Source organism: Sphaerisporangium sp. NPDC051011, assembly GCF_040653595.1.
Classification (GTDB): domain Bacteria; phylum Actinomycetota; class Actinomycetes; order Streptosporangiales; family Streptosporangiaceae; genus Sphaerisporangium.
Map to the genome: position 1 here is coordinate 83751 of NZ_JBFAGG010000008.1, position 56827 is coordinate 140577.

The following is a 56827-nucleotide window of genomic DNA, read 5'->3' on the forward strand; positions in this document are numbered from 1 at the left end:
GCTGCCGTACGCGGCGGCCGGGCAGGGCGGCGACTGCCCGCCGGACACCGTCGTGGTGCTGGCCTCGCCCCGGCCGGTGGCCCTCCAGGAGGACGGCCGCCGGTGCGTCCTGGTGTCCGCCGGCAAGCGCTACGACTTCGACGCCGTCTGCGCCCCCCTGGTGCGGCGGCTGCTCGCCCGTACCCCGTGGCGGGTGGACGAGCTGGTCCGCGCGGTCTCCGGCGAAGGCGGGCCGTCCGCCGGCGAGGGCCGCGAGCTGGTGGCCGAGTTGCTCCGGCATGGCCTGCTGCGACTCGACCTCGCGCCCGAGCCTCTCCCCGCCGGTGCACCCGACAGAAAGGACCGATGATGGCGGACACCCTGCGCAACACGAGTCCACCCCGCCGGCCGAGCCGGTTCGGCCTGTCCGCGCTCGCGCCGGACTTCCCCATGCTGTGGGGGGCGACGACCGTGTCGCTCCTCGGCAACGGGATCTCCTCCGCGGCGCTGCCGCTGCTGGCGGCCACGCTGTCCAGCGACCCGATCGTGGTGTCGTCGGTGGTCGTCGTCGGCAGGCTGCCCTGGCTGCTGTTCGCCCTGCCCGCGGGCGTCATGGCCGACCGGTGGGACCGCAAACGGGCCATGTGGATCAGCGATCTGGTCCGCGCCGGGCTGACCGCGGGGCTCGCGGTGGCCGTGGCGACGGGGTCCGCCGGCATCGCCCTGCTGATGGTGGTGGGCTTCCTGATCGCGATCGCCGACACCGTGTTCGACAGCGCCAGCGCCGCCGTGCTGCCCAGGGTGGTGGCGAACGACCCCGAGCGGATCCAGCGGGCCAACTCGTGGCTGGTGGGATCGCGGAACACGGTGGAGTCGTTCGTCGGCCCGCCCCTCGGTGGTCTGCTGTTCACCATGTCGCGGTCGCTCTCCTTCTTCGGCGACGCGCTGTCCTTCCTGGTCAGCGCCCTCCTCCTGCGCAGGATGCGCGGCGACTACCACGTGGCCCGCAACACCCTCGGCGAGGGCGGCATGCGGCAGGCCATCGGCGAGGGCTTCTCCTGGCTGTGGCGGCAGCCGGTGCTGAGGGCGATCACCGGCATCGCCGGCCTGTTCAACGTGGCGTGCCTCGCGCAGAGCGCCATTTTCGTGCTCTTCGCCCAGCAGGTGTTCGGCCTGGGCGCCTTCGGCTTCAGCCTGCTGCTCGCCGTGGGCTCCTTCGGCGCCCTCTTCGGCGCGGCGCAGGCCGGGCGGCTCAACAGGTGGTTCGGCACGGCGATCAGCCTCCGGCTGGCGCTCGTCGTGGCGGGGGTCGCGTGCCTGGTCACCGCCGCGGCGCCGAACCCGTGGATCGCGGGGGCCGGGGAGATCCTGGCCGGGCTCGGTGCCGCGATCTGGAACGTCAACCAGATGTCCCTGCGACAGTCCGGCACACCGGACCACCTGCTCGGCAGGGTCACCGGCGTGCACCGGTTGGTCACCTACGGGGCGATGCCGTTCGGCGCGCTGCTGGGCGGCGTCCTCGCCTCGCTGTCCGGGCTGCGCATGTCGTTCGTGGTCGCCGGCGCGATCATGCTCGCGCTCGCCGTGTTCGCCAGTGTCACGATCACGCGTTCCCGGGTCGCGGAGCTGACGCCGCCCCCGGCCGACCGTCAGTCAGCATGAGAAGGAGTACACGATGGTGAGCAACAGCCTGGAGCGCCTGCTGCGGCACCCCCGGGAGAGGGTCTGGCAGACCATCTTCGACCCGGGGGCGGCCGAGCACTGGCTGGGCACGGTGGCCAGTGTCATGCCCGAACGCGAGGGGGCGGCGCTGTGCTGGGTGTACGACCCCGGCGCGCGCATGCCGACCACCTACGGCGGGCGGATCGAGGTCCTGGACCGGTTCCGCCGCCTGGAGCTGGCGATCCGCCTCATCGCCTGCGACGCCGAGATCCGGATGACGTTCGAGCTGACGGACGTACCGGCGGATTCGGGGGACACGCACACCCGCCTGAAGCTCCGGCAGGACGGCTTCCCCGCGGACGGCAACGGCAGGTTCGAGCGCGACGGCTTCCTGCACCACTGGGACCACTTCCTGGAGCTGCTCGGCGACTACCTGGACGGAACGCCGAAGAACTACCACACCATGCACAAGACCGAGCTCGGGGTGATCCCCGTCGGAGCCGTCCGCGGCGAGGGCATGCTGGTGCAGGACGTGGCCGTCGGCGCGCCCGCCGACCTGGCCGGGGTCCGTGCGGGCGACGTCATCCGCTCCTGCGGCGACTTCCTGTTCGGCAGCCTGGACGACCTGGACGCGTGGGTCGAGAGCCACCGGCCGGGGGAACGGGTGGAACTGCTGGTCGGGGACCGCCTCGTGCCGGTGGTGCTGCGGGCGAAGCAGTACACGCCCTCCTGAGTGGGAAAGGCCATGATGCCGGACGTCGTTCCGCTGCCCGACCGGTCGCCGGAGATCACCGGGCCGCTGCCCGCCCCGTTCCGGCGGGCACAGCTCGACGCCTCACGACCGGCGTTCGCGCTCACCCCCGCCGGTCCGGTGGTCAGCACCGACGCCTGGTCCGATCGCCACCTCGCGCTGCTCGCGGACGGCCGGTGGACCAGGCTCACCAGCGGGTCCCGGTGGCACTCCCGCCCGGAGTGGACCGGCGGGCGCCTGGTGGCCGAGGTGTTCCAGGACCTCGCGGCCGAGCGGGCGAGCAGCCTGCCGATACCGCTGGCCGGCGTCCACGCGGAACCGGAGCACGCCGAGCCGCGCGCGGTCCTGACCCCCGACGGGCGTGCCGTCACGCATCCGGTCGCCGGGGAGGTGCGGCTGCCGCCCGGAGCGACGGCCGAGTGCGTCGTGCCCGCGTTCCCCGGACACGACCGGATCGCCCTGCTGCTGCGCCAGGGCAGGGCTCGCCGGGTCGTGTGCGTGGACCGCGACGGCGTCTCGCACTGGGACGGCCCGGTGATCTCGGCCGGGCCTTGGCTGTCCGAGCACGAGGTCGTCGTGGTCCTGGAGGCCTGGCCGGGACGCGTCCCGTACGCCTGGCACGTACGCTCGGGTGCGCTGCGCCGCCTGGTGGAGCCCGCCCAGATCGTGGTGGACGACGTCCGGGCCGAGGGCGACCTCGTCGGCCTGAGCTGGACCTCCCCCGGGCAGCCGCGCCGGCTCGAACTGGTTGAGGCGGGACGGCTGGCCGGCGGGGAACAGGTCCGGCTGAACCCTGCCCCGCCAGGTGCCGACGGCCTGCCTTCCGCCGTCTGCACCGTCATCGAGGGGCGGCACTGCCCCCTGCCCACCCTGCTGCGCGACCCTCCGGGCCAGGCGCGTGGCACCGTGCTGCTGCTGCACGGCGGCCCGAACGGGTCGAACCTGGCGACCTGGTCGCCGTTCGCCGAGTCGCTGGCACTGGCCGGCTGGCGCGTCGTCCAGCCGAACCTGCGCGGCAGCGGGCTCGTCGATCCCGCGGTCCGCGCTCCGCTACCTGGACACTACGGGGTGGACGACGCGGACGACGCGCTGAGCGTGCTGCGCCGGACCGCGATCGGCCCGGTCGTGGTCGGCGGGATGAGCTACGGAGGCTACCTGGCGAGCCGTGTCGCCCGGATCGCGCCCGAGGTACGCGGCGTGTTCCTGCTCGGCGGTTTCCTGCGGCCCTCGGATCTCGACGGGTCCGGGCATCCGCAGGTCGAGGCCTTCCTGCGGACGGCGGCCGGTCGCTTCGCGGCACATGTCCCGTTCGCCGCCGTGCCACACTTCGTCGCGCACGGCGCACGAGACCCGCGCATCCCCGTGGAGGCGGTCCGCACCCACGTGGACGACCTGCCGTCCGGATCGGAATGGGTCGCCATCGAGGGCGAGGGCCACGGCATGCTCTCCGACCACGCGGCCCGGCGGGTCTTCCCTCTCTTCTTCTCATGGCTGGACCGTCTCGGATGAGTCCGGCGTCGACACCTACCGGGGGCGCGTGATGCTCAGGGTTTCGGTCAGCAGAGTCGAGCCCGACCAGGTGGACCGGCTGCGTGAATGGTTCGCCACGCTGTCCGGCCCTCGCCGGGACGAGATCCTCGCCACGTTCGAGGAGGAGGGCGTGCGACACGAGACCGTCCTCCTGGTGAACACCCCGGCGGGCCCGCTCATGGTGTACGCCCTGGAAGAAGAGGACTCGGCCCGGTCCCAGGCCGTCTTCCAACAGTCCGCCCATCCCGTCGACATCGAACACCGGCAAGTCCTCAAGGCCGCCTGGCACGGCCCCGCCAACTGCGAAGTCCTATTCGACCTCTCCGCCGACTAGCGCGGGATCCCGCCCGCCCGCCGTCGCCCGCGCCCTGCGTGGTACGTGCCTGCGGGTTGTTCAGAGGGGACGGGGGGCGTCGGGGCGGTAGCTGGCTTTGATGTGGACGCGTTCGCCCTGGGGGCCAAGGATGCTGAGGAATTCCACGGGGTGTTCGTCGGCGTTGCCGAACCAGTGCGGGAGGTGGGTGTCGAATTCGGCGACTTCGCCCTCGGTGAGGATGAAGTCCTTGTCACCGAGCACGACGCGCAGGCGGCCGCGCAGGACGTACAGCCAGTGGTAGCCCTCGTGTGAGCGGGGGTCGGGTTCGCGGCCGTCGGTCAGGCCGGCGGGCAGGATGTGCTTGAACGCCTGCAGCCCGCCGGGCTTGCGGGTCAGCGGGACGACGGTCATGCCGTTGCGGGTGAACGGCTGCGGATACACCCGAGGGTCGAGATCGGCCGGAGTACCGATCAACTCCTCGATCGGCATCTGATAGGCCCGGGCCAGGGGCAGCAGGAGTTCCAGGCCCGGCTTGCGCTGCCCGGACTCCAGTCGGGACAGGGTGCTGATCGGAATGCCGGTGGTCTCCGACAGGGCGGTCAGGGTGGCGCCGCGGCGACGGCGCAGCTCGCGCAGCCGGGGCCCGACCGCGGCCAGCACCGCATCGAAGTCATCACTCATGCGTCCACCCTGCCCGGGTTTTGCGCTTTCTGCAAAGAAGTTTGCCCGATTGCCGAGGTGGGGCGCACCTTGGCATCGGAGGTGGTCACGATGACCCGAAATCCCGAGGTCAACAGCGATGGCCGGTACGACGTCGCGATGGTCGGCGCAGGCCCAGCCGGCTTGAGGCAAGGCGCCGGCGTGGCAGGCGGCCGACACCACACGGACTCCCGGTCGCTCTCCTGACCGCGGCGCACGCCGCCCCCGATCGCCAGGCCGAACGGCCGGCTGGCACCCGCCGCTGTATCCCGACATCGATGACCGATCCCAGGAGGGACATTCATGAAGGAACCCACCGCAGTTGACCGGGCCACCCAGGTGGACAGCGCACGGCCGTCCGGATCCCGTCATTGGTGGATCCTCGCCGTACTGAGCCTGACGCAGCTGTTGCTGGTGCTCGACTCCACCGTGATGAACGTCGCGCTGCCCTCAGTGCAGGCGGACCTGGGCTTCAGCAGCGCGGACCGGCAGTGGGTGGTCACCGCCTACGCCCTCGTCTTCGGCGGCACGCTCCTGGCCGGAGGCCGGTTGAGCGACATGCTCGGCCGCAAGCGCATGCTGCTCCTGGCCACGACCGGGTTCACCCTCGCCTCCGTACTGGGCGGTCTGGCGAACGGCTTCGTCATGCTCGTCATCGCGCGTGCCCTGCAGGGCTTCTTCGGCGCGCTGCTGGCACCGGCGACGCTCTCGCTCATGGCCACGACCTTCATCGACTCCACGACACGCGGCAAGGCGTTCGGCGTCTTCGGTGCGGTCTCCAGCAGCGGCAGTGCCATCGGGCTGCTGCTCGGCGGGGCGCTGACCGAGTTCGTGGACTGGCGCTGGTGCCTGCTGGTCAACGTCGTGGTCGGAGCCATGGTCCTTGCGGCGGCCTCGGCCCTGGTTCCCGCACAGGCCGCCGCGTCGCCCCGCCCGCGCCTGGACCTGCCCGGCATGGTCACCTCCGTGCTCGGTGTCCTCGCCCTGGTGTACGGCTGCTCGGCGGCGGAGCGCGACGGGTGGACGAGCCCGGTGACCCTGGGCACCCTCGCCGCAGGCGTGCTGCTTCTGGGACTGTTCGTGTGGATCCAGACCCGGGTCTCCCAGCCCCTGCTGCCGATGCGGGTCGTGCGCGACCGGAACCGCGGTGGCGCCTATCTGATGGTCGCGATCGCCGGCGTCGGCATGTTCGGCGTCTTCCTCTTCCTCGCCTATCACCTGCAGCAGGTACTCGGCTTCTCCGCGCTGATGACCGGTGCGGCCTTCCTGCCCATGGTCGTGTCCATGGTGGTGATGGCGATCGTGACCGGCAGCGTCCTGCTGCCCCGCACCGGGCCGCGCGCCGTCGTCGTCGGCGGATTCCTTCTCACCGCGCTGGGGACCTCCCTGTTCACCGGGCTGACCGTGCACAGCGGATACGCCAGCGGCATCCTGCCGGGGCTGCTGATCGCGGGCGCCGGCTTCGGCCTGATCTTCGGGCCGGCGATGAACCTCGCCACCGACCGGGTCGGCCCCGCCGACGCCGGCGCCGCCTCAGCCATGGTCAACGCCGGACAGCAGGTCGGAGCCGCCATCGGCACCGCCCTGCTCAACACCATCGCGGTCAGCGCCACGTCGAGCTACCTCGCCGACCACCCCGAGACTCCCGATGCCGCCGCGCAGGCATCCGTAGACGGCAATACCGTCGCCTTCTGGGTGACCGTGGCGGTGTTCGCCCTCGGCGCTCTCGCGTGCGGCCTCCTCGTCCGGCCAGGACGACAGCTGGGAACGGAGGACGGCGACGCCACGTTGACGGCAGCGATCTGAGCGCCCCCGAACGCCGACCACGACCGAGAAACCAAGGAGAGGACCGAGCACCATGGACGCTCAGCACTGGGACGAGATATATCGCAGTCGCGACCAGATATTCAGCGGCAACCCCAACCCCGTACTCGTCACCGAGATCACCGACCTACCGCCGGGCCGGGCGCTCGACGTCGGATGCGGCGAAGGGGCCGATGCGCTCTGGCTGGCCCGGCGCGGCTGGCAGGTCACCGCGGTCGACATCTCCGAGGTCGCCCTGCACCGTGCCGCCGCCGCTGCCACCGACATCGAGGGCCGCGTGTCGTGGGCACGGGCCGACCTCACCACCACGCCGCCCCCAGCAGGCGCCTTCGACCTGGTGTCCATCCACTACTTCCCACTCAGGTGCCGGCCAGGCCATACGGCGCTGCACGGCCTTCTGGACGCTGTCGCCCCCGGCGGCACCCTGCTCTTCGCCACCCACGCCCGCGCGGATCTCACTCCGCGCGAGGACTTCGATCCCGCCGACTACTACCAGCCCGACGACATCGCCCAACTCCTCGACCCCACGTGGAACGTCCTGATCAACGAGACCCGCCCTCGTGCCGCCCCGGCCCCCGCCGGCACACACCACACCCGTGACACCGTCCTGCGAGCACAACGCCTGCCGTGAGCACCCCCTCGCCGCACGCGGCGCGTGAGCGGTCGGTGGCGTCTACGGGGCGGGGCTCGCCGTGAGGCCGGCCTGGAGGATGCGGAAGTAGGCGTCGGTCGCGGCGGGCCGTCGGTCCGCCGGGTGCTCGTTGACGGCGTGGATCAGTCCGCACAGGAGCTTCAGCAGGTTCTCGCCGGTGAGAGCGGGAGCCGGGTGAATACGTTCGAGCAGGCGGGAAGCGGCTGCGCCCAGTTCGGCCTTGGCCTGGCGCAGGGAGTCCGTCTCGTCGGTCGCGGTGATCAGGATGTCGATGAGGCCGGGCCGGGCGAGGGCGGCCGAGAGTGCCGTGTGGAGGAACTCGATGAGGGCTTGGACCGGCTCCGGGTGTTGCTCCGCCTCGGCCGCCACGCCGATGAGGCCGCGTACCGAGTCCTCCAGGATGGCCTCCAGCATCGCCCGTTGGGTCGGGAAGAGCCGGTAGACCGTCCCGACCCCTACGCCGGACCGGCGTGCGAGCTCGTTGAGGGTGAGCGTGATCTCCCCGGCGGTGATGGCGTGGTGGGCCTCGTCGAAGATCCTCTGCCTGTTCCGTACAGCGTCGGCCCGCATTTCCCTCCCTCACGATGCTAGGTGGATAGGTTATCAGGTTGGTGTGCTACGGTGAAGTTGATAGCCAATCCACTTACTCGCAGGGGAGTGATCATGACCGTCGTATTCGTGCACGGAGTGCCGGAGACACCGACCATCTGGAACGACATCCGGCAACGGATCGAGCAGCCGACCGTGGCCCTGCGGCTGCCCGGCTTCGGCAGCCCCCGCCCGGCCCACTTGCGGGACAAGGAAACGTACGCGGCCTGGCTCGCCGGCGAACTGCGTGCCATAGAGGGGCCGGTCGACGTCGTCGGCCACGACTGGGGCGCCCACCTCACGATGCGGGTCGTCTCCGCCTACGACGTGCCGGTACGCAGCTGGGTGTCCGACGTCGCCTACGGCTGGCACCCCGACTACCAGTGGCACGAGGCGGCCGCCCTCTGGCAGAAGAGCCCGGAGGGCGAGGAGTCGCTCGCCGGACTGCGCACGTCACCCACCAGCAGCGGCCCCACCTTCGGCGACTTCCTCCGTACCCGGGGTATGGGCGCCGAACTCGCGAAGGAGATCGACGAGGTCCACGACGAGGAGATGAGCGCCGCCATCCTGGCGCTCTACCGCTCGGCCTGGCCAAACTTCCACGCCGACTGGGGCAAGGACTTCGACCGTCCCGCCGCCGCCCCGGGACTGATACTGTCCCCGACCGGTGACCCCATGGCGCAGCCCGCGCAAGAACGGGACATGGCCGAACGGCTCGGGGCCCAGCTGGCGGAACTGGACGGCCTCACCCACTACTGGATGCTCCAGGACCCCGAACGGGGAGCAGACGTGCTGCGCCGCTTCTGGGCATCACTCCCCAGGGTGCGCTGAATCCGGCATCGGCCGAAAGGCGTAGCCCGCCGGCGCGAAATGAGCCCTGGGGTAGACGACCTTGGCCGGGGCGGGTCACTAGCTTCGGAGCACTCCCACTTCCAATGATCAGAAGGAGTGCGTGTGATCTCCCCGCGAGTGGTGTGCGCCGCCGCCCTGCTGGCCGTCGCGTCGCTGGCCGTACCGACTGCCGCCGAGGCCAGGACACAGCTCAAGACCCAGGTCCGGCCCCAGGCCGCCGCCCCGCCCCAGCTGACCCTTCCGGCGCCGACGGGCCCCTCCCCGCTCGGCACGGTGTCCCTGCATCTGGTCGACCGCTCAAGGAAGGACCCGTTCGCGGGCGCCGGCCACGACCGCGAGCTGATGATCAGCCTGACCTACCCGGCCAGGAAGGTCGCCGCGTACCCGGTCGCGCCCTGGCTGCCGCCCAAGGCAGCGGCCCAGTACCTGCGCCAGGAGGGCCTGCCTCCGGGAGCCGTCCTGCTGCCGCAGACCCACGGGCACGAGGGCGCCCCCGCCGACCGGCGCGAGGGCCGGTTGCCCGTCGTGCTGTACTCCCCCGGCAACGACTCCTTCCGCTCGGCCAACACCGTGGTGGTCGAGGAACTGGCCAGCCGGGGATACGTGGTGGCCACAATCGACCACACCTACGACGGCCTGGTGGAGTTCCCCGGCGGCCGGGTGGTGGGCCCCGTTCACGACGGCGCCGGGACCGGCCGGGTGATCTACGAGCAGCGCATCGCCGACACCCGCTTCGTTCTGGACCAGCTCACGGTGCTCGACCGCGGCGGCAACCCCGACGCCGACCACCGCAAGCTCCCCAAGGGGCTGCGCGGCCTGCTCGACCTGAGCCGGGTCGGCATGTTCGGCTACTCGGCCGGCGGGCCCACGGTCGCGTCCGCCATGTTCGAGGACCGGCGGATCAAGGCCGGGTTGGCCATGGACGGCCCGGCGGCGGGCCCGGTCGTCACCGCGGGGCTGGCCCGGCCGTACATGCTGATGACCGCCACCAAGGCCGTCCGCGACCAGATCCCCGACCTGGCCACGTTCTGGTCGAATCTGAAGGGCTGGAAGCTCAACATCAGGACCGAAGGGGTCGAGCACGTCTCCTACGGCGACCTGGAAGTGATCGCCCCGCAGGCGGCGGCACTGCTGAAGTGGACGCCCGCCCAGCTCGCCGAGCAGATCGGCACGCTCGCCCCCGAGCGCGGCGAGGCCGTCCAGCGGGCCTACCCGTTGGCCTTCTTCGACCGGCACCTGCGCGGCAGGGGCCACCTGCTGGACGGCCCGTCGCCGAGGTTCCCCGAGGTCACCTTCATTCCGTAGCGCCGCCCGCATGGCCGGCCGGCCGCTCCTGGTCCTTCTCGGTGTTCGCCCGGAATCCGTATGCCTCCCGGATCTCCTTGCGGACGTTGGCGGGGGACGGTCGCCGATCGCCGGGAAATCGCGCGGGCGCGCGCCATTGTGAGCGCCCCGTTACCGTAGTGCGCGTATCTCGGATCGCCCGCGATTTACTCTGGGTTGAAAAACCGCGCAGCCCCCCAACTGCACTGGAGATCCGGACGTGCGAGAAGGCCGTTGGACCACGATCACGCCTTCCCAGTACCAGCATGAGCGCGAGGCCCTGGAACACGTTCGTACGGTGTTGCCCGAGTCCGAGCCGTACCGCGCCTGGTCCAATTTCACGTTCACGGCCAATACCGGGCATGTCCGCGAGGTCGACCTGTTCGTCGCCGCGCCGAGCGGCCTGCACCTCATCGAGATCAAAAGCCTGCACGGACGGCTGAGCGCCAGCGGCGCCAACTGGGTACAGACGACCGGCCGAAACACTCGCTATTTCGACAATCCACTACACCTTGCCGATTCCAAGGCCAAACAGCTCAAATCGCTACTACAGAAGGCCGCCGACCGTGAGGCCAGGATTCCCTATATCCACGCTGCGGTCTTCCTGTCCGTGCCCTCGCTCGACGTCGACCTCCCCGATCACCAGCGGAACGGAGTCTACGGACCCGAGAACGGCCGGCTCCCGAAGATCCTGTCGGACCTGCTGATGGTCCCGCCCGCCGACGAGCGGTATCGCCTCACGGCCGAGCTCTCCCGGCGGCTCGACGGCTGGCTGCGCAAGGTCGGCATCGCCAAGAGCCGGTCGCACCTCCAGGTCGGCGCCTGGCAACTGGAGCCGCGCCCGTTCGACGTCGGGCCGACCTGGGAGGACCACCTCGCCACGCACGACCAGATCCCCGCGGAGAAGCGCCGGATCCGCATCTACCTCGTCGAGCGCAACGCCGACGAGAGCATGCGCGCGAGCATGGGACGGGCGGCGCGCCGTGAGGTGCTGGCCCTGCACGGCATCAGCCACCCCGGGATCGTCCGGGTCGACACCATGGAGCAGCACGAGGCGGGCCCCGCGCTGATCTTCCGGCACGATCCGCGCGCCATGCGCCTCAGCAACGCCTCATCGATCACTAAATGCGGCTGGAGTATTAGGCCTGTTCTGGGGTCCTCATGGATGGTCGGCCCGTCCACGCCTACGGCGAACAGAATGGGGTGCATGCTTTCCCGCGTCAGAACATGCGGCCTTATCCGCATGCTCAGAAGTGGCTGAGGATGATGGCATATCCCAGAAGTGTGTGCCATGTGATCTTTATCACTCTATCTCAAGATCGCCTCCGATGATACGAATGACCTCGGTAGCTCCAATCGCTGGTTAACGGGGTGATATGTGACCGTGTCAGAATCGTTTGCTCAATGTTCAGAGAATGGGCAGTTACGTCGCAAAAGACGGGTGCTGACCGCTGCCGCAACCATGCTGAGCGTCATTGGTTCCCTACTTACCGTCGTAGGCGGCGTTACGCCCGCGGCCGCACAGGCGCCGAATGCGAGCAAGCCGCCTGCGAACAATGACACCGTCACGATGCCGACGCCGGCAGGGGCGCGGTTGGGCGAGGCGACTGCCGCGCATCTGGCGGCCTCGGCCGAGGCCAAAGAACTCGGCAAGCCGGTCGAGGTGATCACGGAAGCCTCCGAGACATCATCGACCTGGGCGTTGCCCGACGGCGACTTCACGACCGACTTCTACACCGGGCCTATGCGGGTCAAGCAAGCCGACGGGTCGTGGAGATGGATCGACACCACGCTGATTGAGGAGAACGGCGTTCTCAAACCCCGCGTGAGCAAGGCGGACGTGCAACTGTCCCTCGGTGGTGACAAGCCTTTCGCCACACTTCGCAGCGGCAACGGGTCGTACGGCTTGCGCTGGGGATCGCCCTTACCCCGGCCGCTCATCAACGGTGCCACCGCAACCTATTCCTCGGCAGCCGGCCCGGGTGCCGATCTGGTGGTGACAGCGCTGCCCACCGGACTGGCCCACGACGTGGTCTTGCGTGAGCGGCCCAGCGGTCCGCTGGAGATCCGCCTTCCACTGGATCTTTCCGGAGCACAGCTCACCAAGTCCGACGGCACACAGGCCGTGAAGGTCCCGTCCGCGGGTGCTGAAAGGCCGCAGACGCGCAAGCCCGGCAAGGGGCAACTACTGCTGACGGACAAGGACGGCGCCCTTATCGCGTCCGCGCCACAGCCGATGATGTGGGACAACGCGACCGAGCTATCACAGAAAACGGCCAAACGTCGCGCCCAGGTCGCCACTTCGATCGAGAAGGGCAAGGGTGGGCCGGTGCTGGTCCTGCGGCCTGATCCGCAGTTCCTGGCCGACCCGGCCACAACGTATCCGGTCCGGGTTGATCCGACGATGACGATCGGGCTGACCACGGATGCGTGGGTGGCTCCCGACTTCCCTGGATCGAATTCAGGATCCAACATTCTCAATGTCGGTAACTGGGGGGACAACCTCCCCGCCCGCAGCTATGTGCAGTTCGGTATCGAATCGATCCGCGGGGTGATCCTGGAAACCGCGACGCTGAACTTCCAGGTGCAGAGCCAGTCCACCTGTAGCGACATGTTCGGCCCGCCCAACCCGCAGTTGTTCAAGACCCGGCGGGTCACCTCGGCGTGGACTACGACCGGTCTGGACTGGTCGGCTCAGCCGGCCACGACCGAAGAAGACGCCGGAATCCACACCACCTGCGGCCCGATCAACTTCCCGATCACCAACATGGTCAAAAAGTGGCTGACGGGAACGGCGAACTATGGCGTTCAGATCGTCGGCACCGACGAGTCGCTGAAGCGTTATGTGGCGATGTACTCCAACGAGATCAACGTCCCGAGCTACCGCCCCAAACTGGTCGTGAACTACAACATGCGGCCTTCGATGCCCGAAGTTACGGTCAGTGAGGCCGACTCTCTTGTGGGCGACCACGTAATCGTGCGCAATCCCCAGTCCAACGTCGGGTTCAAATCCACCAGCCAGGACGGCGGCGCCCTGGGCTATGAGGTAAATGTATACAATTCCTGCTGTCCCCAGCCAAGCATCGTCACCATCTCCGGCAAACCGTCAGGACAGGTGACCAATTACCAGTTCGGGTTGGCGAACCCCGACAGTTGGCGCTTCCAAGTCCGTGCTTGCCGCCTGGGCACATGTAGCGATTACACCCCCTGGTACCGCATCACCGCCGACGCTGGCTTCCTGCCTACCGATCTCGCTACGGGGCTGACCGATCCGGCCAGCCCAGTACTCTCCGGGGTGGTGTCCCGTCCGTCCGGAGGTATGGTCGCCGGCAGGTTCTATCTGTTCGACAGCGCCGGCAATCCGGTGGGGCCTTCTCCTATCGGAGAGGTAAGCGTCAACGGCGGTGAACGGGTCAGTGTGGCCTTGCCCGTCAATACCGTTCAAGCTGGGGCTACTTATTCGTGGCGGATGCGCTCGTGTATCGAAAACTCCTGCAGTCCCGATACTTCGCCCATCACCTTCACTGTTCCCACCACCGATCCAGACCAGCCTCCCCAGCGAGTGACGATTGGACGGGACAAGCTCACCATCAAGGCGGGGAAGAGCGCTGCGGACGCCTGTGCAGGAAGTCCCTGCGCCTTGGAAACCAGTCCCCAGATCCAAGTGGGCGGTGACGCTGGAGAAAAGCGTCTGTCGCTGGTCAAGGCAGACGTCGGTTCCATCCCGTCCGGAGCGAGGATCAGCTCAGCGATTCTCGATCTCGGTTCCCCAGCCTGCCAGGGCACATCATGCAGTCAAGTGAGCACAGTGGAGGCGTGGCACCTGGAGCAAGACCTCCCTAGCAGTGCCACGGGGGCAGACGTGAATGCTGCACTAGGTTCGGAGTCGGCGGCGGTCGCCCAGTCGGACATGGCCCAACTCGACATCACAGGACTGGTACAGGAATGGCTCAAGGGCGGTTCGGCCAACCGAGGTGTCGTCCTCCAGGTCGCTGCTCCGTCTCCGGTGATGACCTTCGGCGAATCACAGTCCGCATCGGCTCCGGTGCTGACGGTCGAATTCACTCCGCCCGCTCCGCCAGGGAAGGTCTCGACCCTCGCGGCGCGTGCCGGTGACGCGGGACTCCTCATAAGTTGGCAGGACCCAGATGACTACGGAGCCGATGTCGAGAACCTTGACTACGACGTGCAGGTTCTCGACGCCGGCAACAATGTGGTGCAGAGCCACAGCCTGAAGGAAGCCATGAAGGTCATCACCGGCCTGGCGAACGGTGCCACCTACACAGTCAAGGTCCGCGCACGAACCGGGTATGGGACAGGCCCCTGGGAAGCGGCAGGGCCAGTCACGCCACAGGCGGTTGCGGGTGGCATGCAAAAGTACATCGACGCCGCATCTGCATTCTTCAAAGCCAAGGGTGATGTGGCGGAGGGGCGCCGAGCCGACGTCGGAGAAGCTGCGGCGTCCACCACACAGCGTTCAGTAATCGAAAGAATTCTCTGGACACATTCGGTGCAGCTGGCTGTCGCCCGAGAGGAAGATCCGCTTACTCGTGTTGAGACGACAACAGGCATCGTCTTCAACCAGATGCTCGCGTCGCAGCTCCCAGATGGGTCGGTCGTCCTCTGGACTGACGTGAGCCGAAAGATTACGACTGTGGGCTCCACGTCCGAGGAAACACAGCCGATCGGCACCCTACAGTTCGGCTTCTCTCAAGGCGGAACGGCACTTCACGATATTCAGGCAGGCAAGTCCATTCTGCGACCTCGTTATAGCATCCCCATTCAACAAAGCAGTGTCGACGCCGGGGCAGCTGCGGCGCTGCCTCGTCCCACCCCTAATCGCTGGGGATGCGAGGGAATGGTCGACCGTCCGCACCGGTCCAGCACGAACCCGTCGGTGGTCAACGTGCATGCTGACGCCAGGTGCACCAAGGCAGGTATTTCTCGGGCATCGGTCCGGGCCACCCTCTACCGGCACCGGTGGTGGGGCTGGGAGCAAATCGGCACGCGCGGCTATGCGAGCAAAGTTGGGCTGAAGCGCAACGAGCGGCTGCGCGCGGTGGCGAACTGGCCTCCGAAACGTGAATGCTACAATTACAAGGGTGTCGGCGAGTTCACGTTCTACGCCAATAACGCCACAGGATACTCCTCGGGCGAGAACTACAACACCGAGTATTTCTCGGGAAATCCTCCCTGCGGCCTTCGACTGCCCTGAGGAGGACGAGAGCAGGTTTTCCTGTTTTCTCCACCTCGTCGGCCAAGCCGAACCGTCCGTGACTGTGCTTGTTCTTGACGAGGGTCAGGTCATGCGGGCGGAGGGGGAAGCTTTGGCGGCGGTAGTGCTTGTGCCCGCCGGCAGTGGCTGGTGGGCACAAGCTCCCGGAGTCAGACGGGAGATCGTACGGCGTACTCGACATGTCCCGACGTTCGGTCTCGGACACGCGCAGCACGACGTGTCCGAGATCCGATTCGGCAGCAAGGAACGAGACTGCCTGTACAGCCTGGCCAGTAGTTCGCCGCTGGTGGACATCGAAAGTGCCCCCAAACGCGTTTTCCTCTCTACGACCGCGGTTCCCATCACGGCGTACCTGACGGAGGCCGGTCTTCCGGAGAGTGCGGGACCCGCGGAGGAACGTTTTCCAGGTATCGCCCGGCTGCTGTCGATCGTCGCCGACTATTGTCGGGGGCCGAATATGGCCGAGTCTCCCGATGAAGAGGACCTTCTGGACTGCTTTGACCGATTCACGGTGGGAGGTCTCAACTGGGATATCGATGATCCCTGGTGGGAACGCTGACACCCAGCTCTTTCACGATCTTGGGCGGTGATCGTGGTTGACCGTGCCAGGGCGGGTGGATTGGCGTCTTCGTCGAGTTCGGCGCGCGGCGGGAGCCCCCGCCATGGGCGTGGCGGGGGCTCGGCGAGGGCTGTTCATCGGTTGTCGAGGGTGGGATCTTCTACGCGCCCGGCGACAACATCGCGCTGACCTCCTCACAGCTGGTCGGCCCGCAGAAGACGGTCGTGCGCAACGTGGGTGTCGCCGACGACAGCGACGACGTGATCTTCACGCCGGACGCCGTCTGGCCGAGCGATCACAAGGCCGTCCTCAGCACCTTCCGCATCTGCACCGACGGCTGCACGGCGCCGAACATGAGCCCCGAGAAGATCGCGGTCTCCGGTAAGCGCGTCGCGGGCGGCCAGGTCGAGATCCACGGATCCGGCTTCATGCCCAATGACAAGGTGTCCTTCCAGCTGGACACCACGCCGGTCCCGCTCGGCACCGCCACCGCCGACGCGAAGGGCAAGGTCAGCCTCGTCGTGACGATCCCCGCCTCGACGCTTCCCGACACCCACACGGTGGTCGCGACGGTGCACGGCAAGGCCGTCGCCAGCAAGGCCTTCCGCGTCGTGCGGTGATCTCCGCGTAACCTCCTCGCGCCGTCGCGCAGCGGCCGCCGGTCTCGGCTGCGCGGCGGCGCGATCGTCATTCCCCGAGAAGCGCCGGTTGCCAGCGATACAGATCGGGTGGGCGACGGGGTCGTCGAGGATCCGCTCCAGGAGGATCTCGTGTCGCAAGGAGTCGCCGAGATCATAGGTGTACCCGATCTTAGAACCGGGCTTGGGCAGTGCCCGGTTGATCCGGCAGGAGAGCTCGTCGCCGCATTCCTCCATAGGTACGAAGTTCCAACGAGCACAAGAAACTCGGGCTTTTCACGTATGCCGAGGTGCCGGGGCTTCACATGCCAGAGCACTACAAGCAGTCGATCAAGAACTGGCGCGAACTGCCGGCGGAGCGGGGCCGCCCCGTGCCGCTGGGGTGCTCCGGATCGGGGCGAGATCCGTCCCCCTCGGCGTAGCGGGATCGTTAGCGGCGGGACTCTGGCCGTTGTCGCAAGGCGAGATGGATGGCGCCTTCGACGGTCTCGTCGACCGCCGCCTTCACTGTGGGCTCCGATGCACGCGGCGCAACCTCAACCATCGAGGAATAGTCAAGACCTGTGGATCGGCTCCTCAGCCTGTAGCGTCTGCTTGCGTGATGTCTGGGCAGAGCCCGGAGCCGGCGCTACCCCGCGATGGAAGGAACCTGGGGCTGCGTTCGCGCCGCTGTCCGACTCGCCCTGAGGATGGAAAGGGGGTGAGCCGTATGACCGGAACCCTCCTAAAAGCTGGCGACGAGGTCGACGTTCTCGTCAAGTCCGCCAAGCCGTTCGGGCTCTTCGTTGAGTCAGATTCTGGTGTGCACGGGCTCGTCCGCGGTGGTAGTGCCGCGGTCGGCGCGACGGTGCGCGTGCGCGTGATCGAGTTCGACGCAGCCGAGTCGCGATTCAGCGCGATGCTCGTCGACTAACGAGTTGGCCCGGCCGGCGTGAGTCGGCCGGGCCATACTTGATTGTCTTCCCCTCGCCTGTAGGCCCGGGGTGGAACCGGGCCCATTGGGCTTTCCCTCTGGGCTCCATACCCCGCAGTTACCCGCGACGCATGCCAGAGTGGGGACGGGCTCCAGGCACTAGCTCGGAGCCGAGGAACCCCTGATCAGGGGGCCTCCATACGCCTCGGCTGCGACATCGTGTCGCAATCGAACTCGCCTTTCTTGGCGCCGTCGATGAACGCGTCCCAGACACTCGCACTCACCACGAAGGGCGCCTTCTCCGGAGCCTCGGTGTCCCGCAACCCCACCCGCCCCTCGGACAACGGAGCCACCTCCAGGCAGTCGCCTCCGTTGGATGCGCTTCTTGTGGCTTTGCGCCAGGCGGCGCTTCTAAGTTCTTCGCTCAACTCCATGCCCTCACAGCCTCTCTGATTCGGTCGATGGATGCGTGCTGTGGATGTGCTTCCAGTCGGATGGCGTCGTACCTGCTATGGATGGCATCGACGTCTTCGGAATGGCTTGTAACGTATCCATGGGTCGCGGACTCGATATACACCGTATCCGTGCGCCCGTGGAGCTGGGCGATCACAAAGCCCCCAGATATCCCGGGAGTTCCCCCAAGCAACAGGGGAACTACTTGGATGCTGATACGCGGAGACTCCACAGCCTCCAAAAGACTTTGCAGTTGTCCACGTATCACGTCCTTGCCGCCGATCGGCCGCAGCAGCACACACTCGTCGATAACGATCTGGAGTACAGGCGGCTCTGCGCGCTTCAAGATCGCCTGTCGCTCCATGCGCGCTTCCAGCTTCTTCTCCACCTGCTCCTCGGTAATGCATGGTTCACCACGGATGACCGCCCGAGCATATTCCTCGGTCTGCAGAAGACCCGGAACAACCAAAGGCTGCCAGGTGCGTAATCTGTGCGCTTGCTGCTCGACATCCAGCCAACCGTGAAACCATGGAGGGCTTGCTTCCCGAGTTAGTAGCGGCCAAAGCCGGACGAGTTCGCCGCTCAATTCTAGGGCGCCGTCACAGCGCTCCACAAAATCACGACTCGGGAAGCGCTGAGCTCGTTCGACAAAGCCGATCAAGCTGGCGCTGAAGTTGATTTTGTCCGCTAGATCCTCTTGTGAGACGCCTGCCCGCTGCCGGTATTTACGCAGCTCAGCACCAAAGAAGGCCAACGGACTGGCAGACGGGTGGAGTTCGGCAGGTGCAGGCATCGATCCTCCGTCTAATGGTGATCATACAGCGATCGCACAGCGATAGGACAGGACCTAGTACGAAATCTGTCCTTCTACTGTGCCGCCCTTTCGCTGCACAACGTAGCCGGTCGGGAGCACCCTGTGTAGAGCTTCCGAACTAATCGAAAGCCGCTAATGAGGCCACCTCGCAGCGTTGCGAAGTCCCCTCTCGCGCAGCCAGGCCGAAACACCGACTATGTCCGGACAAGGAGGACAGAAATGACCTTCAGCGCCAGCACGAATCCCGTTCTGCGAGGGCTGCGAAACTATCCATTGGTTACAAACTTGTCGCTTTCCAGCAAGCTCCCGAACAAGCACATAACTCGGGCCCGTAGCTGGTCCCCCGCCGTACAGCGGCGCCGACTTCTCCGCCCCGCGACCCGCCGTACCGGCGCCGATCAAGCAACGTCCGGCGGCTCGCGGAGGCCCCTCCACGAGCTGGATCACGGCCGACAAACCACCGCACCCGCTCCACGAGCCGAAGCCAACAGACAAGCCCACCCGGATTCACGAACCCGATCGGGATACCTGAACCGGTCCCGCCGCTGAAGCGGAGCGGCGACCGAACCCCGTACATGAAGCGGGGCTCGCCATGGCACAGCACGCCAGGACAAGCCCCTAGACCGGACGCAGGAGGTCCGATCCGATGCACAACCCTAGTAGAGGACGCCTCCCCGGCAGGGGAATCCGTGTCATTCGCGTCCGCTGGCAGGCCGACGAGCCGCCGATGCCGCTCGGCTGCCGCTGGTGCGGCCACCTGCCGTACGCCCACGAGGCCGCCAGCCTGCCCCACCGTCCCCACCATGAGTGGGAGCAACCGACCCCGGCTCAGGTCCAGGCGCGGATGGCCGCGCGGCAGCGGCTAGGGCTCGGTGACCGCCTGCCCGTGACGAGGCCGCTCCGCCCGCTCCCAGTCCCGGAGGCCTTCCCTTCCCGGACGAGGCGCCTCGCACCTGCCCTTTCCGCCACCCCGAAACCAACCACGACCGCCCGCACGCCCGCACAAACCCCACGACGCACAGCGACCGCCTCACCACACGGTCTCACTCCAGAACGCATGACACCCATCCGCACACCCGCGCACACCACTGAGCCGTTCACCCCCCACCCACCCGCGCACGCCCCGGAGCCGACGACCGCCGCCAGGCCGTCCGCGTTCGAGCAGGCCTCGCCGCCGAAAGACGAACCGGTCCGCGCTCTGATGCCGACACAGCCGACACCCTCCGTCCCCGCCGAGGGGTGCGAACCCTCCCCGGTCGTGTACCTCGGACGTCACCGGCGTGAGCGGCCTCCAGCGGTGAGCGAGCCTCGCCGGAGCGGCCGACCGCCCGGGGAAGTCGTCCGCTCCGAAGAGCGCATGGCGGGCCCGAACGGAGCCGCCGCATGAGCACTCGGGATGACCAACCGCGACCTGGGGGACGGCACCGGAAGGGAGCACCCGCGACGCGGGTCGAACCTGGCCGCTGGGACCTGGTCGACCAGGCCGCCGCCCGGCAGATCGACATGATCGAGCCCACGTGGGCCGTCTGGTACGGCGTGGGCACACGGCACTTCTACGCCGTCGCCACCTGGCCTACGCCCGAACCACTGCTCGTCCACGCCGGCACCACCGACGAACTGCGCGGCCTGATGCGCGCTGCCGAGCGGACACTTCTGTACCACCCCCGCACCGGCCGCGCCCTCCAACCGGCCGCCCATCGGCCCGATCCGTCACATAACCCCACTCCACCCGACCGGGCCTCCTTGGGCCCCGCGACTCACGGAGCACTGATGCCAGAGACACAGGACGGCGTTCTGCGTACCGTCTGCTGGGACCTGCCCGACGACCTGTCGATGATCGGCAAGGCGCGCGGCATGGTGAAGGAAGTCCTCACCGCCTGGGCGCTCCCCGACCTCGCCGACGACGTGGTCCTCGCCGTGGGGGAGCTGCTGGCGAACGCCCTTACCTACGGCCGTCCCCCGGTCCGGCTGTCCCTGTGGCTTGGTACCGCCGACCTGTGCGTCCGCGTCACCGACCACGGCCCCGAGCGGCCCCGACACCTGAACCTCGACATCGAGGCCGTCCACGGCCGGGGCCTGGCCATCGTCGAAGCCCTCGCCCACGACACCGGCGTCACCCCACTCCCCGACAGCCCAGGCAAGACCGTCTGGGCCCGCTGGCACCTCCCCCCAAGAGCCGCGGAAGTCCCCCACAGCACCACCCGGAGTTCGGGCGATCTTCATGGACAGCCTGAGGAGCCCGACGGAGTAACCACAAGGCGCTCGGTGCCATTCACCAATGGATCTACGTCGTGACCCCTCACCTCTCCGCGTCGGAGCCGGGCACGACCTTCACCGGCCGGGACTCGACGGTTCTCGACGTCCCGTCGGCCCACGTGCCGGTCACCTGGACGGTCACCGTGTCGGCGAGGTGCTTTCCGATGAGGTGGAACCGCGACCCGGTCGCGCCCGCCACCGGCTCGCCGTTCACGAGCCACTGGTAGCTGAACTCCGCACGCGGGGTCCACTTGCCCGGGTCGGCCGTCACGAACCCGCCGACCTTCGGCGAGCCCTCGATGACCGGCGTGCCCGGCGCCTGCAGCAGATAGTGATAGAAGGTGACGTTGCTGGGACCGTTCGGATCCGGCTCCTCCCGGTTGATGATGTTGAGGGTCAGACCGTCCGGTGTCTCCAGGAACGACAGGCCTTCGACCTCTTGATCGTAGGGAACCATGAGATTGAAGAGCACCTGGACCTCGCCGGTCGTCAGGTTGGCGCGGGAAATGTTCTTCCCCGCGTCGTCCGAGGCGAAGTACATCCAGCCGTCATGGATCTTGCCGCCCTGGGCCTGGTCGATCGTCTGCGATAGCGGGATGTATCTGTTGAACGACCAGTCGCGCAGGTTGTAGACGGCGATTTCCGTCGCGTTGTCATAGGCCATGCCGTAGGCGAGGCCCTTGCCCGCGTCGACGGCCACCCAGCTTGCGATGTCCTGCACGCCGTGCGGCGTGTGCAGGGCAGCGGCCTGGCCGGTGAAGCTCAGATCGGCGGCGTTGTAGACGGCGAACACCGGCGTCTCGTATCGGCCGCGGGTAATGGGATCGCGCGTGCTGCTATCGAGCGAGATGTAGAGCTTGCCGTTGGCGTAGTCGATGTCGCCGATGTGGTTCAGGCCTTTGTAGGCGAGCGGCGAGGGGTTGGCCAATTGGGCCGGAATGGCCGGCGAGCTCTTGAAGATGGTGTTGTACCGCAGGTCCGTGATCTCCAGCCCGTTGGTGCTGGAGAAGTACCAGTGAGTGCCGTCAGTGGTGACGCCCTGGTCGCGCGAGCTCTCGGCCTCCCCGGTGAACACGTCCTTGCCGATGAACTTCCACGTCTCGACCGCCTGCGCGGGTGCCGCCGCCGCAGATGCCGCCACCGCGGGTGCCGCCGCCGCGACCGCGCCGACCAGGGCGAGTCCGGCGATGAAATTCCTTCTAGTGAAACTTCTCAAGATGACTCCATGTGATCCACCGGCGGACGGCGCCATGTCCGCCGTGTCCGCCATGTCCGCCCAAGTTCTATAAGGGCGAGTTTGCGCCGTCGCAGCGGCAGTATGACCGCGCAGTTAAGCGGATCTTCACGTTTGGCCGGGGTCGTGTTGTTGCGTGGTTACGGTTTGTGATCTCCGTTTGCCAACTGCGTGTGGTGGTCGCCGGGTGGTTCGGGTGGTGGCGCAGCGGGATCGGCGGCGCTGGTCGACCGGGTTGCGGAAGCTGGTGGTAGTGCCGCGGTCGGCGCGACGGTGCGCGTGCGCGTGATCGAGTTCGACGCAGCCGAGTCGCGATTCAGCGCGATGCTCGTCGACTAACGAGTTGGCCCGGCCGGCGTGAGTCGGCCGGGCCATACTTGATTGTCTTCCCCTCGCCTGTAGGCCCGGAGTGGAACCGGGCCCCTTGGGCTTTCCCTCTGGGCTCCATACCCCGCAGTTACCCGCGACGCATGCCAGAGTGGGGACGGGCTCCAGGCACTAGCTCGGAGCCGAGGAACCCCTGATCAAGGGGCCTCCATACGCCTCGGCTCACTCACCCCCTGCGACATCGTGTCGCAATCGAACTCGCCCTTCTTGGCGCCGTCGATGAACGCGTCCCAGACACTCGCACTCACCACAAAGGGCGCCTTCTCCGGAGCCTCGGTGTCCCGCAGCCCCACCCGCCCCTCGGACAGCGGAGCCACTTCAAGGCAGTCACCCTGATTCGGCCCACTCTTGGTGGCCTTGCGCCAGGCCGCGTTCTCCAGCTCGTCACTCAGGTCCATCGTTTCTCCGCCTCCCTGATCAACTCGATCGAACCAGGCTGAGGCTGGGCCTCAGCCCGTACCGTGTCGTAGCTGCCCTGGACCACCTTGACGTCTTCCGGACGATTTGACACCTGCCCGTGAGTCGCGGATTCGATGTACACGGCATCCGGACTATCCGACGTCTGCGCGATGGCAAATCCGCCCAGCAGGCCGGTGGTGACCCCAAGAGCCGTGGGCACTACTTGAATCCAGGTGGCGGCTCGCCGGCGACCACAATGCCGACGAGCGCACTTCCCAGCGACACAGATGACCCCCGCACGTCGCCGGCTCACAGCTTGCGAAACTTGTCAGCGGCGGTGAAGGCAGACTTTCTTCTCATCGTGTGCAGGAACCGGAAGGCGACTGCGGCCGCTCCAGCTGTGGCGCTCGCCAAGAGAACGCGTCTGCGTCCAGACCGGCGACCGACCGCGTTCATGGGTCCCACAGGCAACGATCCCTCTGCGTACGAAGGCTCCGCGCGCCGATATTCCTCGTCCAGGATTTCGTGAAAGCGGCGCTCCGCGCGATTACCAGAAGTGGTGAGACGGGCCTCCCGCGCCGCCTGCCAATATAATCGTCCAGGGCGCCCTTGGAACATCTCGTTGGCGATGAGGCGCAAGCGCGGCTCGCGAAGTGTCTTCAACTCGAACGACATCGCCCACTCAGCGATGATCATGTTTGTGTACAGCTGCTGCTTCCGCGTCCGGAGGTCGGCGGGCGGGGGTACCGGACCCCAGCATTCGTCAAGGTCGGGATCTTCCATAGCCATCTTCAGAAGGTCACCGATCGCCTGCCGACGTGCTTCTTCGCGGCCGAGCTTGGTTTCCCTTGCCTGAAAGGTCAGGGCCGCCACCACCCCGATCAGGGCAAGCACAGAGAGAATCGCCGAAGCAGCACCGTACGTCTGACCGATAAAACTCAGCCGCTCCCACCTGGCGGTGCTTCCCTGGAAGAGGCCGAGCGCGATCGGTGAAACTCCGATCAACCCAACGGCGGCGAGCACGAAGAGGAGCAGTACAAGGGCCAAGAGCAACCGGTTGGCCCTGCCTGCCTCTTTCACGGCTGTTTCATGAGGGAGGGCGCCTCATCGTTGCCGAATCGAAGGCGATAATGATGCGATCTCCCGCTGGAAGTAGTCAAGGAAGGGTTCGGCCTCGGACCAGAGCCCCGCGATCTCCGTGGTCGCTTCTCGCATCACGTGGTCGTCGTTGATACGCCTCGCGCCGATCGCCTTCCACCGGTTGTCGTAGGTGACGTGGTACAGCGCGTGCTCGTCCACGACGATCTCGGGCAGCGGCCTTTCACGCTCCCACTGGGCGATCTTCTCGGCGTCGAGCACACGGATGGCCGTACCTTCCTCAGCCAGGATCTTGAACCAGTGGCACTCCCACCGGACATACGGCGATATCGGCCGCTCGATTATCCGCAGCCGCCGAAGCTCGCTGCCCTGGTCCGCGTAGCGCTTCGCCTCGGCCTGAGCAGCCGCTCGATCACTTTCGAACGCCGCGATCACACGGTCCCACTCACCAGCCAGAAACGCCTGCCAGCTTGGATCGTCATCCGGCTCCTGGAAGTACTGGGAGCGTTCGAGCTTCCAGATTGGCCTAGTGAGCTGTTCCGACTCCTGCAGACGGCGAGCATGGTAGGCCGCCCGATCGAGTACCTCGCCCGGAATATCCGAAATCCGATCAAGCATCAGGAATATCGCCCTTTGCAGCGCGCAGCATATTCCCTGGGATCACAACCAAACGCTCATCCACCCCCAAGCTCATGCCCGCCGGAAGCCGGTCACCGAACATCGAGGTCACATCGCGTCCCACGATCGCGATGTCGCCATTGTCCAGTTCCCAAATGTCCGGACAGTCGTTCGTGGTACGGCTGTTGCCCAGCTCGGCCGCCGTCTTCCCCAGCCGCCGCTTGAATCTCGCCTCCGGATTGACTTCCCATGGTCGAGCCATTCTCACTCCCGGCGTCCATTGGGTTGAGCTGGCAATTCTCTCATACGACCACGTCACGAAAAAGACCCAGAACAGTAACGAAGGCCACCTGGCCTCGGCTACTCCGACTGAGGATCCAAATGGATCCGCAAGCGGCTTGTGTAAGCATCACCGCCGTCGCGCCCGCCCACCGCATTCGGCGTGCCCGGCGTTCCCGGCGTGAGGTCGTCGCCCGTGAACACGTCGATCGCTCGGAAGTCGAAGCCGTCCTGCTGGACTCGCTCCCACGTGAATCGGACGCGCTGCCCCGGTGTGAGGGATCTGTACCTCTCGATCCTGACGATCATGGAGTAGTGCGCGAAGACGTCGCCGGGAACTTCGGTGGACCAGAGGAAACCCCAACCTTCGTCGTCACTCCACTCCACCACCGTTCCGGCGGCCACCTCGCAGGGCTCGACGCCCATCAGAGATCCCCTCACCCGGGTATGGATGGAATCCGCAGGCCGACTGCCGCAAGACGGTCAACCCGGCAGCGACTGTCAATTCGATCCGGATCGGCCCCGGAGGCTTTCGACCAGCCGCCAGACACCCGTCGAAGGATTCTTCAACGGCTGCTCCCCATCGGGGTCGAGCTTGCGTGCTCTCTGGCATGCGGCCTCGGTTCCGTCCGAGAAGTCGGCGAATCTCGTGTTGGACTCGCTCCAGGATGGCAGGACTTCTCGCAGCTTCCTCTTGGCGTCCTCCGTCGACTGGAAGGGCCTGGCGCAGTCGGCGTGGTGGAGGATCAGCCACAACTCGAAGCAGGGCGTCGACAGTCCCAGGTCGACCGGCCCGCGTTTTGCTTCGCGCATGAGTGTCGTCACCAGGCGAGCGGAGCCGGCGGCACACGTGAAGCACCCGAAAGACCGCGCCAAGCAGCTTGGATCGACGGCGGAACCTAGTTAGCGGCGGCGTGCCGCCGCGGTCGGCGAGTTCGTTCGGCATGGGCGAAAGCGCTGGTGGGTGGACAGCCCGGGTCGCCGCCGACCGGGGGCCCGCGCCCACGCCGCCAGCCCGGTTGGCGTGCGGCAGAGGGCCGGGTACGGCTGAGCGTCCGCCGCCCGCAAAAGTGCTGTCAGCCGACCAAGGTGGCCGGAGCGGTCCAGTGATTCGGCTACCGGGCCGCGAGCATGAAAACGGACCGATATGGGAGCGCGTACCAGCGGGTTGGCGAACCAGTCGTAGACAAACCGCTCATTCGATGCTAACGACCGCCCCGCGAGTCATCGAGATCAGCGAACTACGAAAGCAGGGCTCAATACAGATAATGCACTTTGACCGCATATCGGGCGTCCGATTTGCCCGTCCGATCACCTCGCCGACCGCAGTTCCGTATTTTCTCTTGCCGAAGCTTTGAACTCCATGTATGTGTCATGTTGCACGACATCTCCCCGCGTCGATAGGACATGACGAATGACCGCGAATGAGGACTTTTTCCGCGAAAAGCGCGCTGCGGCGGTGTTTAAGCACGGCATCCTGAGGCGCTACCCGGTGATCTTCGCCTCAAAGGCCGGTTCCCGGGTTGAAGATCGCCGAGTTGTGTTCGTAGATGGCTACGCAGGTCGGGGACGCTACGAGGACGGTTCACCCGGTTCCCCCCTCCTTCTCGTGCAGGCCGCCGAGTTCGTCACCAAGTTCCGTAATGTCACCGGCATTTTCGTGGAGAAGAACCCTCAGCACTACGCTCGCCTGGAGCGGTTGCTTGCCGAAGAGGCACGCGGGCTGAATTTCGAGACCCTGCAAGGTGATCTCGGAGAGCGGTTGCCGGAGGTCCTGTCCAAGGCGCGGGACGCGGCACTCTTCGTGTTCCTCGATCCTTTTGGCACAGCGCTCGCCCACGAGGAACTCATCAGGATCCTGCACAGGAAGGGGCCACCGACGGAAGTGCTCCTTCATTTCAGCGTGAGCGCGGTGGCCCGCCTGGGGTCCGCCGTCAAGCAGATGCACGCTCATGTAAGCCTGCCGCCGGAGGACGAGAAAAAGATCGACCGGCTGAATCGCTTCCTCGGCGGCGACTGGTGGCAGACCTACTTCGCACAGGTGGACGGGGCCGAGGATCTCGGTACGGCGACGTCTGCGGCCCTCGCTGTCTGCGACCAGTATCGCAAGATCATTAAAGACGAGACCGCTTACGACTCGGTGAGCATGCCTGTGCGGCCGCATCCGGACAACCAGCCGAGATACGTCCTCGTGCTGTTCACCGGTCACGTGGAGGGGAAATGGTATTTCGCCGATGCCTTGGGCAAGGCGGGAATGGACTGGCATGAGGCGTGGCGCAACGACGTCGTGACCAGGCGGCGCCGCAAGCAGGAAGCCCTCGGCCAGGGGGCTCTGTTCGAGATGGAGACCGAGCCCCCGGTCTTCGACCGCGATAGGTACAGAAAGACCGAAGAACCGAAGTGGATCGCGGCCATCGAAGAGAACCTTCGGGAACTGCTGGCGGCCTATGGAACGTTCCGCATGGCCGATCACGTGGCAGAAGTGTACGGAACCACTCTGGGATCAGCGTGGATACCACATGTGCGGAAGGCGGCGCAGAACCTTCACGAGACAGGGCTGATCGGTGATATCGGGAAAGACAAGCGACTTCACCTGGACGCGATAGTGCCGATCACGCCGTCATAGGACGGTATGAGGGAGGGGCGCCCGGTCCACGCGATGGCATCTGGTCCCATGTGCGTCCATCCAGTATCCGACCACCGGCCTTAGGGGTTCTGCCTCCCCATTGCTTGAAGAAGAAGGCGACTTCGTCACGAAGACACTGATCACGCAACTGGCGCACCCAGTCAGGATCGACCGGTCGAGCGCCAGAACCGCTCTCGCCACCGGCGATCAGCCAATGGACGTCGGCAAGGTCGAGTCCGTTGAGCGAACCGAGCAGGGGTTCCGCGGAGATGAATCGCACGGCCGCCGGCACTCGTCGTAGCGCCGCGACTCTGGCGGTCGTCTGTTCGTTCTCGACGCTCACCCCCATCCAGATGTTCTCTGGCCACGGCAGTCGGTGAGCGATGCGTGCGAGTCTCGTGGCCCGCTTTGTCAGCACCTGGTAGGTGTGCTGGGGCGTTGCCGCCATGATGTCGAAAACTCGGCGCACGAAGTCGACGGGGACTCGAGCGTGGAACAGATCGCTCATGGAGTTGACGAAGACCAGTCGTGGTTCGCGCCAGCGCAGGGGCGCGCTCAGGGTGTCCTCATGCAGGGTCACCCCGAACCCTGGCCCGCTGGTGCGAGGATCGCCGTCACGCTGGTACTTCGCGGCTCCCATGGCTTTGAGGCGATTCGCGAGCGTAAGCGCGTAACAGTTGTCGCAACCAGCCGAAATGCGATCACACCCTGTCGTAGGGTTCCATGTCACTTCAGTCCATTCGATCCGGCTTCGGCCAGCCATTACTCGCTCCGTCCGCTTTGGGCTGCGCTAAGTTCCCGCACTCCAATCCCTGACCATTGATACACCACACCACTAGCAATTTTCTCGCGATCCCAGATGCGGACAATTTTGGCGCCCGCCCCTCAGGCTCCCGGTCGCGCGTGGCAGGTCATATCGGTGAGCAGGTCGTCCCAGTCGGTCAGGAAACGCTTGAGGCCGCATCTCGTCAGGGCGGCGGCGAGCCGGTCCGTCCCATGGCACCTCGCGCGCGCTCGCGGGCCAACGGGTACGTCCGGGCCCGGCCGCGGCCGTCGGGGCCGCGGTCCGGGGTGAGCGGGACGACGTACTCGTGGGGGTCCTGGACGAACGCCGTCGCCCAGGACCCGTGCACGTGCCAGAGAAGGACCCTCACGTGGGGTCCCCCGCCTCGCGAGGGCGGTCCTCGGAGGCGGGGGGACGTCGCGCGTGCCTGCGGCGGGCCGGGGTGACCTCATGGGGAGGCGGTGGCGCGGCGAGCGTGCCGCGCCTGCCGTGGGCGCGGAAGGCGGGGGTGTCGTCGCGGGAGGGGTGGGCGCCGGGGGTGAGGAACCGGCGGCGGATCGGGGGCGGTTCGACGCAGTGGCCGGCCAGGGCCATGTCCACGGCGGCGTCGAGGTCGGGGGCGGTCTCGCGGGCGTCCGCCGTCTCGGCGGGCAGGGTCTGCGGGGTGGGGACGAGGATGCCGCGGGCTCCGGCGGCGCGGGCGGCCTCCATGTCGCCGCCGATGTCGCCGATGACGACGCAGTCGCGCGGGGTGACGCCGAGGACGCCGGCCGCGCGGAGGATGAGCCCGGGTGCGGGCTTGCGGCATCCGCATCCGTCCCCGTCGTCGTGCGGGCATACCGCCCAGATGTCGAAGGGCCCGAGCAGTTCCTCCACGCGTGCGTTGACGGCGTCCAGGGCGGCGGGGGTGATGAGTCCCCGGGCGATGCCCGCCTGGTTGCTGACCACGCCGATGGGGATGGACGCCGCGCGCAGCCGGTCGAGGGCTTCGCGGACTCCCGGCAGGGGCGTGACACGGCCGGGGTCGGCGTTGTAGGGGACGTCGATGACGAGCGTCCCGTCGCGGTCGAACAGGACGGCGGCGGTCATGTGCTCGACGCAGGTCAAGGTGACACCTCCAACCAGATCGTTCCATGGGCCCGTATGCCCCCGAACGGCCTCCAGGGTGGGAATCGTCCGGATCGGGCCCTTATGCACTGTTGGTCACGTTTTCGGGCGCATCAAGTCGCGCGCGGGTGATGGTGTCGTCATCGTGGGTGCGACGCGGGTGCCCTCGCGGCGTCGTGGGCGTGCCCCCCATGGCTCCCCATGGCGTTGGGGCTACCCGGGGAGTCGACCGACAAACCCCTGCCATTCGCTACTAAGTGTGACATAGCTCAAGCTTCCCTCCTTACTACCTCGACTTATGCGCAAAGCCTCGTTTGAGAGCGGCTCCGCTCGGTAACCAGACTCCCGCGGCCCTACGGAGGTAAGCCCATGGTGGACGACCCGCGCGACGCCCTCGAATGCTTCGGCTCCGCGCCGGTGGACGTGCTCGCGATCGGGCCGTACGTCGTGCGGCGGCAGGAGGTGCACGCCTCATGATCACCGTGGTGATTCCGACCATCGGGCGGCGCAGCCTGCGTCGGCTGCTGGCCGCGCTCGGGCCCGACGTGGACACCATCGTGGTGGACGACCGGCCGAGGTTCTGCCCCTCGCTCGCGGTCCCCCCGCACGTCCGCGTGCTGCGCACGGGCGGGCGCGGCCCGGCGGCGGCCAGGAACGCGGGATGGCGGGCTGCCACGACGCAGTGGGTCGCGTTCCTGGACGACGACGTACTGCCGCCGCCCTGGTGGATGGACGCCCTGCTCACCGACCTGTCCGAGCTGGACGAGGGCGTCGCGGGCTCGCAGGGACGCCTGGACGTGCCGCTGCCCGCGGGACGCCGCCCCACCGACGCCGAGCGGAACACGGCGGCGCTGATGCGCGCGGGGTGGGCGACGGCCGACATGGCGTACCGGCGGGACGCGCTGGAGGCCGTCGGCGGGTTCGACGAACGTTTCCCGCGCGCCCACCGCGAGGACGCCGACCTCGCGCTGCGCCTGCTCAAGGCGGGGTACCGGCTGGTCAAGGGCCGGCGCGTGACCGGGCATCCCGTGCGCGACGACGGCTTCTGGACCAGCGTGCGGGCGCAGCGCGGCAACGCCGACGACGCGCTGATGCGCCGCCTGCACGGGCCGGGCTGGCGCGCGGCCGTCGGCGGCGCCCCCGGCCGCCTCGGGCGTCACGCCCTGACCAGCGTGCTGGGCCTGGCGGCGGGCGCGTTGTTCCTCGTGGGAAGCGGCCGGGTGGCGGGAAGGGTGCCCGCCGTCGCGGCCGGGCTGGGGTGGCTGGCGCTCACCGCGGACTTCGCGTGGGCAAGGGTCGCGCCCGGCCCGCGGACTCCGGCCGAGATCCTGCGGATGGCGGTCACCAGCGTGGTCATCCCGCCGGTGGCGTGCGCCCACAGGCTTCGCGGTGAACTGCGAGCGCGCCGGTGAGCGGCCTCGCGGACGGGAACGGGCGGGCCTACGGCAACGGACGGCGGCATCCCGCCGCCGGAACCGTCCTCGCCGTGCGGCTGGACAACGCCGGGGACGTGCTGCTCGCCGGGCCCGCGATCCGGGCCCTCTCGGCGGGCGCGCGGCAGGTCGTGCTGCTCACGGGCCCGAACGGCGGCGCGGCGGCCCAGCTCCTGCCCGGCGTGGACCGGGTGCTGGAGTGGCGCGCCCCGTGGATCGACCACGACCCGCTCCCGCTCACCCGCCCGCACGTGAACAAACTGCTCGCGTTCGTCGACCAGGCCGAACCCGAACTGGCCGTGATCTTCACCTCCTTCCACCAGTCGGCGCTGCCGACGGCCCTGCTGCTGCGGCTGGCGGGCGTCCCGCGGATCGCCGCGATCAGCGAGGACTACCCCGGCTCGCTGCTCGACGTCCGGCACGTCGTGGACGAGACCGTGGACGTGCCCGAGCCGGAGCGGATGCTGGACCTCGCCCGCGCCGCCGGTTTCGCGCTGCCGCCCGGCGACGACGGCGCGCTCGCGGTGCGCCGTCCCCTCCCCTCGGTGGACCAGTTCACCGGCCCGCCCGGGTACGTCGTCGTGCATCCCGGCGCGTCGGCCCCGGCCCGCATGTGGCCCGCCGAGTTGTACGCCCGCGCGGTGCGGGAGCTCGCGCTGGGCGGGGTGCGCGTGGTCGTGACCGGGGATCCGGACGAGCAGGCGCTCACCGCGCGGGTCGCCGGGGCCTACGGCACCGACCTCGGGGGCGTCACCACCTTCCCGGAGCTTGCGGCCGTGCTCGCGGGCGCGTCGGCGGTCGTGGTGGGCAACACCGGCCCCGCGCACCTGGCCGCGGCGGTCGGCACGCCGGTGGTCAGCCTGTTCTCGCCTGTCGTCCCCGCCGCGCGCTGGGCGCCGTACCGCGTGCCGGTGGTCCTGCTGGGCGACCAGCACGCGGCCTGCCGGGGCAGCCGGGCGCGCGTGTGCCCCGTCCCCGGGCATCCGTGCCTGGCGTCGGTGACCGCCGAGGAGGTCGTCCGGACCGTCCTTCGCCTGGTGGAGGTCGCCGGCCCGGAGGCCGCGGGAATCGAGGAGGGCCCGGCGGGCATGAAGGAGGGGGTGCGATGAGGATCGCCATGGTGTCCGAGCACGCCGACCCGCTCGCGGCCGTCGGCGGGGTGGACGCGGGCGGCCAGAACGTGCACGTCGCGGGCCTGGCCACCGCGCTCGCCGCCGCGGCGGACCTCGGCGGCGCCCTACGGCGACGCACCACCCGATGGACGTTCACGAGACGCACGTCAACCGGCGAACCGGCCGACAGCGACCGGCCCCCCGAGGCGAGAACGCCCCACCGCCTCCCCGCACGCGTCCCCCAGACCACCCCGCGGGCGGAGCCGCAGCCCGAGCGGCGGCCATACGCGCGGCGGCCCGCGAAGCGGCGGATCACCACAGGCGAACCGGCGGCGATCGTGCGGAGCGCACCGGCCGGGCGGCGGGTGCCGGGACGGCCGGCCGACGCCCCCGTGCTGCTGGTGCTGCGCGGGCCCGGCCTCGGCGACCTGCTCACCGCCGTCCCGGCGCTGCGGGCGCTGCGCGGGGCGTACCCCGGCCACCGCCTGGTGCTGGCCGCGCCCGCGTCCCTGTCCGGCCTGATCTCGCTGATCTCGGCGGTGGACGCGCGGCTCGACGTGTCCGGCCCCGGACCGGTGCCGATCGAGCGGCCCGACATCGCGGTCAACCTGCACGGGCGCGGCCCGGAGAGCATCGTGGCGCTGTCACGCACCCGGCCAGGACGGCTGCTCACCCACGCCCACCCGGAGTTCCCCGGCCTGGACGGCCCGCCGTGGAGCCGCAAGACCCACGAGGTGCGCCGATGGTGCGACCTGCTGGAGTGGTACGGCATCCCCGCCGACCCGTCCGACCTCCGGCTCGACCCCCCGGCGCCGCCCACGCCCGGTACGCCCGGGTACGTCATCGTCCATCCCGGCGCGGCCTCGCGGGCGCGGTGCTGGCCGGTGGAGCGGTTCGCCGAGGTCGCCGCCGCGCTCGCCGGGCAGGGCCACCGCGTGCTGGTCACCGGGGACGCCTCCGAGCGGTCGCTGGCCTTCCGGGTCGGCACGCTCGCCGGGCTGCCGGTGGAGTGGGTGCTGGCCGGACGCACCGGCCTGCGCGACCTCGCCCACCTGGTCGCGGGCGCGCGGCTGCTCGTGTGCGGGGACACCGGGGTGGCACACCTCGCGACCGCCTACGCCACCCCGTCGGTCGTCCTGTTCGGCCCGGTCTCGCCCGACCAGTGGGGCCCGCCGCCCGAGGGCCGTCACATCGCCCTGTGGACGGGACGGCCGGGCGACCCGCACGGCAACCGTCCCGACCCGGGGCTGCTGGAGATCGGCACCGAGACCGTGCTGGACGCCGCCCTCGGCCTGCTGGAGGCAGGGGTGGCCCGGTGAAGTCCCGCGCCGCCCAGGCACGACCCCCGGCGGCACAGGCACAGAGCCCGGCGACTCAGGCGGCTCCGGCGGCTCCGGCGGCTCGGACGGCCCGGCGGGTGGTCGTGACCGGCGGCGCCGGGTTCCTCGGCTCACACCTGTGCGAGCGGCTACTGGCCGGTGACGCGTCCGTGATCTGCATGGACAACTTCCTCACCGGCTCGCCCGCCAACGTGGAGCACCTGATCGGACGCCCGAGGTTCCACCTGGTCGAGTGCGACCTGACCGGGTTCGTCCACGTGCCGGGCGACGTGGACGTCGTCCTGCACTTCGCCTCCGCCGCCTCGCCCACCGACTACCTGCGCCACCCGATCGCGACGCTGAAAGTGGGCAGCCTCGGCACGCTGCACGCGCTCGGCCTGGCCCGCGAGAAGGGCGCCCGCTTCGTGCTGGCGTCCACGAGCGAGGTGTACGGCGACCCGCTGGAGCACCCCCAGCGCGAGACGTACTGGGGCAACGTCAACCCGGTCGGGCCAAGGAGCGTGTACGACGAGGCCAAGCGGTTCTCCGAGTCGCTGACGACCGCCTACCGCCAGTCCCACGGCGTCGACACGGGCATCGTGCGGATCTTCAACTCCTACGGCCCGCGCATGCGGCCCCACGACGGCCGCGCGATCCCGACGTTCGTCCGCCAGGCGCTCATGGGCGAGCCGATCACGGTCACCGGCGACGGCGCCCAGACCCGCTCGGTCTGCTATGTGGACGACACCGTCGAGGGGGTGCTCCGGCTCGCGGGCAGCGGCTTCCCGGGGCCGGTGAACATCGGCAACCCGTCGGAGCTGTCCATGCTGGAGCTCGCCACCATGATCCGCGACCTCACCGGCTCCTCCTCGCCGATCACGTTCGTGGACCGGCCGGTGGACGACCCCGCCGTGCGCCGCCCGGACACGTCCCTGGCCGCCGACCGGCTCGGCTGGCGCCCACGGGTGGACGTGGAGGCCGGCCTGCGCCGCACGATCGCGTGGTTCGCGCGCACACTGCTGGAAAAGAGCCGCCCCGCGTCCTGACACCCCCGTGATCACGCGCCGTCGGCGCGGCCGAGGGCGTCGGGGTTGGCCGCGAGCAGCGGGAACCGAGGCGGCGGCGGTGCCCGCTCCGGCGTGCGCGAGGTCTCGACCGCGGGGAAGCTCGTCGAGCGACTCACTAGCTGATGCCGTGGTACAGCATGCCCGCACTGTTGTAGACCATGTGGACGACCATGGCAGGCCAGATCGAGCCCGAGAGTCGGAGCACCAGCCCCGCGGCGAGACCGACGACGAACGCGATCGGCATGATGCTGTTGATGCCGTGCGCGACGCCGAAGATCGCCGCGCTCACGATCACGCCGATCCAGGGGCCCCAGCGGAACAGGAAGTTCGCGAGCACACCACGGAACAGGGCCTCCTCGCCTATGGGCGTCAGTACGCCGCCGAGCGCGACCGTCGCCACAAGAGAGAGCACGCCCGAACGCGCGGCCTCGCGGTAGGGCTCCTGGACGGCCTCCGACCCGGGGAAGAACGGGTCGACGATCGCCGAGATCGGCCAGCTGAGCGCGAAGCACGCGAGGGCGATCGCGATGGCCGCGAGCAGCCAACCGGGATGCACGCGCCGCATCCCGAAGGGGCGGACGTCGCGGATACGGATGAGTACGGCGACGGCGAACGCGCCGAGCGGCGCGAGGCCCGAGATCAAGAAGTTCAGGTGGCCAAGAGAGATCGGGGAGTCGGCCGGTAGCTTGAGGCCGATCACGCCGCCGATCAGGATCAGGATCACGAACGTGAGCACGGCGACGCCGAGCTCGGGCCAGCCAGGCCGGACGGGCGTGCGCGGGCTCTGGTCAATGAGGGCTTCATCCACACTACTCATGCCAGCAGTCTCTTCCCTGCCCCAAGGGCATGGTCAAGCGGCTTGATCCACCGGCAAAGAGACCGCCCCCGCTAACGCCGGACCCAGCCGAGGAAACCGATCGGGCGGGCCGGACGGCACCGCCGCGAGGTCATCCCTTGGCGTGGGCCCAACGTAGGAGCTGCCGGTGACGGCCCGTCAATACCCTGAGCGGGGTGAGGTGCAAAGAGGAGTAGCTTGAGCGGGTCAACGACGTTGAACGTGAGAGTGTCGTCGCCGGCCTGCGCGGCGGATCTCGTTCTTGGACGTTCCGGCATGGTCACACGCGGTGAGGCGATCGGCGGCGAGGCGGAACGATTCGAGTTGAATCCACTCCGGGCCGTTTCCGGCCCACACCGCCAGGCGCTCACCGGTACTGGGCAAGGAAGTCCACCGCGAGCCTGGGGGGAGCGGTCATGTCGGCTTTCCGTTCCGCGCTAGGCGAGAAACTCGAGGACGCGCGGGATGACGGCGTCCGGGGCTTCGAGGCAGGGACTGTGACCCGCGGTCTTGATGCGCCAGAGTTCGGCGTTCGGAATCGCCTCGAACATCTCGTCCGACCAGGCCGGCGGGCGGGCCTGGTCCTGGGTCCCGGAGATGATGAGCGTCCGTGCGGTGATCAGAGGCAACAGGGCAAGTGCGCTCTCCCGCTGGACGACGCCCCGTGCGGCATGAGCCAGCCTGGGGGAGAGCTCGCTGAGACGCTGGGTCCACGTCTCGTGAATGTCGGAGCGAGCCGGGTCGTTGAGAACGGTCGCCGCGAACAGGATGCCCTTGACGAAGTCGACGACCTCCGGGGTGAATCCCTCCCGCTCGAACCTGTCGACGAATGCCCCGAACAGGTCGAGATGCTCGTCGGTCTCGGCTCTCGCCGACGAGCCCATCAGCACCAGCTTGCCGACCAGATCGGGCCGGCGAGCCGCTATGCGGACCGCGACGTCGCCGCCCATCGACTGCCCGACGATCGACACAGAGGTGAGAGCGAGCCGCTCGACCAGGGCGAGCACGTCGTCGGTGCACTGATCCATGGTCACGGTCGCATCGACTTCGTCCAGGCGGCCGGCCTGCCCGAGGAACTCCGGCGTGATGAACCGGAAGCGCCCGGCTCCGGCGGCGACAAGGCCGTCGAAGGCGCGCGGATCGAGGAACAGCGAGTGCAGGCAGAGCACCGGGCTCAGATGCGATTCACCTGTGTCGATGGTCATGGGAACTCCAGATCTTTCGTGGTGAGGGGCCGAGGCGCGCTCATCGTCCGACGGTATGAGCCGCGTCAGTAGCATGTCAATATATGAAGTACATTTCAAATAGTGAACTGTGCGGTATTTGACATACAGTTCATAGTTTGAAACGGTGCGGGACATGACCACTGTCTCCGACGTCATCGCAGGTGCACTGGCCCGTCACGGGGTCGAGACGATCCTGGCCCAAAGCAATCCGACCGAGTTGATGCTCGCCGCCGAGCGCATCGGAATCCGCCAGATCCTGTACCGGACGGAGAACGCGGGCGGCGCGATGGCCGACGGGTTCGCTCGGATCTCCGGCCGGATCGGGGTGGTGGCGGCCCAGAACGGCCCTGCCGCAGCCCTGCTCGTCGCCCCGATGGCAGAAGCCCTCAAGGCGTCGATACCGATGCTCGTGCTGGTGCAGGAGGTGCCGTCACACAGTCGCGACCGCAACGCGTTTCAGGAGCTGGACCACTTCGCGCTGTTCGCGAGCGTCTCGAAGTGGACGCGGCGCATCGATGATCCCACGCGTGTGGAGGACACGATCGACCAGGCGTTCACCATGGCCAACAGCGGACGGCCCGGGCCGGTCGTCCTGCTCGTCCCCCGAGACGTCCTCGGAAAGCCCGCTGAGCCAGGGCGATTCGCGCGCACTGCGGATCTTGGGGCCTTCCCGCTCGACCGTCCACGGCCGGACGCCGCCGCGGTGTCGCGAGCGGCGCAGCTCATCGCCACGGCGCGGTCACCCCTGGTCGTCGCGGGCGGCGGAGTGCACGGTTCGGGTGCGGTGGCTGAACTGGCCGCGCTGCAGAAGATCGCTCACCTGCCTGTGGTCACGACGAACATGGGCAAGGGCGCCGTGGACGAATCGGGTCCGCTGTCACTGGGGGTCGCCGCCAATATCACCGGCGAGCGCGGACCCGCGCACTTTCACCTCTCCCTGATCTCCGGAGCCGATGTCGTCCTGCTGGTCGGTACCCGGACGAATGAGAATGGCACCGAGGGCTGGACACTGACATCCCCCGACGCCACCTATATCCACATCGATGTCGACCCGCTCGAGGTGGGACGAAACTATGAGTCCATACGCCTGCTCGGCGATGCCCGGGCCGCGCTCGTGGACCTCACGGCCGCCCTGGCGGCAACCGATCTCACCCCCCGCGTCGCTCGGTCAGAAGAGCTCAGAGCCACCATCGCCGCCGGCCGTCGGCAGCACTTCGAGGCCGTCACCCCGCTGCTGGAATCCGCTGAGACCCCCATTGCCCCGGAACGCCTTTTCGCCGAGCTCGGCCGGCTCCTGGACCCCGACGACATTGTGGTCGCCGACGCCAGTTACTCCTCGTTCTGGGTCGCCGGCCACCTCCTGGCGAAGCGGCCCGGCCAGCGCTTCCTCATGCCACGAGGTCTGGCGGGTCTCGGCTGGGGACTGCCTCTGGCCCTGGGAGCGAAAATCGCCGCGCCTGGGCGACGTGTCATCGCGGTCGTCGGCGACGGTGGCTTCGCACACGTCTGGTCCGAGCTGGAAACCGCTGTGCGAGAGCGCCTTCCGGTGACCGTCGTGGTGCTCAACAACTCGGTCCTCGGAGCCCAGCGGCATGCCGAGAATGCCGTGTTCGGCGAAACGACCACCGGTGTGGAGCTCGACCCCGTGGACCACGCCGCCATCGCGACCGCCGTGGGGGCCACGGGGATCGTGGTGGATCATCCGGACGCCATCGCCCCCGCATTGCGGACAGCGTTGGGCTCCGGCCACACCACGGTCATCGACGTGATCGTCGACCCCGACGCCTATCCGCCCGTCCGGGCGTTCGACGCGTTCACCGACCGGCTCAACGCCCCGCTGCATCGGGCCGCCCGCCTCACAACCTGATAATTTCAAATAGTGAACAGCACTTCGGACAAGCCCGCCCAGCAGACTCTGCAAACAGTCGAGCGAGCGCTGAGCTTCCTCGAGTACGTGGCCGCCGCCGAGCCCGCGCCGACGGTGCAACAGGTCTCCGTCGGCCTCGGCTTGAACATCACTACCTGCTACCACCTGATGCGGACCCTGCTCGCGCGTGGCTACCTCGAGCGCCGAACCGACGCCACACTCCGACTCGGACCCGGCGTGGGCGCCCTGTTCCGGACCTACCAGCTCAGTTTCAACATCAACGACAAGCTCGCGAGCATCGTCGGCGAGCTCGCCGGCACGACTGCCGAAACCTCGTTCCTGTCGACTCTCGACGACAAGAACCTGATCTTGAAAGTTCTGGTCGAAGGGTCGCAACCGCTGCGTGCCAGCGGGCTCTACGTCGGCCTCACGGGCAACGAGCCACACCGTGCGTCGGGCAAAGCCGTACTCGCCCACGCCGATGCCACGCTGCGGGACGAGATCATCGAGCGCAACCTGACCGGCATGCCCCCGGCCGCCCAGCGGCGATTTCGCGCGGCTCTGCCACAGGAACTCGAGGAGGTCCGGACAAGGGGGTGGGCCGTTGACATCGACTCCACCCCCGGCATCACGGCGATCGGTTCCCCGTTCTTCAAAAATGACGGTTCCGTAGCCGGTGCCGTCGGAATCGTCGCACCGACATCGCGGTTCAGCGAAGCCCAGGACAAGCTGGTCGGCACGGTGCTCGACGCGGCAACCAAGGCAACGGCAGTCCTCGCACTTGCTCCATGAAGCAGCACGCCGCATACCTGCGCCCCCACCCCCGAAATCCAGGTCGGCGCGTGAGCAATGCTCAGCCGTGGTCGTATCTGTTCGCCGCCCCTGCACGCCGGGCTCAATCCCCCAAGTCAACGGAGTGAGCGTCCTCAGCAGCCGATCGTCGTGAACACCGGACCGCAGGGTCCGCCCGGTGGCAGCACCCGGCTCGACTCGCCCGGCGGCGGACGTGGCCGGTTTCGTACCGGCCACAATCGTCGGATCTGGTCAGCGGGTCATCGCCGGGGAGCCTCCGGTCAGGTAGAAGGTGGTGCCGTCGGCGCGGGCGTCGAGGGCGGCGTGCAGCCTTCTGATCAAGTAGGACGGCATCACGTCGCGGGCCTGGCGCAGGTCGAAGAAACCGTGCTCGTCCAGCTCCTCCTCCTGCAGGACGACGCCCACTCCGTCCGGCAGGGTGCCGCAGTCGAACAAGAAGTGGATCAACGGCATCGGACGGTCGCCGAAGGGCGGCACCCAGTGGACGCCGAGCAGCCGTCCCACGGGCAGGAACAACCCGAGTTCCTCGTGGACCTCGCGGGCACACGCCTGGTCGGGCGTCTCGTCCTCGTCCACGTGACCACCGGGCCAGATCCAGTGGTCACGGTAGTTGGGTTTGACGAGCAGCACGCGCCCGGCGGGGTCGGTGATGAGCGCGCCCGCCCCCGCGAGCGTCTTGTTGATCGTCGTGTAGAACTCCGACGGTGGGATAGTGGCCATGATCCGACCGTAGTGCGGCGGTGAGACCTACCGCCCTCTAGGGGCTTCCAGTACCCGTCAGCTTCTCGGCCTGAAGTGAAGGGCCGAGCTTGCAGCTCCTCACCGTGGGCGAAACCTGGGGGTAAAGGAACCGCACCACCCCCGGGTAACGGTTCGGAAACAACGAAACAGTAATATATTGCCCATGCCCGGGGAAAGAACGTCACGCAGGGTCTGGATCATCTGGGCGACGGGCGTTCTGGCCTACGCGATCGCGGTCTTCCACCGCCAGTCCCTCGGCGTGGCGGGCATCGAGGCGAGCGAGCGCCTCGGCATCGGCGCGGCCGGGCTGTCGACGCTCGCCATGCTGCAGATCCTCGTCTACGCGGCGATGCAGATCCCGGTCGGAATCCTCGTCGACCGGCTCGGCTCCAAGCGCATGCTGCTCGTCGGCGCGGGCCTGATGGCCTGCGGGCAGTTCGTCTTCGCCGTCTCCGGCGGCCTGTTCGACGCGGTCGCCGGCCGGGTGCTGGTCGGCTGCGGCGACGCGATGACGTTCATCAGCGTGATCCGCCTGGTCAACGTCTGGTTCCCGGCCCGCCACAACCCCGTGGTCGTCCAGCTCACCGGCCTGCTCGGGCAGGTCGGCGCCATCGTCGCGGCCGTGCCGCTGATCCAGGCGCTCCACCACTACGGCTGGACGCCCACGTTCCTCACCGCGGGCGCGCTCGGCGGCGTCTCGCTGGTGCTGGTCGCGGCCGTCCTGCGCGACGCGCGGCCGAACCGGGTCGCCGAGCGCCCGCGCCTGCGCGACGCGTGGGCGGAGCCGGGCACCCGGCTCGGCATGTGGACCCACGCCGCCACCCAGTCGTCGTCCGCCGCTTTCCTCCTGCTGTGGGGGTATCCGTTCCTCGTCGAGGGCCAGGGGCTCACCCCCGCCACGGCGGGCGTGCTGCTGAGCACGCTCACCCTGCTCGGCATGGCGTTCGGGCCGGTGCTCGGCTACCTCGCCGGACGCCACCCGTTCCACCGCTCGCGCATGGTGCTGCTCGTCATCGGGTCCACGGCGGCGGCCTGGGCGGTCGTCCTGCTGTGGCCGGGACGCGCGCCGCTGTGGGTGCTCGTGCCGCTCATCGTCGTCATGGCCTGGAACGGCCCCGGCTCGATGCTCGGGTTCGACTTCGCCCGCACCTTCAACCCGGCCGCGCGCATGGGCATGGCCAGCGGCATCGTCAACGGCGGCGGCTTCGTGGCCACCGTGTCGGTGATCGCGCTCATCGGCGCCGTCCTCGACCTGCGGGGAGGCAACACGCTGGACGACTACCGGTGGGCGTTCGCGACGCAGTTCGCGGTCTGGGGCCTCGGCGCGGTCCAGGTGCTCCGCTACCGGACCCAGGCCCGCAGGATCGCCAGGGAGACACTGGCCCGCGCCGCCGAGGCCGCCGAGGCCGAGCTACGTGAGCCCGCCTAGCCCGGTGAGCCCGGTGAGCTCCGTGAAGGGGACGGGAATTTGCGGCGCGTGCCGGCCGGCGTCGACCGCGAGCAGGCGCTGACCGTCCTGCTCGACCGGCTGCGCGAGACGCCGTCGAACGCCGCGTTCCTGCTCCAGGTGGCGGCCACGGCCGCCTGACCGGCGTCCCAGGGCGACCCTCGCCTCGCGCGAGCGGTCGGCACGGAGATGACCGAAGGGGCTAGTACGCGACCCCGACGGCCTGCTTCACCGTCGCGGGATCGTCCAGGACGGCGAGCATCGCGTGCGCGGTGTCGGCCCGGGAGATCGTGTAGCCGCGCGGCACGTTGCCGCCGACGACCCGACGGTACCTGCCGGTGAGGGGCTTGTCGGTCAGACGCGGCGGGCGCACGACCGTCCACTCGGTGGCGCTGCGCCGGATCTCCTCCTCCATCGCCCCGAGGTCGGCGTAGCCGTCGCGCAGGAGCCGGCGCAGCAGGGGCAGCGCGATCTTCGAGTACCAGAGGCTCTCGCCCTCGGGCATCGGCCCGACGGGGACGGCGCTGACGACCACGAGCCGCTGTACGTCGCCCGTCTCCATGGCCTTGAGGATCGCGCGGGTGGCCGTCGAGGCGATGCCCGCGTCCCTCCTGGTCCTTGGCCCGAGGCAGGAGATCACGGCCTCGCGCCCGGCGAACGCGGGGCGCAGCGCGCCGGCGACCGTCACGTCGGCGGTCACCACGTCGAGCGCGGAGTGATTGACGGGCAGTCGCGCGGGGTCGCGGACGACCGCCGTGACCTGGTGCCCGGCGTCCAGGGCCTGGCGGACGACTTCCTTGCCGACACCGCCGGTCGCTCCGAGGACGGTGAGTTTCATGAGCCACCCCTCCCGTAAGTTGGTGAGTACTCACTTACATCCTAGAATGAGTACCCGCCGCCGACGCTCGCGACGCAGGATGTCCGCAGAGGTTGTCGCATGTCCCGGCGTCAGGAAGGAAGAGGTGCGCCGATGCCCCAGCACCCCACGGCCGCAGGCGCCCGCACCCGCGAGCGCATCCTGGAGGCCGCGGAGCATCTCATGCGCACGATCGGCCTCGGCCGGGCCACCACCAAAGAGATCGCCCGCGCCGCCGGGCTGTCCGAGGCCGCCCTCTACCGGCACTTCTCCAGCAAGGAAGAGCTCTTCGTGAAGGTGCTGGAGGAACGCCTGCCCGCGCTCGGCACGCTGATCGCCGCGCTGTCGGAGGACCCCGGCGAGCGGACGGCCGAGGACTGCCTCACCGAGATCGCCCGCACCGCCACGCTGTTCTACGAGGCCAGCATGCCGATCGCCTCGTCCCTGTTCGCCCAGCCCGCGCTGCTGGAACGCCACCGTGAAGGGCTGCGCAAGCTCGGCGCGGGCCCGCACAGGCCTCTCGCCGAGCTGACCGGCTTCCTGCGCGCCCTGCGCGACGACGGTCGCATCCGCGCGGACGCCGACCCGGAGTCGGCGGCCGCGTTGCTGCTGGGCGCGTGCTACCAGCGGGCGTTCCTGCGCCTGTTCGTGGGCGAGGACGGGTCGCCCAAGCCGGTGGACGAGTTCGCGGCGGGCCTGGCGCGGACGATCCTCACCGGCGTCGGCTGACCACCACGACGCCCGAAGTGGCCGGCTCCGGCATCGGGAGGCGCGAGGAACGCGGGGCGAGCGGGTAGGAGTCGACGCGGGGACCACCTGGGGTGACCCGGGCGGGCCGGTAGGGGGTCACCCGGGTGCGGACACGGGCGGCGTGGCGGGGGCCACCCGGGCGTGGACGCGGGCGGGGCATGGCATTATGTTACTGACGAGTAGCCCGGAGCCATCCCACAACAAGGAGCCAGCCGTGCCAACGTCTCGTGACGTCGTGTTCGTCGACGGCGTGCGCACACCTTTCGGCCGGTCCGGTCCCAAGGGCCTGTACGCCGAGACCCGTGCCGACGACATGGTCGTCCGCGTCATCCGCGAGCTCATGCGCCGCAACCCGAGCCTGCCGCCCGAGCGCGTCGACGAGGTCGCCATCGCCGCCACCACCCAGATCGGAGATCAGGGCCTGACCATCGGACGGTCCGCCGCCGTGCTGGCCGGGCTCCCGAAGTCCGTCCCCGGATACGCCATCGACCGCATGTGCGCGGGCGCGATGACGGCCGTCACCACCGTCGCGGGCGGCATCGCCTTCGGCGCCTACGACGTCGCCATCGCGGGCGGCGTCGAGCACATGGGCCGCCACCCCATGGGCGAGGGCGTCGACCCGAACCCCCGTTTCCTGTCCGAGAAGCTCGTCGACGGATCGGCCCTGATCATGGGCATGACGGCCGAGAACCTGCACGACCGCTACCCGGAGATCACCAAGGAGCGCGCCGACGCGTACGCCGTGGCCTCGCAGGAGAAGGTCGCCAAGGCGTACGCCAACGGCAAGATCCAGCCCGACCTGGTCCCGATGGCCGCCCGCAAGGCCGCCGAGGGCTGGGGCCTCGCCACCGAGGACGAGCCGCCCCGGCCCGGCACCACCGTGGAGGGCCTCGCCGCGCTCAAGACGCCGTTCCGGCCGCACGGCCACGTCACGGCGGGCAACGCGGCGGGCATCAACGACGGCGCCACCGGCAGCGTCATCGCCGCCGCGGACGTCGCCGCCGAGCTCGGCCTCACGCCCAAGATGCGGCTGGTCTCGTACGCCTTCGCCGGCGTCGACCCCGAGGTGATGGGCGTCGGCCCGATCCCCTCGACCGAGCGGGCGCTGCGCCTGGCCGGGCTGGAGATCGGCGACATCGGCCTGATCGAGATCAACGAGGCGTTCGCCGTCCAGGTGCTGGCCTTCCTCGGCCACTTCGGCATCGCCGACGACGACTCCCGCGTGAACCCGTACGGCGGCGCCATCGCCTTCGGCCACCCGCTCGCCTCCTCCGGCGTGCGGCTGATGACGCAGCTCGCCCGGCAGTTCGGCGAGCGCCCCGACGTGCGCTATGGCATCACCACCATGTGCGTCGGCATGGGCATGGGCGGAACGGTCATCTGGGAGAACCCCGCCTGGGAGGGCGCCAAGTGAGCGACATCACCGAGATCTTCGATGACGAGGTCGTGACCCGCGCCCTCGTCCGCGACGTCCGCCTGCCCGGCGGCGCGGGCACGATGGCCCTGATCACGCTGGACAACGGCTTCGACCACACCAAGCCGAACACCTTCGGCCCGCGCGGCCTGCGCGAGCTGGACAGGGCGCTGGACGCCATCGAGGCCCGCGACGACCTGGCCGCCGTCGGCGTCACCGGCAAGCCGTTCATCTTCGCCGTCGGCGCCGATCTCAAGGGCGCGGCGCTCGTGAAGACCCACGACCAGGCCGTGGAGCTCGGCCGGCTCGGGCACGAGGTGTTCCGCCGCCTCGGCGAGCTGGACATGCCGTCGTTCGCGTTCGTCAACGGCGCGGCGATGGGCGGCGGCCTGGAGGTCGCGCTGAACTGCACCTATCGCACGATCTCCTCCGGCGTCCCGGCCGTCGCGCTGCCCGAGTGCTTCCTCGGCCTGGTGCCGGGCTGGGGCGGCACCCAGCTCCTCCCCCGCCTGATCGGCCCCGCCGCCGCGCTCAAGCTGATCATCGAGAACCCGCTGTCGCAGAACCGCATGATCAAGGGCGCCGAGGCGTTCACGATGGGCGTCGCCGACGCGATCTTCGAGCCCGCCGACTTCCTGGAGGAGTCCCTGCGCTGGGCGGCCCGCGTGCTGACCGGCGAGGCCGTCGTGACCCGGCCGCCCTTCACCACCGACGCCGCGGCCTGGGAGTCGGCGGTCGCGACGGCGCGCGGGCTCGTGGACCTCAAGCTGCGCGGCGCCTCGCCCGCCCCGTACCGGGCGCTGGACCTGGTCGAATCGGCCCGCACGGCCACGCGCGACGAGGGCTTCGAGGCCGAGACCCAGGCCCTCGCCGACCTGATCATGGGCGACGAGCTGCGCGCCGGGCTCTACTCGTTCGACCTCGTGCAGCGCCGCGCCAAGCGCCCCGCCGGGGCCCCGGACAAGACACTGGCCCGCAAGATCACCAAGGTCGGGGTGGTCGGCGCGGGGCTCATGGCGTCCCAGCTCGCGCTGCTGTTCGCGCGCCGCCTGGAGGTGCCGGTGGTCCTCACCGACCTGGACCAGGCGCGCCTGGACAAGGGCGTGGGATACGTCCACACCGAGATCGACAAGCTGCTCGCCAAGGGGCGGGTGAGCGGCGACCAGGCCAACCGGCTGAAGTCCCTGGTGTCCGGGTCGCTGACCAAGGACGCGTTCGCTGACGCCGACCTCGTCATCGAGGCCGTCTTCGAGGACCTCAAGGTCAAGAAGCAGGTCTTCGCCGAGGTCGAGGCCGTGGTGACCCCGGAGTGCGTGCTCGCCACCAACACCTCCTCGCTGTCGGTCACGGCGATGGCCTCCGGCCTGCGCAATCCCGAGCGGGTCGTCGGCTTCCACTTCTTCAATCCGGTGGCCGTGCTGCCCCTGTTGGAGATCGTCCGCGGCGAGCGCACCGACGACGCCACGCTGGCCACGGCCTTCGCGACCGGCAAGGCGCTGAAGAAGTCGTGCGTGCTGGTGAAGGACGCCCCGGCGTTCGTGGTGAACCGCCTGCTCACCCGTTTCATGGGCGAGGTCATCGGCGCCGTGGACGAGGGCACCCCGATCGAGACGGCCGACCACGCGCTGGACGGCCTCGGGCTGCCGATGTCGCCGTTCGCGCTGCTCCAGCTCGTCGGGCCCGCCGTGGCCCTGCACGTCGCCGAGACCCTGCACGAGGCGTTCCCCGACCGGTACAAGGTGTCGGAGAACCTCGCGAGCCTCGTCAAGGCCGGCAAGCCTGGCGTGTTCGCCCCGGACTTCTCGATCGACCCCGAGGCGCGGGAGATCTTCGAGGGCTCCGGCCTCACCGGGCCGGACGCCGGGGATGTCCGCGACCGCGCGCTGCGGGCGCTGGCCGAGGAGGTGCGCCTGATGCTGGACGAGGGCGTCGTGGCCGCCGCCGAGGACATCGACCTGTGCATGATCCTCGGCGCGGGCTGGCCGTTCCACACCGGCGGCATCACGCCGTACCTGGACCGGACGGGCGTCTCCGAGCAGGTCAACGGGCGGCGGTTCCTGTCCCCGGGCGTGGCCTCCGTCCCGGCCTGAGCATCCGGCCGGGCGGGCGAGGCCCCGCGCCCGCCCGGCCGTCCGCAACGTCGAACCGACCGAAAGCCCGCCAGAGTGGTATGTACCTGTACAGACCACTCGTGCCTCGGGTGCGCGCACGAGGGCGAGCACCGGGTTCGGGATGATGGGGACGTGCTGGCCGACGCGATCGACTCCCTCGCCTGCCCCGTCTGCCGCGGCGACCTGTCGCTGCCGGGCGGGGTCGTGCGCTGTGTCGACGGCCACGCGTTCGACGTCGCGCGGCAGGGCTACGTCAGCCTGCTGACCGGCTCGGGCGTCCCCGGGACGGCCGACACCCCGGCCATGGTGGCCGCGCGGGAGGAGTTCCTCGGCGCCGGCCACTTCGCGCCCCTCGCCGAGAGGCTCCGCGCGCTCGTCCGCGATCTCGTCGGCGGTGGGCCCGCGCTCGTCCTGGACGCCGGAGCGGGCACGGGGTACCACCTGAGCCGGGTTCTGCGCCCGGAGGACGTGGGGATCGCCCTGGACGTCTCCAAGCACGCGCTGAGGCGGGCGGCGCGGGCCCATCCGCGGATCGCCGCGGTGGTGGCGGACGTGTGGCGGCCTCTGCCGGTCAAGGACGGCCGCGTCGACGTGGTCCTCGACGTCTTCGCCCCGCGCAACGCGCCCGAGTTCGCCCGCGTCCTGCGTCCGGGCGGGACGCTCGTCGTGGTGACCCCCACGCCCCGGCACCTGGCCCCGCTCGTCGAGACGCTGGGCCTGCTGTCGGTGGACGAGGACAAGGACCGGCGGGTCGGGGAGGCGCTCGGGGGGCATTTCGCGGAGGCGGGGCATCTGGTGGAGGAGGCGCGGATGTCCCTGGACCACCGCGCCGTGGCCACGGTGGCCGGAATGGGGCCGAGCGCGTGGCACGTCGATCCCGTCACTTTGGAACGGCAGGTCTCCTGTCTCCCCGCCTTGACAAGTGTCGAAATGTCATGCCACATCTACATGTTCCGTAAGATCGCCTAGAACAACCGGAAATACGAATTTCCCCGACTTTGTAGGCCATCATCCCTTTAGAAGAGACATACTTAACGGCAACCCGCCGATCCCGGTCCGGGAGAGCGTGAGGGAGGGGCACGCCCATGAAGGCCGAGGAACGCTGGCAGGCCAGGTTCCGCGCGGCACGTATGACACTGCCCGTATGGGCACGCCAGGCACCGTCCCGGGCCGTGTACCGCTGCAACATCTCCGGTGTCTGGGAGATCCACGCCTGGGACCGGTCCACCGGCGCCACCAGGCAGGTCACCAGCCGTCCGCGCGGCACCTCCCACGCCGCGATCGACCCCACCGGCCAGTGGATCTGGTGGTTCTCCGACACCTACGGCGACGAGTTCGGCATCTGGATGCGCCAGCCGTTCACCGGCGGCCCGGAGATCCCCGCCCACCCCGACCTCGCGCCCGGCCACCCGACCGGCCTCGCGCTGTCGGCCACGGGCACCGCCGCCGTAGGGCGCAGCAGCCGCCACGGCTTCCAGATCCTGCACTTCCGCGTCGGGTCCGAGGAACGTCCCGCCGTCATCTACGAGTCGCGCGAGTTCGCGCAGGTGGCGGGCATTTCACTGGACGGCTCCCTGATCGCGGTCAGCCACAGCGAGCACGGCGACTCGCGCCACCCCGCCCTGCGCGTGCTCAGGCCGAACGGCCACGTCGTCGGCGACCTGCACGACGGGTGCGGCAAGGGCTTCAGCGGCGTGCGCTTCGCCCCGACCGCGACCGACCGGCGCATCCTCACCCTGCACGAGAGGCGCGGCCGCCGCGAACCGCTGGTCTGGGACCCGATGACCGGCGAGCAGCGCGAGATCTGGCTGCGCGTGCCCGGTGAGATCACCGCCGACTGGTACCACGACGGCCGCGCCGTGCTGATCGGCCACAACAACCGCGCGCGGACCGAACTGTTCCGCTACGACCTCGGGGGCGGCGGCCTCACGCCGATCAAGACCCTGCACGGCGTCATCCACGACGCGATGCCCCGGCCCGACGGCAACGTCGAGTACTCCTGGTCGAGCGCCGCGCACCCGCCGGTGATCAGGTCCAGCGACGGCCACGTCGTCATGAACCAGTCCGGCCCGTCCGCGCCGCCCTCGGTGCCGCTGGAGGATGTCTTCGTCGAGGGCCCGGGCGGGCGCGTCCACGCCCTGGTGTCACGGCCCGAGAGCGGCACGGGGCCGTACCCGGCCGTGTTCCTGCTGCACGGCGGACCGGCGGCGCAGGACGACGACTCCTTCCTGCCGAACGTCGCCGCCTGGGTCGACGCGGGCTTCGTGGTCGTGCGCGTCAACTACCGGGGCTCGACGGGGTACGGCTCGGCGTGGCGGGACGCGCTGCGCGGCGACGTCGGCCACATCGAGCTGTCGGACGTCGCGGCCATCCGCGAATGGGCGCTCAACACGCGCCTGGTGGACCCGGAGCGGCTCGTGCTCGCGGGCGCGTCCTGGGGCGGCTACCTCACGCTGCTCGGCCTCGGCACCCAGCCCAAGTGGTGGGCGGCCGGGATCGCCGCCGTGCCCATCGCCGACCACGCCGCCGCCTACAACGACGAGACCGAGGGCCTGCGCGCCTACCACCGCGCCCTGTTCGGCGGCTCGCCGCGCGAGGTGCCCGACCTGTACGCGGCGTCGTCCCCGATGTCCTACCTGGACGGCATCCTGGCGCCGCTGCTCGTGCTCGCGGGCGAGAACGACCCGCGCTCGCCGATCAGGCAGATCGAGCAGTACCTGGAGAAGCTCACCGAGCGCGGCCACGAGTTCGAGGTCTACCGCTACAACGCCGGCCACGGCTCGCTGGTGGTGGAGGAGCGCATCCGCCAGATGGCGGCCCAGCTCGACTTCGCCCGCAAGAACGTCGGCCTGTAGCCGGAGCCGGGCCATCTGGTCCGGCCCGGTCCAGTCCGCCTGGTCCGGTCCGGACCTCAGTCGGCGCGCAGGACCAGGATCGCCAGGTCGTCCGCGCTGGGCTCGATGGCGAACTCCTCCACGGCGCGCCGGATGCGCTCGGCGACGCCGCGCGCCGACAGGTCCACGCATTCGGCCAGGAGCTTGGCGAGGCCGCCGTCGTCGTCCAGCAGGCGGGCGCCCGAGCGGCGTTCCGTCACGCCGTCGGTGACGCCGAGGAGGACGTCTCCGGGCGCCAGGTGGACGTGGTCGGCCTCGAACTCGGCCTCGGGGAACACGCCGAGCAGGGATTGCGAGGTGACGACGGCCTCCACGACACCGCTCGGCCGCAGCCGCAGGGCCTCGGGGTGGCCGGCGGAGATCAGGGAGAGGTCGAGCCCGTCGTCGGTGCGGGTGATCTCGCCGTGCAGGAGGGTGAGGAAGCGGGCGCGCTCCCCTTCCTCCAGGATCGCCCTGTTCAGCCGGGACATGACGGCCGCGACGTCGTACCCCTCGCGGGCGAGCAGGCGCAGCGTGTGGCGGGCCAGGCCGGTGACCGCGGCGGCCTCGGGGCCCGTGCCGCAGACGTCGCCGATCGCGAACCGCCAGGACGACTCGCCGGTGGTGAAGAGGTCGTAGAAGTCGCCGCCGACCTCGTTGGTCTCGCCCGCGGGCTCGTACACCACGGAGTAGTCCAGGCCCGGGGTCTCGGCGGGGGTGCCGGGCGGCAGCAGGCTGCGCTGGAGGGCGCGGTTGGCGTCGGCCTGCTGGGCGTACAGCCGGGCGTTGTCCATCGCGAGCGCCGCGCGCCGCCCGAGGTCCTCGGCGAGCTGGGCGACGTCGTCGGGGAAGCGGCCGGCGCGCCCGAGGCACATGACGCCGAGGCTGCGCCCGCGCGCGGTCAGCGGGAAGGCCAGCGACTGCCAGTCGGCGAGCTGGATCGGCATCGGGCTGAGGTTGTCCACCGCGGGGATCTCGGCGTGGTCGAGCTGCTCGCGCAGCGCGTCGATCTGCGACTCGTCGGCGTGCCAGAGATAGGCGGGCGTGTGCGGCTCGCCGCCGGACCCGGCCGTGTAGACCGCGCACCAGGTGGCCAGCCGGGGGACGACGATCTGGGCGATCAGCGCGGGCACCATGTTGAGGTCGAGGGTGCCGGCGAGAAGATCGCTGGCGTCGGCGAGGAACCCCAGCCAGCCGGGGCCCTGCGAGGCGCCGCCGCCCGTCCAGTCGTCGTGGGAGGCGCGCCCGCCGCTCCAGTCGTTGTGGGAGGCGTGCCCGCCGCTCCAGTCGTCCACGACGTCGGTCTCGGCGTTCCCGGGCAGGGGCAGCCGGGCCCAGCGGGTGCGCAGAGTCCCGGAGAAGCTGACGCCCCACACGCTCACCGGAGCGGACGGAGCCGAGGCGACGGGCTCGTCGAGATCCTTCTGCCGGACCTCGATCTGCAAAGAATCGCCCTGATGTTCCCATACAATCTCAAATGGGACATCTTGCACCTCGGACACGAGTTCTCCGGTCAGCCGCTCGGCGGCAGAGCTGATCGGAGCAGCGGCCCAAGCGGTCATGACCTCGCGAGTGAACCGTATCGCCGCGGGTAGGGCCGTACCGCCGGCCGCGAAGGAAGCGGCCAGCACACCCCGGGAAGAACCAGTCATCACACCGTGCTTACCACACCTCGCTGTTACATGCGGTCAATCGTCTGGGCAACCGCATCGCCGCCTTCGTGCCAGACTGGCATTACTCCGAAGTGACGCCCGAACAGCGTGAAGGAGGCTTCATGAAGGGTACCCCGACTGCGGAGCCAGGTTCGGAGCGGTGTTACACCGAGTCCGAGCTACGGCCGCTGCTGGAGACGCTGATCACGTGGCGTGACGGTGACTTCAGGCGCAGGGTTCCCCACGCCCCGCACGGCATTCTCAGCGAGATCCGCCTGCTGGTCAACGAGGTCGCCGACCGCCGTGAACATCTCGCCAACGAGCTGCTGCGCGTCCGCAGGGAGGTCGTGAAGGAAGGCCGCTTCGGTATGCGGCTGACCTCCGGCCCCGGCGTCGGCTCCTGGGCCGAGAGCGTCGACTCGGTGAACGCGCTGATCGACGCGCTGGTCGGCCCCGTGAGCAGCGCCGCCGACGTCCTCGACGCCGTCGCCCAGGGCGATCTCTCCCGCCGCATCGACATGGAACGCACCGCGCGCGGCGAGGTCCGGCGGCTCGGCAAGGCCATCAACGGCATGGTCGACCAGCTCTCCCTGTTCACCTCCGAGGTCACGCGCGTCGCCCGCGAGGTCGGGTCCGAGGGCCGGCTCGGCGGCCGGGCCAACCTGCGCGGCATGTCGGGAAGCTGGCGCGACCTCACCGAAGCCGTGAACACCATGTCCAGCCGGGTGTCCGCCCAGGTCCGCGACATCGCCGTCGTCACCACCGCCGTCGCGCGCGGCGACCTCAGCCGCAAGGTCACCGTCGACGCCGTCGGCGAGATGCTGGAGCTGAAGAACACCGTCAACACCATGGTCGACCAGCTCTCGGCCTTCGCCGAGGAGGTCACCCGCGTCGCCCGCGAGGTCGGCACCGAGGGCGAGCTGGGCGGCCAGGCCCGCGTACGGGGCGTTTCGGGCGTCTGGAAGGACCTCACCGACAACGTCAACGTCATGGCGAGCAACCTGACGAGCCAGGTGCGCAACATCGCCACCGTCGCGACCGCCGTGGCCCAGGGCGATCTCTCCAAGAAGATCACCGCGGACGCCCAGGGCGAGATGCTGCAGCTCAAAGAGACCCTCAACACGATGGTCGACCAGCTGTCGATGTTCGCCGACGAGGTCACCCGCGTCGCCCGCGAGGTCGGCACCGAGGGCCAGCTCGGCGGGCGCGCCGACGTGAAGGGCGTTTCCGGCGTCTGGAAGGACCTCACCGACAACGTCAACTCGATGGCGAACAACCTGACCTACCAGGTCCGCAACATCGCCCAGGTCACCAAGGCCGTCGCCGGTGGCGACCTGTCGAAGAAGATCGACGTGGACGCCCAGGGCGAGATGCTGGAGCTGAAGTCCACGATCAACACCATGGTCGACCAGCTCTCGTCGGTCGCCTCCGAGGTCAGCCGCGTCGCCCGCGAGGTCGGCTCGGAGGGCCAGCTCGGCGGCCAGGCGCAGGTCCGCGGCGTGTCCGGCGTCTGGAAGGACCTCACTGACAACGTCAACTTCATGGCCAACAACCTGACCTCCCAGGTCCGGCAGATCGCGGCCGTCTCCAACGCCGTCGTCCAGGGCAACCTGTCCAAGAAGATCACCGTGGACGCGCAGGGCGAGATCCTGCAGCTCAAGGACACGGTGAACACGATGGTCGACCAGCTCTCGATGTTCGCCGACGAGGTCACCCGCGTCGCCCGCGAGGTCGGCACCATGGGCGAGCTCGGCGGCCAGGCCCGCGTGCGCGGCGTCTCGGGCGTCTGGAAGGACCTCACCGACAACGTCAACGAACTGGCCGGCAACCTGACCTATCAGGTCCGCGCGATCGCCGAGGTCACCACCTTCGTCGCCAAGGGCGACCTGTCCAGGAAGATCGACGTCGACGCGCAGGGCGAGATCCTCGTCCTGAAGACCACGATCAACCGCATGGTCGACCAGCTCTCCTCCTTCGCCTCCGAGATCACGCGCGTCGCCCGCGAGGTCGCCTCCGAAGGCCGCCTCGGCGGCCAGGCGCGGGTCGAGGGCGTCGAGGGCACGTGGAAGCAGCTCACCGAGAGCGTCAACGAACTGGCCGGCAACCTGACCACCCAGGTCCGCGCCATCGCCGAGGTCACCAGCGCCGTCGCCCGAGGCGACCTCACCCGCTCGATCAGCGTCGAGGCACAGGGCGAGCTGGCCGACCTGAAGGACAACATCAACACGATGGTGTCCAACCTGGTCGCCACCACCAAGGCCAACCAGGAACAGGACTGGCTGAAGAGCAACCTGGCCCGCGTCTCCCGTCTCATGCAGGGCCACCGCGACCTCATGGAGGTCGGCAAGCTGATCATGAGCGAGCTCACCCCGCTCGTGACCGCCCACCACGGCGCGTTCTACATGGTCTCCCGCCCGCGCGACACCGAGCTACGGCTGATCGCCGGGTACGGCGTGCGCCCGGGCTCGGGCACCGGCCCGCGCGAGCGGTTCGCGTTCGGGCAGGGCATCGTCGGCCAGGCGGCGGCCGAGGGACGGCCCATCGTCCTGGACAACGTCCCGGCCGAGTACCTCACGATCGAATCCGGGCTGAGCAAGTCCACGCCCGCCCAGATCGTCGTCCTGCCCGTCATCTTCGAGGACCAGGTGCTCGGCGTCATGGAGCTGGCCTCGTTCAGCCGGTTCGGAGAGGTCCACCTGGCCTTCCTCAACCAGCTCGTCGAGACCATCGGCGTCACGATGAACACGATCATCGCCAACTCCCGCACCGAGGGCCTGCTCGCCGAGTCCCAGCGGCTCACCACCGAGCTTCGCGAGCGCTCCGACGAGCTGCAGCGCCAGCAGGAGGAACTGCGCCGGTCCAACGCCGAACTGGAGGACAAGGCGGCGCTGCTCGCCAAGCAGAACCGCGCCATCGAGATCCAGAACTTCCAGATCGAACAGGCCCGCCGCACGCTGGAGGAACGCGCCGAGCAGCTCGCGGTGTCGTCCCGGTACAAGACCGAGTTCCTCGCCAACATGTCGCACGAGCTGCGCACCCCGCTCAACAGCCTCCTCGTGCTGGCCAAGCTGCTCACCGAGAACAGCGAGGGCAACCTCACCGCGCAGCAGGTCGAGTTCGCCAAGACCATCCACGGCGCCGGGTCCGCGCTGCTCCAGCTGATCAACGACATCCTCGACCTGTCCAAGGTCGAGGCCGGCCGCATGGACATCCACCCCCAGCAGATCTCCATGCCCAAGCTGGTCGAGTACGTCGAGGCCACGTTCAGCCCCCTCGCCCAGGACAAGGGCCTGTCGTTCTCCGTCGAGGTCGACCCGTCCGTGCCCGAGGAACTGCGCACCGACGAGCAGCGCCTCCAGCAGGTCCTGCGCAACCTGCTGTCCAACGCGGTCAAGTTCACCCCCAAGGGCGAGGTCCGCCTGGACGTCACCCGCGCCGCCGGCGTCCCCTACATCGACGAGACCCTGCGCGGCAGCGACGACATCCTGTCCTTCTCCGTGATCGACACCGGCATCGGCATCGCGCCCGAGAAACTCGACGTCGTCTTCGAGCAGTTCCGCCAGGCCGACGGCACCACCAGCCGCAAGTACGGCGGAACCGGGCTCGGCCTGTCGATATGCCGCGAAATCGCCCGCCTGCTCGGCGGCGAGATCCACGCCAAGAGCGAGCCCGGGCGCGGCAGCACGTTCACCCTGCACCTGCCGATCAGCTACTCCGGCCCCCTCGCCAACGGCGACGGCGGCGCGGCCGTCCTGGACACCCCGCCGGGGTCCGCGCTGGAGCTCACCGCCTCCGACGTGCTGCCCGAACTGCCGGCCATCGCCGAGGAAGTGCCGCTCCCGCACAACCCCGAGGCATGGCAGGGCGACGACCCGCTGAACGGTGCGAAGATTCTCATCGTGGACGACGACATCCGCAACGTCTTCGCGCTCACCAGCGTCCTGGAACGCCACGGCGCGACCGTCGTCTACGCCGAGAACGGGCTGGAGGGCGTCGACCAGCTCGAACGCAACGACGACGTCGCGCTCGTCCTGATGGACATCATGATGCCCGAGATGGACGGCTGGGCGACCACGTCCACCATCCGCCGGATGCCGCAGTTCGCCGACCTGCCGATCATCGCGCTGACCGCCAAGGTGATGCGCGGCGACCGGGAGAAGAGCATCGCCTCCGGCGCCTCCGACTACGTGCCGAAGCCCGTCGACGTCGACCGGCTTCTCGAACGCCTTCGGGGATGGCTCACACGCGGCCGGGTGGCCTCCGGCGAAGGCAGGGAGGGGCGCGGTTGATGCCGGATCGAGCGAAGATCCTGCTGGTCGACGACCGGGAGGAGAACCTCATCGCCCTGGAGGCGATCCTCAGTTCCCTGGACGTGACCGCCATGCGGGCGCGTTCAGGCGAGGAGGCCCTCAAGGCACTGCTCGGCATCGACTTCGCGTTGATCCTGCTCGACGTGCGCATGCCCGGAATGGATGGCTTCGAGACCGCCGCGCACATCAAGCGGCGCGAGCGCACGCGCAACATCCCGATCATCTTCCTCACGGTGGTCGACAGCGCCCCCGACTACGCCTTCCGCGGCTACGCCGCCGGCGCCGTCGACTACCTCACCAAGCCGTTCGACCCGTGGGTCCTGCGCGCCAAGGTCTCGGTGTTCGTCGAGCTCTACAACATGAACCGGCGCCTCGCCGAACAGGCGTCCCTGCTGCGCGAACGCCTCAGCGTCGAGCTGCCCGACGGCATGGGCGCCGAGGTCCTCCCCGAACTGTCCCGCCGCCTCGCCGCCGTGGAAGAAGAGGTCGCCCGCATCCGCGACCTCACCGAACACGCCAACGGCAGCACCAGCCTCACCGCCCCCCTGAACGACCTCACCAACCGAGTAACCCACCTCAGAGCCGGCTTCGACGCCCTCAGCTGACCTCCTCAACTCCATGCAGGGCATGTGCTAGAAACGGCACGTGCCTGTCACCGTGCTGGTCCCGGACGTCCCAGATGAGGTCGTCGAGATCCTCAAGTCCCGCGCCTCTGCCAACGGCATGTCTTTGAACGCCTACCTTCGCGAGATGCTTTCTCAAGAGGCCGCAATCCCTGAACGGCCGACGGCAACGGAGACGTGATGCGAGAAGAGGCCATAAGCGTGCCGAAGAACACCTTCGTTCGCGGCAACGAGCACCTGGACCGCCTCCTGTCCGACCCGGACCTCGCGGCGGAGGTTGCCAAGGCAAATGAGGCGGTCATCTCTCGGACAAGAACGCCCAAGACGTCCCCAGAAGAGCTGGTCAGAGCCGAGCGCGCCCTTCCCATCGAATCCCTCGCCGACCTCGCGGCACCGGACATCTTCGGCAGCGATGAGGAATTGGAGGAGTTCTTGACCTTCACGCGCGCTGAACGCCAGCGCGACACATAAGCGTCGCACTCATACGAAGCATTCTCACAAGGACGTGAACCAGAACTTAGGTGGGGCGATTTTCGGATCGATCACTTGCATCCGGCTGCGCGGAGTCGGGTCGACTCCCCGCAGTGTGATCAACCGCTGGCCGTCCGCCTCCTCCAGGACAGCCGCACGTGGCTCCCTGGACGGTTCGTAGCTGTCGACGTAGTCGGCGAAGTCAGCCGCGTCCATCGCGGCCGAGGCGGTGACATTCGGGTAGAAGTCGCTGACCCGCTCGGCTGGGACACCATCGCGCAGCAGCGCCGCTACCTCGTCGTAAGGAATCCGGGTGCCTTCGATCACTGG

53 protein-coding genes and 2 pseudogenes (2 of these 55 only partly in view) are annotated in these 56827 nt (G+C 68.9%); 32 read left to right on the forward strand and 23 right to left on the reverse strand.

What is annotated here, in order from left to right; translation table 11 throughout:
• The 5 genes in view from AB0H21_RS19670 to AB0H21_RS19690 are tightly spaced (at most 31 nt apart) and all read left to right on the forward strand, a layout consistent with a single transcriptional unit that may run on beyond the window.
• Nucleotides 1-349 carry the final stretch of a cupin domain-containing protein gene (locus AB0H21_RS19670; protein ID WP_358518221.1) on the forward strand. Its footprint begins 992 nt before the window's first position, so 349 of the gene's 1341 nt are visible here — the last part of the coding sequence; its start codon lies off the left edge, out of view; its stop codon occupies nt 347-349.
• A complete protein-coding gene (locus AB0H21_RS19675) occupies nt 346-1641 on the forward strand; it encodes an MFS transporter (protein WP_358518224.1) in 1296 nt (431 codons plus the stop codon). The genes AB0H21_RS19670 and AB0H21_RS19675 overlap by 4 nt, the downstream gene beginning before the upstream one ends.
• A gap of 13 nt (nt 1642-1654) precedes the next feature.
• The gene (locus tag AB0H21_RS19680) at nt 1655-2374 is read left to right on the forward strand and encodes an SRPBCC domain-containing protein (RefSeq protein WP_358518227.1); all 720 of its coding nucleotides are present in this window, start codon (nt 1655-1657) and stop codon (nt 2372-2374) included.
• A 12-nt stretch (nt 2375-2386) separates the two neighbouring features.
• A complete protein-coding gene (locus tag AB0H21_RS19685) occupies nt 2387-3901 on the forward strand; it encodes an alpha/beta fold hydrolase (RefSeq protein ID WP_358518230.1) in 1515 nt (504 codons plus the stop codon).
• A 31-nt stretch (nt 3902-3932) separates the two neighbouring features.
• Nucleotides 3933-4256 carry a DUF6176 family protein gene (locus AB0H21_RS19690; RefSeq protein WP_358519001.1) on the forward strand — a complete coding sequence of 108 codons (324 nt, stop codon included), beginning with the start codon at nt 3933-3935 and terminating at the stop codon, nt 4254-4256.
• 60 nt (nt 4257-4316) lie between these two features.
• Here AB0H21_RS19690 and AB0H21_RS19695 read toward each other — a convergent pair whose 3' ends face one another.
• Complete coding sequence (locus tag AB0H21_RS19695) at nt 4317-4919, reverse strand: XRE family transcriptional regulator (RefSeq protein WP_358518233.1); 603 nt, start codon at nt 4917-4919, stop codon at nt 4317-4319.
• 321 nt (nt 4920-5240) lie between these two features.
• Here AB0H21_RS19695 and AB0H21_RS19700 point away from each other — a divergent pair, with 321 nt between their 5' ends.
• Nucleotides 5241-6743, forward strand: a complete 1503-nt coding sequence (locus tag AB0H21_RS19700; protein WP_358518236.1) for an MFS transporter — start codon at nt 5241-5243, stop codon at nt 6741-6743.
• 52 nt (nt 6744-6795) lie between these two features.
• Nucleotides 6796-7392 (forward strand): class I SAM-dependent methyltransferase, encoded by a 597-nt coding sequence (locus AB0H21_RS19705; protein ID WP_358518239.1) that lies wholly within the window; start codon nt 6796-6798, stop codon nt 7390-7392.
• A gap of 42 nt (nt 7393-7434) precedes the next feature.
• On the opposite strand, the gene AB0H21_RS19710 is transcribed toward AB0H21_RS19705, so the two are convergent.
• A complete protein-coding gene (locus AB0H21_RS19710; RefSeq protein WP_358518242.1) occupies nt 7435-7983 on the reverse strand; it encodes a TetR/AcrR family transcriptional regulator in 549 nt (182 codons plus the stop codon).
• 93 nt (nt 7984-8076) lie between these two features.
• Here AB0H21_RS19710 and AB0H21_RS19715 point away from each other — a divergent pair, with 93 nt between their 5' ends.
• From AB0H21_RS19715 to AB0H21_RS19740, 6 genes are all read left to right on the forward strand, one after another.
• Entirely contained in the window at nt 8077-8832 is a 756-nt protein-coding gene (locus tag AB0H21_RS19715; protein ID WP_358518244.1) for an alpha/beta hydrolase, read from the forward strand.
• Nucleotides 8833-8955: 123 nt separating this feature from the next.
• Nucleotides 8956-10158 (forward strand): lipase, encoded by a 1203-nt coding sequence (locus tag AB0H21_RS19720; protein ID WP_358518246.1) that lies wholly within the window; start codon nt 8956-8958, stop codon nt 10156-10158.
• Nucleotides 10159-10396: 238 nt separating this feature from the next.
• Nucleotides 10397-11437 carry an NERD domain-containing protein gene (locus AB0H21_RS19725; RefSeq protein ID WP_358518248.1) on the forward strand — a complete coding sequence of 347 codons (1041 nt, stop codon included), beginning with the start codon at nt 10397-10399 and terminating at the stop codon, nt 11435-11437.
• Between the two features lie 180 nt (nt 11438-11617).
• Complete coding sequence (locus AB0H21_RS19730; protein ID WP_358518250.1) at nt 11618-15391, forward strand: DNRLRE domain-containing protein; 3774 nt, start codon at nt 11618-11620, stop codon at nt 15389-15391.
• Nucleotides 15392-15629: 238 nt separating this feature from the next.
• Nucleotides 15630-15971 (forward strand): hypothetical protein, encoded by a 342-nt coding sequence (locus AB0H21_RS19735; protein ID WP_358518253.1) that lies wholly within the window; start codon nt 15630-15632, stop codon nt 15969-15971.
• A 224-nt stretch (nt 15972-16195) separates the two neighbouring features.
• The gene (locus tag AB0H21_RS19740; RefSeq protein WP_358519030.1) at nt 16196-16591 is read left to right on the forward strand and encodes a hypothetical protein; all 396 of its coding nucleotides are present in this window, start codon (nt 16196-16198) and stop codon (nt 16589-16591) included.
• A gap of 90 nt (nt 16592-16681) precedes the next feature.
• Here the strand turns inward: AB0H21_RS19740 and AB0H21_RS19745 are convergent.
• Nucleotides 16682-16846: pseudogene (locus tag AB0H21_RS19745) on the reverse strand (hypothetical protein); the annotation flags it as partial.
• A gap of 472 nt (nt 16847-17318) precedes the next feature.
• Here AB0H21_RS19745 and AB0H21_RS19750 point away from each other — a divergent pair.
• Complete coding sequence (locus tag AB0H21_RS19750) at nt 17319-17522, forward strand: hypothetical protein (RefSeq protein ID WP_358518256.1); 204 nt, start codon at nt 17319-17321, stop codon at nt 17520-17522.
• A gap of 185 nt (nt 17523-17707) precedes the next feature.
• On the opposite strand, the gene AB0H21_RS19755 is transcribed toward AB0H21_RS19750, so the two are convergent.
• A complete protein-coding gene (locus tag AB0H21_RS19755; RefSeq protein ID WP_358518259.1) occupies nt 17708-17956 on the reverse strand; it encodes a DUF397 domain-containing protein in 249 nt (82 codons plus the stop codon).
• Entirely contained in the window at nt 17947-18768 is an 822-nt protein-coding gene (locus AB0H21_RS19760) for a helix-turn-helix transcriptional regulator (RefSeq protein ID WP_358518260.1), read from the reverse strand. Before AB0H21_RS19760 ends, AB0H21_RS19755 begins: the two co-directional genes overlap by 10 nt.
• A gap of 1404 nt (nt 18769-20172) precedes the next feature.
• Here AB0H21_RS19760 and AB0H21_RS19765 point away from each other — a divergent pair.
• On the forward strand, nt 20173-21084 hold the full coding sequence (locus tag AB0H21_RS19765) for an ATP-binding protein (RefSeq protein ID WP_358518263.1): 912 nt from the start codon (nt 20173-20175) through the stop codon (nt 21082-21084).
• Nucleotides 21085-21088: 4 nt separating this feature from the next.
• Here the strand turns inward: AB0H21_RS19765 and AB0H21_RS19770 are convergent, their stop codons facing one another.
• From AB0H21_RS19770 to AB0H21_RS19805, 8 genes are all read right to left on the reverse strand, one after another.
• Nucleotides 21089-22261, reverse strand: a complete 1173-nt coding sequence (locus tag AB0H21_RS19770) for a hypothetical protein (RefSeq protein WP_358518266.1) — start codon at nt 22259-22261, stop codon at nt 21089-21091.
• 542 nt (nt 22262-22803) lie between these two features.
• Complete coding sequence (locus AB0H21_RS19775) at nt 22804-23064, reverse strand: DUF397 domain-containing protein (protein ID WP_358518268.1); 261 nt, start codon at nt 23062-23064, stop codon at nt 22804-22806.
• A complete protein-coding gene (locus tag AB0H21_RS19780; protein ID WP_358518271.1) occupies nt 23055-23378 on the reverse strand; it encodes a Scr1 family TA system antitoxin-like transcriptional regulator in 324 nt (107 codons plus the stop codon). Before AB0H21_RS19780 ends, AB0H21_RS19775 begins: the two co-directional genes overlap by 10 nt.
• On the reverse strand, nt 23375-24145 hold the full coding sequence (locus AB0H21_RS19785) for a DUF6082 family protein (protein ID WP_358518274.1): 771 nt from the start codon (nt 24143-24145) through the stop codon (nt 23375-23377). Before AB0H21_RS19785 ends, AB0H21_RS19780 begins: the two co-directional genes overlap by 4 nt.
• A 24-nt stretch (nt 24146-24169) precedes the next feature.
• Entirely contained in the window at nt 24170-24781 is a 612-nt protein-coding gene (locus AB0H21_RS19790; RefSeq protein ID WP_358518277.1) for a DUF6879 family protein, read from the reverse strand.
• A complete protein-coding gene (locus tag AB0H21_RS19795; protein WP_358518278.1) occupies nt 24774-25043 on the reverse strand; it encodes a hypothetical protein in 270 nt (89 codons plus the stop codon). The genes AB0H21_RS19790 and AB0H21_RS19795 overlap by 8 nt, the downstream gene beginning before the upstream one ends.
• Before the next feature lie 98 nt (nt 25044-25141).
• On the reverse strand, nt 25142-25486 hold the full coding sequence (locus AB0H21_RS19800) for a cold shock domain-containing protein (RefSeq protein ID WP_358518280.1): 345 nt from the start codon (nt 25484-25486) through the stop codon (nt 25142-25144).
• A 75-nt stretch (nt 25487-25561) separates the two neighbouring features.
• Complete coding sequence (locus AB0H21_RS19805) at nt 25562-25885, reverse strand: RloB family protein (protein WP_358518282.1); 324 nt, start codon at nt 25883-25885, stop codon at nt 25562-25564.
• A 589-nt stretch (nt 25886-26474) separates the two neighbouring features.
• On the opposite strand from AB0H21_RS19805, the gene tcmP reads away from it, so the two are divergent.
• Entirely contained in the window at nt 26475-27686 is a 1212-nt protein-coding gene (gene tcmP, locus AB0H21_RS19810; RefSeq protein WP_358518285.1) for a three-Cys-motif partner protein TcmP, read from the forward strand.
• On the opposite strand, the gene AB0H21_RS19815 is transcribed toward tcmP, so the two are convergent.
• From AB0H21_RS19815 to AB0H21_RS19825, 3 genes and pseudogenes are all read right to left on the reverse strand, one after another.
• Nucleotides 27673-28449, reverse strand: a complete 777-nt coding sequence (locus AB0H21_RS19815; RefSeq protein WP_358518288.1) for a phage Gp37/Gp68 family protein — start codon at nt 28447-28449, stop codon at nt 27673-27675. The two genes, tcmP and AB0H21_RS19815, sit on opposite strands and share 14 nt — an antisense overlap.
• A gap of 234 nt (nt 28450-28683) precedes the next feature.
• Nucleotides 28684-28840, reverse strand: a pseudogene (locus tag AB0H21_RS19820) (glycosyltransferase family 1 protein); the annotation flags it as partial.
• A complete protein-coding gene (locus AB0H21_RS19825) occupies nt 28837-29577 on the reverse strand; it encodes an HAD-IIIA family hydrolase (protein ID WP_358518291.1) in 741 nt (246 codons plus the stop codon). The gene AB0H21_RS19825 and the pseudogene AB0H21_RS19820, both read right to left, overlap by 4 nt.
• 473 nt (nt 29578-30050) lie before the next feature.
• Between AB0H21_RS19825 and AB0H21_RS19830 the strand changes: the two genes are divergently transcribed.
• The 4 genes from AB0H21_RS19830 (at nt 30051) to AB0H21_RS19845 (ending at nt 34487) form a co-directional block, all read left to right on the forward strand.
• Nucleotides 30051-30989, forward strand: coding sequence for a glycosyltransferase (locus tag AB0H21_RS19830; RefSeq protein WP_358518294.1), 939 nt, complete (start codon nt 30051-30053; stop codon nt 30987-30989).
• A gap of 74 nt (nt 30990-31063) precedes the next feature.
• Entirely contained in the window at nt 31064-32119 is a 1056-nt protein-coding gene (locus tag AB0H21_RS19835) for a glycosyltransferase family 9 protein (RefSeq protein WP_358519004.1), read from the forward strand.
• A complete protein-coding gene (locus tag AB0H21_RS19840; protein WP_358518296.1) occupies nt 32116-33441 on the forward strand; it encodes a glycosyltransferase family 9 protein in 1326 nt (441 codons plus the stop codon). The genes AB0H21_RS19835 and AB0H21_RS19840 overlap by 4 nt, the downstream gene beginning before the upstream one ends.
• A gap of 98 nt (nt 33442-33539) precedes the next feature.
• Nucleotides 33540-34487, forward strand: coding sequence for a UDP-glucuronic acid decarboxylase family protein (locus AB0H21_RS19845; RefSeq protein WP_358519007.1), 948 nt, complete (start codon nt 33540-33542; stop codon nt 34485-34487).
• An 11-nt stretch (nt 34488-34498) separates the two neighbouring features.
• Here the strand turns inward: AB0H21_RS19845 and AB0H21_RS19850 are convergent, their stop codons facing one another.
• The 3 genes from AB0H21_RS19850 to AB0H21_RS19860 all read right to left on the reverse strand — a co-directional run bounded on the left by AB0H21_RS19850 (nt 34499) and on the right by AB0H21_RS19860 (nt 36548).
• Entirely contained in the window at nt 34499-34624 is a 126-nt protein-coding gene (locus AB0H21_RS19850; protein ID WP_358518299.1) for a hypothetical protein, read from the reverse strand.
• A complete protein-coding gene (locus AB0H21_RS19855) occupies nt 34624-35325 on the reverse strand; it encodes a type II CAAX endopeptidase family protein (RefSeq protein WP_358518301.1) in 702 nt (233 codons plus the stop codon). Before AB0H21_RS19855 ends, AB0H21_RS19850 begins: the two co-directional genes overlap by 1 nt.
• A 455-nt stretch (nt 35326-35780) precedes the next feature.
• Nucleotides 35781-36548, reverse strand: coding sequence for an alpha/beta hydrolase (locus tag AB0H21_RS19860; protein WP_358518303.1), 768 nt, complete (start codon nt 36546-36548; stop codon nt 35781-35783).
• A gap of 154 nt (nt 36549-36702) precedes the next feature.
• On the opposite strand from AB0H21_RS19860, the gene AB0H21_RS19865 reads away from it, so the two are divergent.
• Both AB0H21_RS19865 and AB0H21_RS19870 read left to right on the forward strand, forming a co-directional pair.
• Entirely contained in the window at nt 36703-38436 is a 1734-nt protein-coding gene (locus AB0H21_RS19865) for an acetolactate synthase catalytic subunit (protein ID WP_358518305.1), read from the forward strand.
• A 12-nt stretch (nt 38437-38448) separates the two neighbouring features.
• Nucleotides 38449-39228, forward strand: a complete 780-nt coding sequence (locus AB0H21_RS19870) for an IclR family transcriptional regulator (protein ID WP_358518308.1) — start codon at nt 38449-38451, stop codon at nt 39226-39228.
• 252 nt (nt 39229-39480) lie between these two features.
• On the opposite strand, the gene AB0H21_RS19875 is transcribed toward AB0H21_RS19870, so the two are convergent.
• Nucleotides 39481-39969: an NUDIX hydrolase gene (locus AB0H21_RS19875; RefSeq protein WP_358518311.1), complete on the reverse strand. Its 489-nt coding sequence runs from the start codon at nt 39967-39969 to the stop codon at nt 39481-39483.
• Between the two features lie 184 nt (nt 39970-40153).
• On the opposite strand from AB0H21_RS19875, the gene AB0H21_RS19880 reads away from it, so the two are divergent.
• Entirely contained in the window at nt 40154-41419 is a 1266-nt protein-coding gene (locus tag AB0H21_RS19880; RefSeq protein WP_358518314.1) for an MFS transporter, read from the forward strand.
• Between the two features lie 220 nt (nt 41420-41639).
• Here the strand turns inward: AB0H21_RS19880 and AB0H21_RS19885 are convergent, their stop codons facing one another.
• Nucleotides 41640-42275, reverse strand: coding sequence for an SDR family oxidoreductase (locus AB0H21_RS19885; protein WP_358518317.1), 636 nt, complete (start codon nt 42273-42275; stop codon nt 41640-41642).
• A 132-nt stretch (nt 42276-42407) separates the two neighbouring features.
• Between AB0H21_RS19885 and AB0H21_RS19890 the strand changes: the two genes are divergently transcribed.
• The 5 genes from AB0H21_RS19890 (at nt 42408) to AB0H21_RS19910 (ending at nt 49423) form a co-directional block, all read left to right on the forward strand.
• Nucleotides 42408-43022 carry a TetR/AcrR family transcriptional regulator gene (locus AB0H21_RS19890; protein WP_358518319.1) on the forward strand — a complete coding sequence of 205 codons (615 nt, stop codon included), beginning with the start codon at nt 42408-42410 and terminating at the stop codon, nt 43020-43022.
• Between the two features lie 235 nt (nt 43023-43257).
• Nucleotides 43258-44457 (forward strand): thiolase family protein, encoded by a 1200-nt coding sequence (locus AB0H21_RS19895; protein WP_358518322.1) that lies wholly within the window; start codon nt 43258-43260, stop codon nt 44455-44457.
• Entirely contained in the window at nt 44454-46547 is a 2094-nt protein-coding gene (locus AB0H21_RS19900; RefSeq protein ID WP_358518325.1) for a 3-hydroxyacyl-CoA dehydrogenase NAD-binding domain-containing protein, read from the forward strand. Before AB0H21_RS19895 ends, AB0H21_RS19900 begins: the two co-directional genes overlap by 4 nt.
• A 153-nt stretch (nt 46548-46700) precedes the next feature.
• Nucleotides 46701-47537, forward strand: coding sequence for a putative RNA methyltransferase (locus AB0H21_RS19905; protein WP_358518328.1), 837 nt, complete (start codon nt 46701-46703; stop codon nt 47535-47537).
• A 116-nt stretch (nt 47538-47653) separates the two neighbouring features.
• Nucleotides 47654-49423: a prolyl oligopeptidase family serine peptidase gene (locus AB0H21_RS19910; protein WP_358518332.1), complete on the forward strand. Its 1770-nt coding sequence runs from the start codon at nt 47654-47656 to the stop codon at nt 49421-49423.
• Nucleotides 49424-49479: 56 nt separating this feature from the next.
• On the opposite strand, the gene AB0H21_RS19915 is transcribed toward AB0H21_RS19910, so the two are convergent.
• Entirely contained in the window at nt 49480-50886 is a 1407-nt protein-coding gene (locus AB0H21_RS19915; RefSeq protein WP_358518335.1) for a SpoIIE family protein phosphatase, read from the reverse strand.
• Between the two features lie 329 nt (nt 50887-51215).
• Between AB0H21_RS19915 and AB0H21_RS19920 the strand changes: the two genes are divergently transcribed.
• From AB0H21_RS19920 to AB0H21_RS19935, 4 genes are read left to right on the forward strand one after another with little or no spacing between them, the layout of a single operon-like run.
• Nucleotides 51216-55382, forward strand: coding sequence for a HAMP domain-containing protein (locus AB0H21_RS19920; RefSeq protein WP_358518337.1), 4167 nt, complete (start codon nt 51216-51218; stop codon nt 55380-55382).
• Complete coding sequence (locus AB0H21_RS19925) at nt 55382-56008, forward strand: response regulator (protein ID WP_358518340.1); 627 nt, start codon at nt 55382-55384, stop codon at nt 56006-56008. Before AB0H21_RS19920 ends, AB0H21_RS19925 begins: the two co-directional genes overlap by 1 nt.
• A 40-nt stretch (nt 56009-56048) precedes the next feature.
• Complete coding sequence (locus AB0H21_RS19930; RefSeq protein ID WP_358518342.1) at nt 56049-56207, forward strand: hypothetical protein; 159 nt, start codon at nt 56049-56051, stop codon at nt 56205-56207.
• Nucleotides 56207-56497 (forward strand): hypothetical protein, encoded by a 291-nt coding sequence (locus AB0H21_RS19935; RefSeq protein ID WP_358518345.1) that lies wholly within the window; start codon nt 56207-56209, stop codon nt 56495-56497. Before AB0H21_RS19930 ends, AB0H21_RS19935 begins: the two co-directional genes overlap by 1 nt.
• Nucleotides 56498-56521: 24 nt before the next feature.
• Here the strand turns inward: AB0H21_RS19935 and AB0H21_RS19940 are convergent, their stop codons facing one another.
• Nucleotides 56522-56827, reverse strand: the end of a protein-coding gene (locus tag AB0H21_RS19940; RefSeq protein ID WP_358518347.1) for a DUF433 domain-containing protein. It continues 459 nt past the right edge of the window; 306 of the gene's 765 nt are visible here — the last part of the coding sequence; its start codon lies off the right edge, out of view; it ends in the stop codon at nt 56522-56524.

What these genes read in the sequence shown, in the direction of transcription:
- AB0H21_RS19675 (WP_358518224.1), top strand. Translation starts at nt 346, where the DNA reads ATGATGGCGGACACCCTGCGCAACACGAGTCCACCCCGCCGGCCGAGC.
- AB0H21_RS19680 (WP_358518227.1), top strand. Translation starts at nt 1,655, where the DNA reads ATGGTGAGCAACAGCCTGGAGCGCCTGCTGCGGCACCCCCGGGAGAGG.
- AB0H21_RS19685 (WP_358518230.1), top strand. Translation starts at nt 2,387, where the DNA reads ATGATGCCGGACGTCGTTCCGCTGCCCGACCGGTCGCCGGAGATCACC.
- AB0H21_RS19690 (WP_358519001.1), top strand. Translation starts at nt 3,933, where the DNA reads ATGCTCAGGGTTTCGGTCAGCAGAGTCGAGCCCGACCAGGTGGACCGG.
- AB0H21_RS19695 (WP_358518233.1), bottom strand. Translation starts at nt 4,919, where the DNA reads ATGAGTGATGACTTCGATGCGGTGCTGGCCGCGGTCGGGCCCCGGCTG.
- AB0H21_RS19700 (WP_358518236.1), top strand. Translation starts at nt 5,241, where the DNA reads ATGAAGGAACCCACCGCAGTTGACCGGGCCACCCAGGTGGACAGCGCA.
- AB0H21_RS19705 (WP_358518239.1), top strand. Translation starts at nt 6,796, where the DNA reads ATGGACGCTCAGCACTGGGACGAGATATATCGCAGTCGCGACCAGATA.
- AB0H21_RS19710 (WP_358518242.1), bottom strand. Translation starts at nt 7,983, where the DNA reads ATGCGGGCCGACGCTGTACGGAACAGGCAGAGGATCTTCGACGAGGCC.
- AB0H21_RS19715 (WP_358518244.1), top strand. Translation starts at nt 8,077, where the DNA reads ATGACCGTCGTATTCGTGCACGGAGTGCCGGAGACACCGACCATCTGG.
- AB0H21_RS19750 (WP_358518256.1), top strand. Translation starts at nt 17,319, where the DNA reads ATGACCGGAACCCTCCTAAAAGCTGGCGACGAGGTCGACGTTCTCGTC.
- AB0H21_RS19755 (WP_358518259.1), bottom strand. Translation starts at nt 17,956, where the DNA reads ATGGAGTTGAGCGAAGAACTTAGAAGCGCCGCCTGGCGCAAAGCCACA.
- AB0H21_RS19760 (WP_358518260.1), bottom strand. Translation starts at nt 18,768, where the DNA reads ATGCCTGCACCTGCCGAACTCCACCCGTCTGCCAGTCCGTTGGCCTTC.
- AB0H21_RS19765 (WP_358518263.1), top strand. Translation starts at nt 20,173, where the DNA reads ATGAGCACTCGGGATGACCAACCGCGACCTGGGGGACGGCACCGGAAG.
- AB0H21_RS19775 (WP_358518268.1), bottom strand. Translation starts at nt 23,064, where the DNA reads ATGGACCTGAGTGACGAGCTGGAGAACGCGGCCTGGCGCAAGGCCACC.
- AB0H21_RS19790 (WP_358518277.1), bottom strand. Translation starts at nt 24,781, where the DNA reads ATGCTTGATCGGATTTCGGATATTCCGGGCGAGGTACTCGATCGGGCG.
- AB0H21_RS19795 (WP_358518278.1), bottom strand. Translation starts at nt 25,043, where the DNA reads ATGGCTCGACCATGGGAAGTCAATCCGGAGGCGAGATTCAAGCGGCGG.
- AB0H21_RS19800 (WP_358518280.1), bottom strand. Translation starts at nt 25,486, where the DNA reads ATGGGCGTCGAGCCCTGCGAGGTGGCCGCCGGAACGGTGGTGGAGTGG.
- tcmP (WP_358518285.1), top strand. Translation starts at nt 26,475, where the DNA reads ATGACCGCGAATGAGGACTTTTTCCGCGAAAAGCGCGCTGCGGCGGTG.
- AB0H21_RS19815 (WP_358518288.1), bottom strand. Translation starts at nt 28,449, where the DNA reads ATGGCTGGCCGAAGCCGGATCGAATGGACTGAAGTGACATGGAACCCT.
- AB0H21_RS19830 (WP_358518294.1), top strand. Translation starts at nt 30,051, where the DNA reads ATGATCACCGTGGTGATTCCGACCATCGGGCGGCGCAGCCTGCGTCGG.
- AB0H21_RS19840 (WP_358518296.1), top strand. Translation starts at nt 32,116, where the DNA reads ATGAGGATCGCCATGGTGTCCGAGCACGCCGACCCGCTCGCGGCCGTC.
- AB0H21_RS19855 (WP_358518301.1), bottom strand. Translation starts at nt 35,325, where the DNA reads ATGAGTAGTGTGGATGAAGCCCTCATTGACCAGAGCCCGCGCACGCCC.
- AB0H21_RS19860 (WP_358518303.1), bottom strand. Translation starts at nt 36,548, where the DNA reads ATGACCATCGACACAGGTGAATCGCATCTGAGCCCGGTGCTCTGCCTG.
- AB0H21_RS19865 (WP_358518305.1), top strand. Translation starts at nt 36,703, where the DNA reads ATGACCACTGTCTCCGACGTCATCGCAGGTGCACTGGCCCGTCACGGG.
- AB0H21_RS19875 (WP_358518311.1), bottom strand. Translation starts at nt 39,969, where the DNA reads ATGGCCACTATCCCACCGTCGGAGTTCTACACGACGATCAACAAGACG.
- AB0H21_RS19880 (WP_358518314.1), top strand. Translation starts at nt 40,154, where the DNA reads ATGCCCGGGGAAAGAACGTCACGCAGGGTCTGGATCATCTGGGCGACG.
- AB0H21_RS19885 (WP_358518317.1), bottom strand. Translation starts at nt 42,275, where the DNA reads ATGAAACTCACCGTCCTCGGAGCGACCGGCGGTGTCGGCAAGGAAGTC.
- AB0H21_RS19890 (WP_358518319.1), top strand. Translation starts at nt 42,408, where the DNA reads ATGCCCCAGCACCCCACGGCCGCAGGCGCCCGCACCCGCGAGCGCATC.
- AB0H21_RS19910 (WP_358518332.1), top strand. Translation starts at nt 47,654, where the DNA reads ATGAAGGCCGAGGAACGCTGGCAGGCCAGGTTCCGCGCGGCACGTATG.
- AB0H21_RS19920 (WP_358518337.1), top strand. Translation starts at nt 51,216, where the DNA reads ATGAAGGGTACCCCGACTGCGGAGCCAGGTTCGGAGCGGTGTTACACC.
- AB0H21_RS19925 (WP_358518340.1), top strand. Translation starts at nt 55,382, where the DNA reads ATGCCGGATCGAGCGAAGATCCTGCTGGTCGACGACCGGGAGGAGAAC.
- AB0H21_RS19935 (WP_358518345.1), top strand. Translation starts at nt 56,207, where the DNA reads ATGCGAGAAGAGGCCATAAGCGTGCCGAAGAACACCTTCGTTCGCGGC.